The 57,671-nt window shown below is 32.2% G+C and carries 42 protein-coding genes, 2 pseudogenes and 2 riboswitches (2 of these 46 running past the window's edge); of the genes and pseudogenes, 13 read left to right on the forward strand and 31 right to left on the reverse strand.

All coding sequences use genetic code 11. The features are described from left to right. The 4 genes from ACWJKP_RS15600 to ACWJKP_RS15615 form a co-directional block, all read right to left on the reverse strand. Window positions 1-1,680, reverse strand: partial view of a sensor histidine kinase gene (locus tag ACWJKP_RS15600; RefSeq protein ID WP_165414480.1) — the 5' portion only. Its footprint begins 9 nt before the window's first position; 1,680 of the gene's 1,689 nt are visible here — the first part of the coding sequence; its start codon is at window positions 1,678-1,680; its stop codon lies off the left edge, out of view. Between the two features lie 23 nt (window positions 1,681-1,703). Next, the gene (locus ACWJKP_RS15605) at window positions 1,704-3,368 is read right to left on the reverse strand and encodes an ABC transporter permease (RefSeq protein ID WP_165414479.1); all 1,665 of its coding nucleotides are present in this window, start codon (window positions 3,366-3,368) and stop codon (window positions 1,704-1,706) included. Further along, the gene (locus ACWJKP_RS15610; protein ID WP_165414478.1) at window positions 3,358-4,467 is read right to left on the reverse strand and encodes an ABC transporter ATP-binding protein; all 1,110 of its coding nucleotides are present in this window, start codon (window positions 4,465-4,467) and stop codon (window positions 3,358-3,360) included. Before ACWJKP_RS15610 ends, ACWJKP_RS15605 begins: the two co-directional genes overlap by 11 nt. 95 nt (window positions 4,468-4,562) lie before the next feature. Continuing rightward, window positions 4,563-5,582 carry an ABC transporter substrate-binding protein gene (locus ACWJKP_RS15615; RefSeq protein ID WP_165414477.1) on the reverse strand — a complete coding sequence of 340 codons (1,020 nt, stop codon included), beginning with the start codon at window positions 5,580-5,582 and terminating at the stop codon, window positions 4,563-4,565. Between the two features lie 294 nt (window positions 5,583-5,876). Between ACWJKP_RS15615 and ACWJKP_RS15620 the strand changes: the two genes are divergently transcribed. The 8 genes from ACWJKP_RS15620 (at window position 5,877) to ACWJKP_RS15655 (ending at window position 14,483) form a co-directional block, all read left to right on the forward strand. Further along, window positions 5,877-7,082: an IS701 family transposase gene (locus tag ACWJKP_RS15620; protein ID WP_224578714.1), complete on the forward strand. Its 1,206-nt coding sequence runs from the start codon at window positions 5,877-5,879 to the stop codon at window positions 7,080-7,082. A gap of 296 nt (window positions 7,083-7,378) precedes the next feature. Continuing rightward, window positions 7,379-8,386 carry an ABC transporter permease gene (locus tag ACWJKP_RS15625; protein WP_462961304.1) on the forward strand — a complete coding sequence of 336 codons (1,008 nt, stop codon included), beginning with the start codon at window positions 7,379-7,381 and terminating at the stop codon, window positions 8,384-8,386. Continuing rightward, complete coding sequence (locus ACWJKP_RS15630) at window positions 8,356-9,261, forward strand: ABC transporter permease (RefSeq protein WP_187351445.1); 906 nt, start codon at window positions 8,356-8,358, stop codon at window positions 9,259-9,261. Before ACWJKP_RS15625 ends, ACWJKP_RS15630 begins: the two co-directional genes overlap by 31 nt. Window positions 9,262-9,295: 34 nt before the next feature. Then, window positions 9,296-10,855: an ABC transporter substrate-binding protein gene (locus ACWJKP_RS15635; RefSeq protein WP_165413926.1), complete on the forward strand. Its 1,560-nt coding sequence runs from the start codon at window positions 9,296-9,298 to the stop codon at window positions 10,853-10,855. Window positions 10,856-10,931: 76 nt separating this feature from the next. Continuing rightward, window positions 10,932-11,942 (forward strand): ABC transporter ATP-binding protein, encoded by a 1,011-nt coding sequence (locus ACWJKP_RS15640; protein WP_165413927.1) that lies wholly within the window; start codon window positions 10,932-10,934, stop codon window positions 11,940-11,942. 6 nt (window positions 11,943-11,948) lie between these two features. Next, window positions 11,949-12,851, forward strand: a complete 903-nt coding sequence (locus ACWJKP_RS15645) for an ATP-binding cassette domain-containing protein (protein WP_165413928.1) — start codon at window positions 11,949-11,951, stop codon at window positions 12,849-12,851. 229 nt (window positions 12,852-13,080) lie between these two features. Further along, window positions 13,081-13,710 carry an ABC transporter ATP-binding protein gene (locus tag ACWJKP_RS15650; RefSeq protein WP_462961305.1) on the forward strand — a complete coding sequence of 210 codons (630 nt, stop codon included), beginning with the start codon at window positions 13,081-13,083 and terminating at the stop codon, window positions 13,708-13,710. A gap of 2 nt (window positions 13,711-13,712) precedes the next feature. Next, entirely contained in the window at window positions 13,713-14,483 is a 771-nt protein-coding gene (locus ACWJKP_RS15655; protein ID WP_165413930.1) for an ABC transporter permease, read from the forward strand. Between the two features lie 110 nt (window positions 14,484-14,593). Here ACWJKP_RS15655 and ACWJKP_RS15660 read toward each other — a convergent pair whose 3' ends face one another. The 18 genes and pseudogenes from ACWJKP_RS15660 to ACWJKP_RS15745 form a co-directional block, all read right to left on the reverse strand. Beyond that, entirely contained in the window at window positions 14,594-16,504 is a 1,911-nt protein-coding gene (locus ACWJKP_RS15660) for a family 20 glycosylhydrolase (protein WP_462961306.1), read from the reverse strand. A gap of 223 nt (window positions 16,505-16,727) precedes the next feature. Further along, window positions 16,728-18,149: an NADP-dependent phosphogluconate dehydrogenase gene (gndA, locus tag ACWJKP_RS15665; RefSeq protein ID WP_165413932.1), complete on the reverse strand. Its 1,422-nt coding sequence runs from the start codon at window positions 18,147-18,149 to the stop codon at window positions 16,728-16,730. Window positions 18,150-18,212: 63 nt separating this feature from the next. Continuing rightward, window positions 18,213-19,529, reverse strand: a complete 1,317-nt coding sequence (locus tag ACWJKP_RS15670) for a gluconate:H+ symporter (protein WP_165413933.1) — start codon at window positions 19,527-19,529, stop codon at window positions 18,213-18,215. A 15-nt stretch (window positions 19,530-19,544) separates the two neighbouring features. Beyond that, window positions 19,545-21,068, reverse strand: a complete 1,524-nt coding sequence (gene gntK / locus ACWJKP_RS15675; RefSeq protein ID WP_462961307.1) for a gluconokinase — start codon at window positions 21,066-21,068, stop codon at window positions 19,545-19,547. A gap of 311 nt (window positions 21,069-21,379) precedes the next feature. Beyond that, complete coding sequence (locus ACWJKP_RS15680; protein ID WP_165413935.1) at window positions 21,380-22,228, reverse strand: MurR/RpiR family transcriptional regulator; 849 nt, start codon at window positions 22,226-22,228, stop codon at window positions 21,380-21,382. A gap of 195 nt (window positions 22,229-22,423) precedes the next feature. Next, window positions 22,424-24,406 carry a glycosyl hydrolase family 18 protein gene (locus ACWJKP_RS15685; protein ID WP_224578803.1) on the reverse strand — a complete coding sequence of 661 codons (1,983 nt, stop codon included), beginning with the start codon at window positions 24,404-24,406 and terminating at the stop codon, window positions 22,424-22,426. Between the two features lie 203 nt (window positions 24,407-24,609). After that, window positions 24,610-26,805 (reverse strand): glycosyl hydrolase family 18 protein, encoded by a 2,196-nt coding sequence (locus ACWJKP_RS15690; protein ID WP_224578801.1) that lies wholly within the window; start codon window positions 26,803-26,805, stop codon window positions 24,610-24,612. A 450-nt stretch (window positions 26,806-27,255) separates the two neighbouring features. Then, window positions 27,256-28,581: an NADP-dependent phosphogluconate dehydrogenase gene (gndA, locus tag ACWJKP_RS15695; RefSeq protein WP_462961687.1), complete on the reverse strand. Its 1,326-nt coding sequence runs from the start codon at window positions 28,579-28,581 to the stop codon at window positions 27,256-27,258. Continuing rightward, on the reverse strand, window positions 28,542-28,670 hold the full coding sequence (locus ACWJKP_RS15700; protein ID WP_462961308.1) for a hypothetical protein: 129 nt from the start codon (window positions 28,668-28,670) through the stop codon (window positions 28,542-28,544). The genes gndA (ACWJKP_RS15695) and ACWJKP_RS15700 overlap by 40 nt, the downstream gene beginning before the upstream one ends. 187 nt (window positions 28,671-28,857) lie before the next feature. After that, entirely contained in the window at window positions 28,858-29,493 is a 636-nt protein-coding gene (locus ACWJKP_RS15705; protein ID WP_224578799.1) for a phosphoribosyltransferase, read from the reverse strand. Between the two features lie 225 nt (window positions 29,494-29,718). After that, the gene (locus tag ACWJKP_RS15710; protein ID WP_165413936.1) at window positions 29,719-32,220 is read right to left on the reverse strand and encodes an ABC transporter permease; all 2,502 of its coding nucleotides are present in this window, start codon (window positions 32,218-32,220) and stop codon (window positions 29,719-29,721) included. Between the two features lie 2 nt (window positions 32,221-32,222). Then, window positions 32,223-32,927: pseudogene (locus tag ACWJKP_RS15715) on the reverse strand (ABC transporter ATP-binding protein). A 10-nt stretch (window positions 32,928-32,937) separates the two neighbouring features. Next, window positions 32,938-33,543 carry a TetR/AcrR family transcriptional regulator gene (locus ACWJKP_RS15720; protein WP_165413937.1) on the reverse strand — a complete coding sequence of 202 codons (606 nt, stop codon included), beginning with the start codon at window positions 33,541-33,543 and terminating at the stop codon, window positions 32,938-32,940. A 186-nt stretch (window positions 33,544-33,729) separates the two neighbouring features. Further along, window positions 33,730-33,972 (reverse strand): annotated as a pseudogene (gene hepT / locus ACWJKP_RS15725) (type VII toxin-antitoxin system HepT family RNase toxin); the annotation flags it as partial. 180 nt (window positions 33,973-34,152) lie between these two features. Continuing rightward, window positions 34,153-35,214 carry an IS30 family transposase gene (locus tag ACWJKP_RS15730; RefSeq protein WP_224578705.1) on the reverse strand — a complete coding sequence of 354 codons (1,062 nt, stop codon included), beginning with the start codon at window positions 35,212-35,214 and terminating at the stop codon, window positions 34,153-34,155. Window positions 35,215-35,344: 130 nt separating this feature from the next. Next, on the reverse strand, window positions 35,345-36,145 hold the full coding sequence (locus tag ACWJKP_RS15735) for a hypothetical protein (RefSeq protein ID WP_224578796.1): 801 nt from the start codon (window positions 36,143-36,145) through the stop codon (window positions 35,345-35,347). A gap of 269 nt (window positions 36,146-36,414) precedes the next feature. Next, on the reverse strand, window positions 36,415-39,000 hold the full coding sequence (gene clpB / locus ACWJKP_RS15740) for an ATP-dependent chaperone ClpB (protein WP_165413129.1): 2,586 nt from the start codon (window positions 38,998-39,000) through the stop codon (window positions 36,415-36,417). 115 nt (window positions 39,001-39,115) lie between these two features. Next, window positions 39,116-39,418, reverse strand: coding sequence for a hypothetical protein (locus ACWJKP_RS15745; RefSeq protein WP_224578794.1), 303 nt, complete (start codon window positions 39,416-39,418; stop codon window positions 39,116-39,118). Window positions 39,419-39,801: 383 nt separating this feature from the next. Between ACWJKP_RS15745 and ACWJKP_RS15750 the strand changes: the two genes are divergently transcribed. Both ACWJKP_RS15750 and ACWJKP_RS15755 read left to right on the forward strand, forming a co-directional pair. Then, window positions 39,802-40,128, forward strand: coding sequence for a helix-turn-helix domain-containing protein (locus ACWJKP_RS15750; protein WP_165413131.1), 327 nt, complete (start codon window positions 39,802-39,804; stop codon window positions 40,126-40,128). A gap of 50 nt (window positions 40,129-40,178) precedes the next feature. After that, a complete protein-coding gene (locus tag ACWJKP_RS15755) occupies window positions 40,179-41,672 on the forward strand; it encodes a DUF1538 domain-containing protein (protein WP_165413132.1) in 1,494 nt (497 codons plus the stop codon). 107 nt (window positions 41,673-41,779) lie between these two features. Here ACWJKP_RS15755 and ACWJKP_RS15760 read toward each other — a convergent pair whose 3' ends face one another. The 4 genes from ACWJKP_RS15760 to ACWJKP_RS15775 all read right to left on the reverse strand — a co-directional run bounded on the left by ACWJKP_RS15760 (window position 41,780) and on the right by ACWJKP_RS15775 (window position 48,710). Next, on the reverse strand, window positions 41,780-43,558 hold the full coding sequence (locus tag ACWJKP_RS15760; protein WP_165413133.1) for a peptidoglycan D,D-transpeptidase FtsI family protein: 1,779 nt from the start codon (window positions 43,556-43,558) through the stop codon (window positions 41,780-41,782). A 520-nt stretch (window positions 43,559-44,078) separates the two neighbouring features. Further along, window positions 44,079-45,071: an adenosine deaminase gene (gene add, locus ACWJKP_RS15765; protein ID WP_165413134.1), complete on the reverse strand. Its 993-nt coding sequence runs from the start codon at window positions 45,069-45,071 to the stop codon at window positions 44,079-44,081. A 92-nt stretch (window positions 45,072-45,163) separates the two neighbouring features. Further along, window positions 45,164-45,263, reverse strand: a riboswitch (purine riboswitch). 68 nt (window positions 45,264-45,331) lie between these two features. Next, window positions 45,332-46,342 carry a CPBP family intramembrane glutamic endopeptidase gene (locus tag ACWJKP_RS15770; protein ID WP_165413135.1) on the reverse strand — a complete coding sequence of 337 codons (1,011 nt, stop codon included), beginning with the start codon at window positions 46,340-46,342 and terminating at the stop codon, window positions 45,332-45,334. A gap of 241 nt (window positions 46,343-46,583) precedes the next feature. Beyond that, a complete protein-coding gene (locus ACWJKP_RS15775; protein ID WP_165413136.1) occupies window positions 46,584-48,710 on the reverse strand; it encodes a sensor histidine kinase in 2,127 nt (708 codons plus the stop codon). 281 nt (window positions 48,711-48,991) lie between these two features. Between ACWJKP_RS15775 and ACWJKP_RS15780 the strand changes: the two genes are divergently transcribed. After that, window positions 48,992-50,206, forward strand: a complete 1,215-nt coding sequence (locus ACWJKP_RS15780; protein ID WP_462961309.1) for an alanyl-tRNA editing protein — start codon at window positions 48,992-48,994, stop codon at window positions 50,204-50,206. Between the two features lie 232 nt (window positions 50,207-50,438). On the opposite strand, the gene ACWJKP_RS15785 is transcribed toward ACWJKP_RS15780, so the two are convergent. From ACWJKP_RS15785 to glpK, 5 genes are all read right to left on the reverse strand, one after another. Beyond that, window positions 50,439-51,812, reverse strand: coding sequence for a C40 family peptidase (locus ACWJKP_RS15785; RefSeq protein ID WP_165413138.1), 1,374 nt, complete (start codon window positions 51,810-51,812; stop codon window positions 50,439-50,441). A gap of 18 nt (window positions 51,813-51,830) precedes the next feature. Further along, window positions 51,831-52,460, reverse strand: a complete 630-nt coding sequence (thiE, locus tag ACWJKP_RS15790) for a thiamine phosphate synthase (RefSeq protein ID WP_165413139.1) — start codon at window positions 52,458-52,460, stop codon at window positions 51,831-51,833. Next, window positions 52,450-53,286 (reverse strand): hydroxyethylthiazole kinase, encoded by an 837-nt coding sequence (thiM, locus tag ACWJKP_RS15795; RefSeq protein ID WP_462961310.1) that lies wholly within the window; start codon window positions 53,284-53,286, stop codon window positions 52,450-52,452. Before thiM ends, thiE begins: the two co-directional genes overlap by 11 nt. 203 nt (window positions 53,287-53,489) lie before the next feature. Next, window positions 53,490-54,314, reverse strand: a complete 825-nt coding sequence (thiD, locus tag ACWJKP_RS15800) for a bifunctional hydroxymethylpyrimidine kinase/phosphomethylpyrimidine kinase (protein WP_165413141.1) — start codon at window positions 54,312-54,314, stop codon at window positions 53,490-53,492. A gap of 146 nt (window positions 54,315-54,460) precedes the next feature. After that, window positions 54,461-54,571, reverse strand: a riboswitch (TPP riboswitch). A 69-nt stretch (window positions 54,572-54,640) separates the two neighbouring features. Continuing rightward, a complete protein-coding gene (gene glpK / locus ACWJKP_RS15805) occupies window positions 54,641-56,131 on the reverse strand; it encodes a glycerol kinase GlpK (protein WP_165413142.1) in 1,491 nt (496 codons plus the stop codon). Window positions 56,132-56,457: 326 nt separating this feature from the next. Between glpK and ACWJKP_RS15810 the strand changes: the two genes are divergently transcribed. Together ACWJKP_RS15810 and ACWJKP_RS15815 are read left to right on the forward strand one after the other, a co-directional pair. After that, complete coding sequence (locus ACWJKP_RS15810) at window positions 56,458-56,817, forward strand: hypothetical protein (RefSeq protein WP_462961311.1); 360 nt, start codon at window positions 56,458-56,460, stop codon at window positions 56,815-56,817. A 229-nt stretch (window positions 56,818-57,046) separates the two neighbouring features. Next, window positions 57,047-57,671: the 5' portion of an IS1182 family transposase gene (locus ACWJKP_RS15815; RefSeq protein ID WP_224578821.1), read on the forward strand. The gene runs 794 nt beyond the window's last position; the window shows 625 of its 1,419 coding nt (coding positions 1-625); the start codon lies at window positions 57,047-57,049; the stop codon falls past the right edge of the window.

Genomic DNA, 57,671 nt, shown 5'->3' on the forward strand with positions numbered 1-57,671 from the left:
ACTTTTATGTACTGGAAGGTTAATAACTATTTTAGTACCTTCATATAGTTTACTATATATATTTATACCGTATTCCATACCATACATAAGATTGATTCTCTTTTGAACATTATAAAGTCCTATATGGTTTGTATCGTTTTTACTTTTGTTAATGAGTTTTAATATCCCAGATAATTTTTCATAACTCATTCCTTCTCCGTTATCCACAATTGATATTACTAAATTATCATTTTCAACCCTACAGTCTATATTTATTTTTAAATATTGTTTTGTTTCAAATCCATATTTTATACTATTTTCAATAATAGGTTGTATTATAAGTTTTGGTATCAAGCATTCTCCTACTACTTCTTTATTTAAATTAAAAATGTAATCAAAATTGCCATCAAATCTAAATTTTTGTATTATTAGATAATCCTCTATGTATTTAACGTCATCATTAAGCTTTACCTTATTAAAATTTTTATTTATGCTGTATCTTAACAAGTTAGCCATTGAAACAATGATCTTTGAGGCACTCTTCTCATCTGTTTTTATCATGTATTTAAGCATTTCAAGTGTATTAAATAAGAAGTGAGGGTTAAATTGTGCTTCTAGCTGCTTAAGCTCTGATAATGCATTTCTTCTTGCCTCTTCTTTGTTTCTTTCTACAAGCTCGTTTATTCTTATTATCATTTTATTGCAATACTGACCTATAACTTCAAACTCATCATTAGAGTTTATACTGACAACAGTGTTCAAATTGCCCTCTTGAACACTGTTAATAGCAGACAATAATTTATCAATTGACTTTGTCTTACTTATAGATATTTTCTTAGCAATGAATAACATAGAAAACACTAAAATTAAAAACACTAAGATTAAAAATATTTCACCTATTAAATAGATGTTTTTTATAAAGCCCACATATGAAATTGTATGAATATAAACATTACCTTCTATTATAGAATTATTAAATACATAGTTATTCTCTTTATCCAAAAATGGCTTCAATTTACCTATACCATCTAGAAGTGCATTATTAGTTGAAACTATATTATTGTTATATCTATCAGTTATTACAGCATGATGATTGCTACTACTGTAAACTATTTTGTTCATCTCATTTTCCAAAATATCGAAAACAATAAACCCTACAACGTGGTTATTGTCGTCAGTAATAGCTTCTCCTATAGAGTATACAGTTCTTGTATTCACATCGAGTTGAGCCCTATTAAGCATCATAACAGATTTATTAGGATTGTCTTTCATTTTCTTAAAAATTCCACCCATAAATAAATCATCACTTTTAGCGTATTGAGGGTCCCCTTTAGCATTTGTTATTATAGACTCTCCTTTTTCATTAAAAACATAAAAAACACTTCTTATATTATGATTATTAACGGTATTATAAAGCCTTTCATATACCATTGCTTCGTCATGTTGATTATAAAAAGCCTTTTTTATTTCATCCCATTTTACTAAATGCTCTACTTCCACTTTGTAACTTACAAACTCATTACTTATAATATTTGATATACTATTGTTATATTTTTTATTACTTCTCTCGACGGCTTTACTGCTATACAAAAATAATAAATTATAAAAAATAAAGGACAAAATTATAATAGGAGTCAGTGCATATAATATAAAAGTTTTTCTTATTTCTTCCTTGAAAAATTTTCTTTTTATATTTTTCATACGCAAATCCTCCTATTAGGTTTTTATAAACTTATTTCTTTCTTACCTGTGAATTTAAAGAAAACTATTAGTGATATGATAGTTGTAGCCGTTAATATAGATGATAAAGCAGCTGCTGTACCATAACTTGCCCTTATAACGTCTGTGTATATTGCAACTGATAATGTTCTTGTAGTTCCTGTATATAGAATAATTGAAGAACTTAATTCATTTATTACTGTTATCCAGCTTAATATTGCTCCTGCAAATACCCCTGGTATCATCATAATTGCAGTAACCTTAAAGAATGTTTTCATTTCAGAATAACCTAAACTAATTGATGCTTCTTCAAGACTTGGACTAAGTTGCAATAGTATTGCTGCACTGGATCTAATGGTATAAGGTAGTTTTCTTATAACAAATGCAATTATCATTATAATGAAAGTACCACTTAGCACCATTGGTTTCTTGTTGAATGCTAATAATAATGTAATACCTAAAACAGATCCTGGAATAATATATGGGAACATAGTTAATGTATCTAGGAAGGAGGTTAAGGCACTTTTTCTTCGTACAGATACGTAAGATATAAGCATTCCCAATAATATTATTATTATTATAGCTATTATACCATATACATAGGTATTCAGAATTGAATTACCCAGTTTTGAAAGCACTGTTTTATAGCTATTTAGTGAAAACCCTTTAACAAACATTGAGCCACTTGTTTTTAAGAACGAGGTATATATTACTGTTACCTGAGGAATTGCAGCTAGTGCTACAACAATATAAACGTATAAATGTGCTAAAAGGCTCTTGTATCCCTTAACCTTTTTAGCAGATATAGGCTTTAATGAGTTCATAACATATGACTTTCTATTAACTACATATTTTTGTCCTAAAAAAATAACCGCTGTTATAATTACCATTATTGTACTTAGTGCAGCGGCAAAATTTGCTTGACCGCCTACCTCAGATACAAACTCTGAGTAAATTAAAACTGGCATAACTCTAAACCCTTCACCTATAAGCATTGGAGTTCCAAAATCAGCAAGACAATTCATGAATACCAATAATGACGCTGCCATTATTGTAGGAAGCATCAGTGGTAATATAATAGTAAATACTTTTTTAACTCCACTACAGCCTAAACTTTCTGCTGCTTCACTTAGTGCAACGTCTATTTTCTTTAGTGCTCCTGAAACATACAAATATATAAACGGAAATAATTTCAAGGTAAACACTAGTAAAATCCCTTTAAACCCATAAATACTAGGAAGATGTATTCCTAAGGTTTTCAAGAAGAAATTTGTAATAACTCCGTTTCTTCCAAGTAGTAATATCCATGAATATGCTCCTATAAAAGGTGGAGATAATACAGATATTATAATAAGTACCTCTACGATTGATTTAAATTTAATTTTTACTGTAGTCATGATATAAGCTAAGGGAGCACCAATTAAAATAGCTAGTAATGTTACTATAATACTTACAGTAAAACTATTTATAAGTGTTCCATAATAATATTTTTTAGTGAAAAACTTAGCGAAATTGTCTAAAGTGTATTTTCCGGTCTCCACATCTTGAAAACTAGTTAAAAACAATGAACCTAGTGGATAAATTAGAAATACTGAGAATATTAAAAATGAAATAAGAATTATTATTGTCCAAAAATCAAATTTTATCTTTTTAACTTTTTTATTCTTCATATTTTCCCACTCCAGTAATAAGACTTATATCCCCATCCTTGTTAAAAACATTGATTTTTTTATTGTATACTTGTAGATATAGCTCTTGTCCAATTTCATGGAAAGTATCATTAGTACTAGTATCTTGTGTTAGTTCAATTATTTCCCCATTATCAAGTTTTACTTCATAATTTATATATTTCCCGAGGAATGTATTAAAGTGAACTACACCTCTAATCCCATAATTGTTATTGCTTATTATAAATTCCTCTGGCCTTACGGATATTTTAATTTCTTTTCCGTTTTCCGCTCCGCTATTCAAATTATTCATAGACACTTTATATCCATTCTCAAATACAACGTATTGCTTTTCCTCTTCTACTAATATTTTTCCATTAAATATATTAGAGTGACCAATAAATGTAGCAACAAAGACATTTGAAGGTCTTAAATAAATTCTTTGTGGTGTATCTATTTGCTGAATAACACCTTTGTTCATAATTGCAATTCTATCTGATATAGCAAGTGCTTCTTCTTGATCATGAGTTACATATACTGTGGTTATTCCTACTTTCTTTTGTATTTCTCTTATAGCACTTCTCATTTCTATTCTAAGTTTTGCATCTAAATTTGAAAGAGGCTCATCCATAAGTAATACTGTTGGATGAATTACAATAGCCCTCGCTAGTGCAACTCGTTGCTGCTGTCCTCCTGAAAGTTTGTCTGGTGATCTATCCTTATACTCATATATCTTTACAACTTTTAAAATTTCCTCTAGTTTTTTATTTGATTCTTCTTTGTTAAATTTTCTTAGCTTTAACCCATATTCAACATTTTCTGATACTGTCATATGAGGGAATATAGCATAATTCTGAAACACCATACCTATATTTCTTTTATGTGCGGGAATATCATTAATTACCTTTGAGTTAAACTTAATCTCTCCTTCTTCAATTGTATTAAATCCTGCTACCATTCTTAAAAGAGTTGTTTTACCACAACCTGAAGGTCCTAGCAATGTGAAAAATTCACCCTCCTTAATTTTAAGTGAAAGCTTTGGAATTACTGTATTATCATCATATCTTTTTACTATATTTGTGAATTCAATGGATGTATTCATATTTTAATTTCCTTTCTAATACAAATTTTTTTATAAAAAAAACCCTAGGGCTTTTTAATAATATAATATTTAAAAGTCCTAGGGGCCCATCTTTTTTAGTTGCTTGTAAATATATCTTTATATTTATCTAAAATCATCTGTTTATTTTCTTTAAGCCATGCTTCGTCATCCTTTATTACCTTAATTTTATCTAATGGTTTAAGCCCTTCAGCCGCTGGAGCATCTTTTCTAACTGAACGTCTATTTAATTTATTAGCTACTAAAGTCTGTCCTTCCTTACTAGTTACATAATCAATGAATTTCTTAGCATTTTCCATGTTTTTAGCACCTTTTATAATAACGACACCATCTGCTTTAGCAATAGTACCCTCTTTAGGGTAAACTATTTCAACTGGCGCTCCATCTTTTACATACTTTGCAGCAGCTTCTTCAAATGTTAATCCTACAGTATATTCTCCATCACCTACACCTTTATAAACGGCTGAAGAACCACTTAATAGTTTACCATCTAAATTTTTTGTTAATGCTTTTTCATAATCCCAACCCTTTTCTGGATCTCCATTTCCCATAGCATATAAATGATTTATTACCTGTTCAAAAGCAGAAGAAGATTTTGATGGATCTGCATTAGCTATTTTTCCTTTTAACTCAGGATTTAATAGATCTTGGAAACCTTCTACCTTTATCTTTCCTATAAGGTTTTTATTGATCATAATTACACTTGGTATAGCAGTAAATCTTGTTATTTGACCATCTTTATTTTTATAATCATCATAAACATCTTTTTCATTTATAGATTGATATTTTTCAAATAAATCCTTCTTTGGTTCTAGAGTAGACAATGAGCCTCCCCATAGAATATCTCCTAATGGGTTTTCTCCTTCTGCTTCAACTCTCTTTAAGAGTTCTCCTGTTCCTGCTGCTACAACCTCAACCTTAATTCCTGTCCGGTTTTCAAATTCATTAACTACTGGGTCGATAAATTCTATTGGATGTGGTGAATAAACAGTTAATTTATCCGATGCTTTTGGGGCTGTTGTCCCATTTTTTGATCCACATGAGCTTAAAGATAACATCATAAAAGATGCCAATAAAATTGATACTGCTTTTTTCATTAATTAATCCCCCATTTCTTCATGTAAACGTTTTGTTATTGATTAAATGTTATCATAACATCTACTTGTCAACAATACCTAAAAACAGGAATAATATACTTAAAAATGAACACGTAATTTTAATAATCCCTTTAGGGGTTTTAGATGTTAATTTTATATATTCATTTCAATATAATCTATAAATGAGCGAAAATGATTCCACCAATTTCCATATATCAAAAAAAGAAAAACATTTATACATTCTCCTGTTATAATTAAGTCACTACACAAAATACAACTAAGGAGAAAACATAAATGTTTAATAACTCAATTGTAACAAAATCATCGACAATATACAAATTTTTAATTGAATTAAAGATAACTCTTTATCTCACAACTCCTCAAATTCATCATCTAATATTATTTATAAATTCTATGGTGACAAAAGGCTACTGTGGAAAAGTAACCGACGTTTCAGATTTTATGCCGGTTAGGCATAGGACTAATATTGGAAAGTTTCTATCGGAGAGTCCATGGGACGAAAACTTTGTTGAAAAAGCCCTAAAAAAACGTGTAATTATGAGAATATGGGAGACGTCTAAAACAACTGGTAAACCTATTTATGTTGTAATAGATGACACTATTTCGGAGAAGACTGTGCCCTCGTCAAAGGCTAAGAAACCTACTGAAAAATGTGGATTCCACCATTCTCATTTAAAAGGTAAAACAGTTTATGGTCATCAATTAGTTACCGTTATGTTACTGTGCGATACACTTGTGATGCCATATACTATGGCGATATACGACAAAGAAAATATGAGTAAAATCCAAATGGCAATTGAGTTTATAAAATCATTACCCAAACCAGTAAATGAAGGTTATGTTTTATGTGATAGTTGGTATAGTAATAAAAAATTGTTCGCAGTTTCTAAAGGATCAGGCTACGCCTATATTGGTGGTCTAAGAACAAATAGAGTGATATATCCAAAAGGTCGTGAAAAACTTGGAATTAAGCTTAATCATATGTGCGAGATATTAACTAAGGATGATGTCGACCTAGTCAAAGTTGGCAACAATGAATATTTTGTCTACACATATAGAGGCAAGCTTAATGATGCAAATGATTCTTTGATAGCTCTTTGTTGGCCTAAAGAGGCTCTATTTAAACCTGGTTGCTTAAGAGCATTCATAAGTCTAGATACTACTATTACTACTGAAGAACTCCTAAATCACTATAAATTTAGATGGCCAATTGAAACCTTTTTTAGAGAAACTAAAAAACATCTTGGTTTAAATCATTACCAAGTAAGAAGTAACCGAAGTATAAACAGATACTTCTTGCTGCTAATGATTACCTACGTATATTGCGAATTGGAAGTAAGCAATGGCACGTTAAATTTTAACGTTGGTATTAAGAATGCAAGAAACCAATCTAAAAAAGAAAGGGTATCTTGGATCTTTAATCAAGCTGACCTAGGAAATTCTCTTGAAGCTATTTTTAAAACACTAAAAATAGCTTAGGACAATTGACATTAATTTATAATGGAATAATTTGTTATAAAATTCGCTCGTTTATAGTATAATATATAAAATGATTTTATTTGACTAAATTAGAAATATAATATAGACTAAATATGCAAGACGAATCTTGCGTCTTTATTTAGAAGAATAATTTTTTATAGTAAAAATTTATTTTTTAAATTTAATAACTATTAAAATTAAACCACGAAGGTTTCGACTCTTTTCTTTTTTGAAGAAGGAGCTGAATTTTCGTGGTTCTTATGTTATTTATGTTATTTAGGAAAGGATCGAATGTTATGAATAATGTGATTTACATAGAAAAAAAAATAGTACAGTTCATCTTTGTTATATTTCTGCTGTCTATCATTGTCTTTTATATGGCAAGGTTATCACCTGGAGATCCTTTAATGTCTTATTATGGGGAAGGCGTTGAGAGGATGAATACTACACAAAAACTGGATGCAATGAAAAAGCTCGGATTAAACGACCCTATATATAGGCAATATATTAGCTGGTTAGCAAATGCGGCTCATGGTGAATATGGTATTTCTTACAAATATAAACAAAACGTTACGACAGTAATTAAAGATGTTTATATAAATACAATTATACTAGGGGGGCTTGCTTATATATTAACCTTTTTATTTGCTCTACTTTTAGGAATTTTTTGCACCTTACATGAGGACAAGCTCATAGATAAAGTTATTTGCAAAATAGGTGTTATAACCACTTGTATTCCATCGTTTTGGGTATCTCTTATACTGATTTTAATTTTTAGTATTAATTTAGAGATATTACCTTCAAGTGGTGCCTATGGGCTGGGGCAATCCAGCAACATTGGAAGTCGAGTAGAGCATCTTCTACTTCCTTTAATTGTTCTGATATTGAGTCACCTTTGGTATTACACATACATGATTAGAAATAAATTAGTAGAAGAAACCAGACAAGATTATGTGTTATTATGCAAAGTTAAGGGTTTAAGTAAAAAGAAAATTGTATATAAACATTGTTTAAAAAATATTATGCCATCTTATATTAGTATTATGTCAATATCCGTTTCTCATATTTTAGGAGGAACTTATGTGGTAGAAAAAGTTTTTTCTTATCCTGGACTTGGCTCTTTATCCTTTGAGAGCGCTAAATATCATGATTATAATATGCTGATGGTACTTTGCTTAATAACAGGGATATTGGTGGTTTTCGTAAATATGTTAGCACAAGTAATTAATGATAAAATAGATCCAAGAATGAAACATGATCGGGGTGACAATTGTTGGAAAGACAATATAGGGACTTTAAAATAGTTGGAGAAAATTATATTCCAGAAACGATAAAAGTAGCTAAAAGAAAAAGCTTTAAAAAACACATAAACGAAAGACCTTATGTCTCAATAGGAATGTTACTTACAATCATCCTTGGATGTATTTTTTACGGGATAATAACGAAAGTTGATCCTTCTTATATGGACCTAGGTAATATTAATGTAGCTCCTAACAGCAACTTTTATTTCGGCACAGATTCTTTAGGAAGAAATATTTTTACTATGATTTGGTATGGTGGTAGAATCTCTTTGTTTATCGGGGTATTAGCTACGATCATATCAACTACAATCGCAATTGTAGTTGGAAGCCTCAGTGGTGTTGCATCTGAATTAGTAGATGATATTATGATGCGTTTTACTGAAATCGCACTTAGTATACCATCGATTTTGGCCATGATTTTCATTCAAGCAATGATAGGACAAGCAAATCCAGTATCCCTCTCCATTGTAATTGGGCTTACTAGTTGGATGAACATTTCTAAGATTGTACGAAGTGAAGTAAGGCAAATTAGAAATACTGGTTATATTTTAGCAGCGAAATGTGCTGGAGGTAAATTCTTTTATATTTTAAAAAAGCATCTGCTACCAAATTTCATTTCATCAATAATGTTTATGGTGGTTATTAATATTGGAAGTGCCATTGCAATAGAATCAACTTTGAGTTTTTTAGGGATTGGACTTCCACTTGAAATTATTTCATGGGGTAGTATGCTCTCCCTTTCGGAAAAGGCATTGTTATCAAATTATTGGTGGATTATCTTGATTCCGGGTATATTTTTAGTGGTTACATTGGTTTGCATAACGAATATAGGCAACTATGTAAGGAAGAAAAACAATAAAGAATTTAGTAATTTATAAAGATATAAAACAATAAATATTAAGGAGAAAAATTATGCAATTAAAAAAACGAATGATTTTAGGAGTGGCGCTGATTATGAGCATGGCTTTATTAGTAGGCTGTGGTGGTGATAGTGATGCTGATAAGAAAGCAACATCGAATGAAAAGGTTTTAGTTTATGGAAGTGGGGATTATTCAAGTATCAATCCCGCATTATATGAACATGGAGAAATTAATTCCCTGATTTTTAGTGGCCTTACGACTCATGACAAAAACAACAAGATTGTTCCAGGACTTGCAAAAAGTTGGAAATATGATAAAGCTGCAAAAACATATACTTTTACATTAAGAAATGATGTAAAATGGCATGACAATGAACCTTTTTCGGCAGAGGATGTGAAGTTTACTTTAGATACAATTATAAATCCTAAAAATGATTCAGAAATAGCCTCCAACTATGAAGATATTACCAATATTAAAGTGGTAGACAAGGCTACGTTAAAAATAACTTTAAAGGCACCAAATATCGCAATGCTGGATTATTTGACGATTGGTATTTTACCTAAGCACCTCTTAGAAGGAAAAGATATTGCAACAGATAAATTTAATCAATTTCCAATCGGAACTGGTCCATTTAAAATGGAGAGCTGGGATAAAGGACAAAGTATTACTCTTGTAAAAAATAAAGATTTCTATGTAAAAGAACCACAAATTGATAAAGTAGTCTTTAAAATTATAGAGGATACAAAGGCAAGAGCCCTGCAATTAAAATCAGGAGAATTGGATTTAGCGCAGGTTACACCACATGATGCTGGTCAATTTCAAAATAATAAGGAGCTTGTTATCTATGATATGAAAACATCAGACTACAGGGGAATTATGTATAATTTTAATAGTCCCTTATTTAAGTTAAATCCAGAACTGCCCAATGCCTTAAGTTATGCTATTGATCGATTAGCTATTTTGGACAGTGTTCTATTAGGACAGGGGAAAGTAGCATATTCACCACTTCAGGCCGGAGAATATAACAACCCTGATATGGAAAAATTTGATTATAATCCTAAAAAAGCGAAGCAAGAGCTTGAAAAGGCAGGCTGGGAGCTTGGCAAGGACAAAATATATGAAAAGAACAATAAGAAAATATCATTTACTGTCAACTGCAATGAAGGAGACCAGGTTAGAGTTGATATGGCAAACGTCTGTGCACAACAGTTTAAAGCAATTGGGGTTGATATGAAGGTTGCGATGCAACCAAAAATCGATTGGGAGAATCAAGACGCATTCCTGATTGGCTGGGGAAGTCCATTTGATCCGGACGATCACACTTATAAAGTGTTTGTAACAGGTAAAGGTAGTAATTTTAACAGCTATTCAAATGCCAAAGTTGATGAGTTATTACAGAAAGCAAGAGAAACTGATGTCGAAGCTGAAAGATTAAAATATTACAAAGAATTCCAAATTGAACTAACTAAAGATATGCCATATACATTTATCACATACATCGATGCATTATATGTTGCAAAGCCTAATATAAAAGGGATTACCCCAGAAACAGTATTAGGCCACCATGGCGTTGGAGTATTCTGGAATATTACAGAGTGGACAATTCAGTAGGAAATAAAAAAAAATAAAGAGAAACTACAATGGTGCCATAATGTTCCTTTGTGGTTTTTAATGACTAGGAGCGAATATGGACAATTTGTTAGAAGTAAATAATTTAGTCGTAAGCTTTTCAACTAAAGCGGGTGAAGTGAAGGTGGTTAGAGATGTTTCTTTTTCTTTGAAAAAAGGAGAAGTTTTAGCGATACTTGGAGAATCAGGATCTGGAAAATCAGTATTATGTAAAAGCATTTTACGCATACTTCCCGAAAATGGCTGTATAAAAAGTGGAGAAGTTATTCTTAATGGAGAGAACATAACAAATTTATCGGAAAAATCTATGAATAAGGTGAGAGGCAATGACATATCTATGGTATTTCAAGATTCTACGACTTCTTTAAATCCCACTATGTCTATTGGCAAACAGATCATGGAAGCGGTACTCATTCATCAAAAAATTAGCAAAAGGGAAGCAAAAAGGAAAAGCATAGAATTGATGGAACTTGTTGGGATAGACCATGCAGAAAAAAGATTTAATCAGTATCCGTATCATTTCTCTGGAGGAATGATACAACGAAGTGTTATTGCAATAGCACTGGCCTGTAGCCCTGAAGTATTAATTGCTGATGAACCAACCACTGCTTTAGATGTAACTATCCAAGCACAAATATTAGATCTTATTCAAGAGTTACAAGTAAAAACTGGTATATCAATCATATTTATCACGCATGATTTAGGTGTTGTTGCAAATATTGCCCAAAGAATTGCAATTATGTATGCAGGTAAATTTGTTGAGATTGGCACAGCTAAAGATATTTTTTATGATCCAAGGCATCCCTATACTTGGGGATTAATGTCCTCTTTACCTAAAATTAATTCTGATGAGGAATTTTTGAATTTCATACCAGGAATGCCACCTAATTTACTGAACCTGCCAAAGGGTGATGCTTTTGCGGTGAGAAACAAATATGCTTTGAAGATGGATTATCTAGCTGAATCACCAATGTTTAAAATCAGTGATACACATAGTGCTGCAACTTGGCTTTTACACAAAGATGCGCCAAAAATAAATCCCCCATTAAATTTGAGAAATGTGAAGTGATATGAAATGAAAACCGAAAAAATATTGGAAGTGAGAAATTTAAAGCAATATTTCAAATTAGATAAAAATACTTTAATTAAAGCAGTTGATGATATATCTTTTGAAATTTATAAAGGAGAAATATTTGGCTTGGTGGGTGAATCCGGTTCCGGTAAATCAACTACTGGCAGAAGCATTATTAATATCCATAAGCCAACAGAGGGAGAAATCTATTATAGGGGAAATCTTATATCAGATCCTAAAATTTACAGAGCTCAAAAGAGACTTATAAATAGAAATATGCAAATTATATTTCAAGATTCAACATCATCTCTAAATTCACGGATGACTATAAAAGAAATTATTGAGGAACCTCTTATAATCCAAAAAGTGTATAAGGAGAAAGAAGAACGCATGGATAAAGTTTATAAGCTTATGAACTTGGTAGGCCTTGATAAAATCTATAAAGACTATTATCCATTTGAATGCTCAGGCGGACAGAGACAACGTGTAGGAATTGCACGAGCGCTTAGTCTTGATCCGGAATTCATCATTGCTGATGAACCAATTGCATCTTTAGATGTTTCAATTCAAGCTCAAATTATCAATTTATTTAAAAAGCTTCAAAGAGAAAATGGTATGACGTGTTTATTTATTTCACATGACTTATCAATGGTAAGGTATGTCTGCAACCGAGTAGGGGTTATGTATCATGGAAAAATTGTTGAACTCGCTGAAACTTGCGAATTATATCGCAATCCAATTCATCCTTATACTAAGGCACTGTTTTCATCAATACTTGTCCCTGATCCAGCTTGTGCAGAAAATAGAACCCGTATCAAGTATAATCCGATTGTAGATGTTCATTTAGAAGAAAAAGGTCAGTTGGTAGAAGTATCAGAAGGTCACTTTGTATATTGTTGTAATTAATAAGATACGAGGAATAAAAATAGCATTACTTCATTATTTAACATTATCTTCTACACCTGCCTCCTCCTATTTCTCTCATGATTTACTATTGCATTTAATTTTATCCAATGATATTCTTAATTGATAAACTTTATCGAATTTGTATATCTATTTTAGATATTATTTTTTTATTTTTTGCTATTTATTATAATATTAATTGAAGATACCGCAGTAAGGGAGGTCATTCTAAATGAATGAACTATTATTTCAAGCAAGTAATCTTATTTACAAATCCAATTTAACTTATAATGACGTAAAAGTTCAAAAGGGAATGATTAATTTTATCGTTGGGGAAAGTGGATGTGGCAAAAGCACTTTTTTAAAACTGTTAAACCAATCTATAACTCCAATATCTGGTGAATTATTATATAAAGGTACACCAATTGGTGCATATGACCCTATTGCTCTAAGACGTGAAGTAAGCCTAGTTTCTCAGGATGTTTTCCTTTTTGATGAAAGCATAATAGACAATTTTAAAACCTTTTATTCACTAAGACAAAAAACTATGCCTAGCTTAGAATATATTACCTACATTACCGATCTTTGCTGCGTAAATGTTCCACTTGACCAAAATACATCTACCCTTTCTGGTGGAGAACGTCAAAGAGTTTATATATCAATTTTTTTATCATTATGTCCTGAGATTATATTACTCGACGAGCCAACTTCAGCATTAGATGAAAAAAACAGTCATGAAATGATGATAAATATAATAAATTTCTGCAAAGCAAAAAACATTGAAATTGTAATTGTAAGCCACAATAAAACTATTGTTGATGAGTTTTGTGAAAATAAAGTTGAAATAGTTAAGGAGGCATAAATATGAAAGGAGCAGTACAGCTAAGTATTTTCCAATTTTCACTTATTTATTTACTTCTAATTATAGTGCTCATAATTATGAAAAAATCAAAGGTTAATCAAACAAAACTTCTTATAGTTGCAAGTTTAAGAATGACAGTTCAACTTGTAATTGTGGGTTATATACTTCAATATGTCTTTAGTAATCCAAAGCCTATATTTACTATAATTTTTTTAGTAATTATGATAGTATTTTCTATTGATAGAGTAATTAAAAGTAAAAAAGACTTAAATCAAAATTTCAAAATTGCAATAGGAGCTTCTTTAACATTTTCGGGACTTTTTATTCTAGTCTTTTTTGTAACTGTAGTTGTTGGTAAATCCATATTCGACCCTCAATACACTATACCTTTAGCTGGTATGATTATTGGTAACTCTATGACGGGAGTAAACATTGCAATAAAAACCTTTATGGATGATATAAGCAAAGAAAAAAATAAAATTAATACTTTACTCAATTTAGGAGTGGAGCCTAGAGATATTTTAAAGCCTTTTGCTAATAATGCTTTAGAAACCGCCTTAATTCCTACAATGAATTCCATGCTAGGAATGGGAATAATTTTTTTACCAGGAATGATGACAGGACAAATGTTATCAGGTACATTACCTACCACAGCAATTATGTACCAAATAGCCATTATGATTGCTGTCTGTACTTCTGTTTGTATAACAGTTTTTTTATCCCTCAACTTAGGTTATAAGTCTTTATATAATAATAAAAAACAATTCTTATAGTTTTAATGACAACTTCGTATAAGATGATTTAATTATAAAAGCTATGAATTTAATTTCACAGCTTTTATAATTAAATTTTTTAAGAATTATTTCTCTCTTTGCAGCTGGTATCAACTGTGTAACTTTGAATCATATTTCCTGAGAATTGAACAGATTTGCCAAACAAATTCTTTTATTCGATACAATTCACTCTCGCGGCTGACAGTCCTCCACTCTATGCAGTAGTCCATCAGCCAATATTCAAGTTTACTAGCCAGTTCATACGGAGTATCCAGCGAATGTACATCCTGACCGTACTCGCGTTCTTTAATGATTAGCGTCAATTCCTGCATCAGTGCTACACCACGAGCAGCAAGATAATACTCTAGCATTTCTTCTTGGCGGTCTGCATAAGAACCACTATCATTTTGTTTAAGGCAATTAATGATTTCGCTGCATTTAGTAACTGCGCCCTTAAGCTGATTCTCTGAAACCAACATCATTTCATTTTTAGCTTTTTCATATAGCGAAGTTCCACGATCATTGTAGGTCTGATTGTACACCTTATAATCCCTGAAAAATGCCAGATCATTAAAAGTGATTATATCTTGACGAGAAAGTTCACGTAGCATTCCCACCAATTTTTTTCCACGATCCTCATATTCAACCAGTGAAATAGCCTTGTCTATAGCACTAAAATCCCTGTCGTCATCAACGTTCCAACCCTGTGCTGCACCATAAATCATGCAGGGAATGGCAAGCGCCGGCATATTAATATGGCCGCAATCCCCCCAGTCTGTATTCAAAAATCCAACTGCATAATACTGATCACCTAGCTTTGCCATCTCCCTTATATTAGTAAAACTCATGTCATATGCATTCACCAACCTACTGTAACCTGATACACTAGGACATACATACTGCTTTAAACCATTGTCCGCAAAAATTTTAACAACTTCTTCCTTAGCACCATAATTGTAATACCAGTTAAGGCAGGTAACTTGCGAATTAAGTTTACCCATCTGTTCGTGATGATTCTGCAGAATATCACCCCAAATCATTACCTTTTTACCCTTGCTTTGAAGATATTCCACTAACCTGTTCACATAAGAAAGATACATCTCTCCGTAAACCATTCCCTTAGCCATGGGGGCACTTTTCCCCTTACCCAAATCAAATGTTTCATCGCAACAAATATTTATTTTATCGCTGCGAAACAATGGCATGTATTGGTCAAGAATACCTGTTATAAGCGCAAAACTATCGGGGTCAGACACATTAATAATGTGGTATCTCATCCGGTTATACCAAGTAAATGCTTTGTCCTGACCGGTATTCATTTCTCTGTATTTGCCAAAGCTCTCTGAACGGAGTAAATCGTACAAATGTCCAAAGGACGCTATGCAGGGTACCAGTTCAATGCCTCTTTTATTACAGTAACAATCTAGTTCCAGAATCTCTTCCGGAGTAAAAGGATCAGTCTGCGACCAAATTTCCTCAAAGCCATCTAATCGTAAACAGTTTTCCATATACAGCTGAAGTTGATTGATTTTATACAAGGACAACCGATCAACCAGTACTTTCAAACTGTTCATAGTAGGCACCCTTCCGCGGCTAACATCAAGCATATATCCTCTGTTTGAATAAGATGGTTCATCTTCAATATCTGTGCATCCAATTTCCGCACGTGATATCTTGCATAGCTGAATTAGCGTCGCTACCCCATACAGGAATCCACGGCTTGAACATGCGGTAATTGTAATTTTTTTTGATCTAACGCTCAGCATGTAAGCTTCTTTTCTTGTATCTGTATTATCATATTGAAAGCAAATGCAGTTTTCATAAAGATTCCCTGCACTCCGTAATACTTTTTTAATAGGAAGGGTAATTGCGATAACCTTTTTAATTTCCTGTTGTAACAGCTTTGCTGTTTCCAAATCATTGTCATCCATTGCCACATCTAACACAATGGCAGTATTGTGGCTTATCAAAAATAACCCTTCCCTCTCTGTAATCTTGCGTGGCAATGGGATCAAATACATTCCAATTCCCCCTTTTTATATTGTAATCTTTTGTATTAAATCATCACCTGCGGTGCTGCAATATTAATGACTTCAGAAGGAGATTTATACTCCCACATTACTAAAATATAAAAAAATATATATATACTATTATACACGTATATAACTTTAATGTGATGATTACGAACATGTATTACAACAAAAAACCTGCAGTTAAAATATAAACTGCAGGTTTTATTATTTGCTATTTTTCCTTAGCTTCACTTACCCATTCATGATGGAATGTTCCCCCTTTGTCCACTCTCTCAAAGGTATGGGCACCAAAATAATCTCTTTGTGCCTGAAGTAAATTTGCTGGTAGCTTTGCACTTCTATAACTGTCATAATACATTAACGCACTAGAAAATCCTGGAACTGGAACACCTAAATTTACAGCTGTGGATACTACGAATCGCCAATCCTTTTGATAACTACTAATAATATTTTTGAAATAAGAATCTAACATTAGATTTTTAATATTAGCATTATTTTCATAGGCAACGCTAATCTTGTTAAGGAATTGAGCGCGAATAATACACCCACCTCTAAATATTTTAGCAATTTCACCATATTTAAGGTCCCAATCATATTCTACTGCTGCAGCTTTCATAAGCGCGAATCCCTGTGCATAGGAACATATTTTACTTGTATAAAGCGCCCTTCTTACGGATTCTATAAATTCATTTGTATCTCCTTCAAATAATTCATCTGGTCCTTTTAGTATATTACTTGCCAACACTCGTTCATCTTTTACTTTCGAAATGCAACGTGCAAAAACAGCCTCTGTTATTGTAGGTATTGGCAGCGCTAAATCTAGAGCGCTTTGACTAGTCCATTTCCCGGTCCCCTTTTGGCTTGCTTTATCTAAAATAATATCAACCATGTGCTTTCCGGACTCATTATCTTTTTGTGCAAATATTTTACTAGTTATCTCCATTAAATAACTATTCAGCTCACCTTTATTCCACTGCGCAAACACATCATGAATTTTATCATTAGAAAGTCCAATAGCTCCTTTTAAAAGTGCATATGCTTCACAAATAAGCTGCATGTCTGCATACTCTATGCCATTATGAACCATCTTTACATAATGTCCTGCCCCATTTGCTCCAATGTAAGTACAACACGATTCTCCATCTACTTTTGCAGATATAGCTGTTAAAATTGGTTCTACTATTTTATAAGCATCAATCTGACCTCCTGGCATAATTGCTGGACCTTTTAAAGCTCCTTCTTCTCCTCCTGAAACTCCTGCCCCTATAAATTTAAAACCCAACTCTTCAAGTTTTTTGCTTCTACGTATTGTGTCCATAAAAAATGAATTTCCGCCATCAATTACTATGTCACCCTTTGATATATATGGTATTAATTCTTCTATTGCCTCATCCACAGGCTTTCCTGCTTTAATCATAATCAATATTTTTCTCGGAATTTCAATAGAGTTCACGAACTCTTCTATGGAGTATGTGCCCACAATATTTTTTTCTTTCGCCTCTATCAATAACTCATCAGTGGCAATTTTACTTCGATCATAAACTGAAACAGATAACCCTCTGCTTTCAACGTTTATTGCCAAATTTTTACCCATTACACCAACGCCTATAACTCCAAATTGCTGTTTATTCATAAACTAAATTCCTCCTTTTAAAACTATTAAGGAGAAGAACAGCTTCTCCTATATAAAACTTTATTATACAATCATATTTAGTAATAGAACCATAACTAACCCAACCACAGAGATTATAGTTTCTAATACTGTCCAGGATTTTAATGTTTCTGGTATTGATAGATTAAAATATTCTTTAAACATCCAAAACCCAGGATCGTTAACATGTGAAAATATTAAGCTTCCTGCACCTGTAGCTAATACCATAAGTTCTGGACTAGCACCTGTTGCTACAATTAATGGTCCAACTATACCTGCGGCTGTAAGTCCAGCCACTGTCGCAGATCCTAATGCTATTCTCAAGATTGCTGCAATTAACCATGCAAGCAAAAGTGGTGACATGCTTGATCCTTTCATAATTAGGGCAACATAATCTGCAACTCCACTATCTACTAAAACCTGTTTGAAGGCTCCGCCTCCACCTATTATTAATAGTATCATAGCTATTGCCGCTATAGATTCAGTTACAGTTTTCATCACTTCAGGCATTTTTTTGCCCCTGTTTAGTCCAAAAGTGAATATAGCCAAAAGTACAGCTAAAAGTAATGCTATTACTGGATCACCTAAGAATGTAGTATAACTTAATATAGGTGATGTTTTTGGTAAACAAATAGTAGCAACAGCTCTTGTTGCCATAAGTATTACTGGCACTAAAGCCGTAAATACACTTACTCCAAAACTAGGCATTTCTTCTTCCGTAAATATCTTAGGGTTAAATAATCCTTTTGGTATATCATGTTCCATATGCTTTAAGAACTTCGTAAGTACAGGGCCTGCAAGAATTACCGCAGGTATAGAAACCACAATACCATAAAGCAATGTCTTACCTAAATCGGCTTTATAAATAGCTGCTATAGCTGTAGGACCTGGATGTGGTGGTAAAAATCCATGAGTTGCTGAAAGAGCTGCTGCCATTGGAACTCCTATATATAAAAGTGGGATATCAGCAGCTACTGCAATTGTAAATACTAGTGGTATTAAAAGTACAAAACCTATTTCATAGAATAAAGCCATACCAACTATAAACCCTGTCATTACAACTGCCAATTGTATTCTCTTTTTCCCAAACTTATCAATTAATGTAATGGCTATTCTTTGGGCTCCACCACTGTCTGCCATGAGCTTACCAAGCATAGCACCAAATCCAAGTACTAATGCAAGTGTACCTAATGTACCACCAACGCCCTTTGTAATAGAAGTTACAACATCAGGCAATGGCATACCTTCCAAAATACCTACTGATAGTGCCACAATAATTAATGACAAGAAACTATTTAATTTAAAAGCTATCATAAGAACCAATAATAACACAACTCCTAAAGCAACAATTAATAATGGCATAATAAAATCCCCCTCTTATTTTTGTAATAAACCAATACTTACAAACTCGTCTTTTAATTTTACGTACAATCTTTCATATATTTCGAAAGTTTTCATGTAAACTTCATGATTTTTTATATTTGGTTTAAATATTTGAGAAATAGGGACTAGCTTTTCTACCTCTTCTATATTATTTATAAGTCCTATTGCCTTCATACCAAGTACTACCGCTCCCAAACAGGAACTTTCATAGCTTTCTGCTATTACTACTTTTTTATTAAATACATCTGCTAACATTTGAACCCAAAGCTCAGATCTAACAAAGCCTCCAGTAGCATAAATTGTATCAATATTACCAGTTGTCTCCTCTAAAGCTTTTCCCACACTATAAACACCAAATATCACACCTTCCAGAAGTGCTCTTAGGAAGTGTTCCCTTTTATGTGTAATGTTTATCCCAAAGAAAACACCCTTTGAGTTTGCATCCCAATGCGGCGCTCTCTCTCCAAGAAGATAAGGCAAAAATATCAAACCATTTGCTCCTGCTGGTACCTTAGATGCTTCCTTTGTTAATAATTCATAAGTATCAACACCTAACTCTTTAGCTTGCGTAAGTTCTAAATGCGAAAAATTATCCCTGAACCATCTAAAAATAATCCCTCCATTATTAACAGGTCCTCCAAGAACAAAATGATCTTCAGTAAGGATATAACTAAAAATCCTTTCACTCTCATCATTTTTTGGTTTATCTGCTATTATTCTTATAGCTCCACTGGTTCCGATTGTAACTGCGGCATCTCCAGGTTTTACAGCATTGGCGCCAAGGTTAGCAAGGCACCCGTCGCTTCCCCCAATTACAAATGCTGTTTCTCTGTCAATTCCCATTAAATCTGCATATTTTTTATCCAAACCTTTAAATACTTGCGTTGGTGATACTGGTGTAGATAACTTTTCCTCACTTATACCTGCAACTCCTAATGAATTTTTATTCCATTGAAGTTCATAAATATCAAACAAACCTGTAGCAGATGCAATTGAATAATCCACAACATATTTATGAAATAGTTTAAAGAAAACATATTCTTTAATTGAAATAAACTTACTTGTATTATTAAATACTTCCTTCATATTATCTTTCATCCATGCCAGTTTACAAAGTGGTGACATTGGATGAATGGGGGTGCCCGTTTTCATATAAATTTCATGACCTATTTTGCTATTTTTTATACTCTGCGAATATTCTGTGCTTCTGGTATCTGCCCAAATAATACAATCAGTTAATTTATCTCCATTTTCATTTACAGCAATTATACCGTGCATAGCAGCGCTGAAACTAACACCAAGAAGTTTATTTCCTTTGTTAGTGTTTTCATTTACTACGCATTTAATGGAATTAATAACTGCCTCAAACATCTCCTCAGGACATTGCTCACTCCAAGAAGGTTTAGGGTTTAAAATAGGATAACCTATATTGCATTTTGAAATTACGTTTCCCAACAAATTAAATGCAATTGCTTTAGTACTACTTGTTCCAATATCTAGTCCAATTAAATATTCCATGACATCCCCCTTTGAAATAATTTTTCTTTTTTTCTTAAATTACTGTATAATTGCTATTTTATGAAAATTATTCTCTTTTTTATTATTATATTATAATGTAAAGGTTTAATCAAGCATTCCTTGAAAATATTTTTCATTATTCCACAAAAAAATACACTCCTATTGAGTGTATGAAAATTATTTTAATTATATTCCCGAAGGAAAGTCTCCTACTCCTATAAGGGAGTTCCGTGTTATAACAAAAATAAAACTTCAGTGGGAGTGTAAACCTCCTTCTGAAGTCATTAATATTGAGCTTAGCAGAAGATGATTTAATATCTCTTGTTTGCTATAGCTTCCCTAATCTGCCCTAAAACCTTATAATAATTATCTTTATCCTTTAGACAAGTACCAACAAACATACAATCTATAAGTGATAATGCACTAATCCTTGACTCCATAGCCTCACTTCTTGATAGATTTTCTTTACCATAAGATACGAGAACCACATCTGATACCTTTAATATGGGAGATTTATAATTTGAAGTTATAGATATAATTTTCACTCCTTTTTCCTTTGCAATTCTCAAATTTTCTACTAATTCTATATTACTTCCGGTATTTGAAATAGCTATTATACAGTCATTTTCATCATACATGGAGCTTACCATAGCTTGAAAATGGGAATCATCATGAAATATACAGTACTTCCCTGTTCTCATAAACTTATGATATGCATCAAGAGCTATTGCCGCAGAACCGCCCATACCAAAGAAAGCTATTCTTTTTGCATTATGAATATATCCTATAGCTTTATCTAATTCCTTATCGTCGTTTATTCTTAAAGTTTCATTAAGCGAACTTATTGTGGAATTAAATATCTTTTGCATTAAAACCAAGGTATCATCATTCTCTTTTATTTCCTCATGTATATTCACAATAGGTTTTACAATTTCACTAGCAATACTTATCTTTAAATCCTGATATCCTTTAAACCCCAATTTTTTACTAAGTCTAAATACCGTAGCTTCCCCACATTTACAATTTTCAGCTAGCTCAGTTATAGATGAATGAATAATATCCTTTGGATTTTTAAGTATGTATTCTCCAACTCTTTTTTCCGTTCCTTTAAGTTCTGAATATATATTTCTTAATCTTTCTATACCGCCTATGTCATTCATAATATTACCACCTAACAGTATTTTTGACTTTATTTTAACATTAAACCATATATAGCATCAACATTTTTAAAGTACAACGTGTTTATTTATGTATTATATTTGCTAATAGAAAAAGGGACTGCCTTTTCTATTGTTTTTAGGAGAGTCCCTATAATATTTTGCTATTTTTAAGGAATAAACTAAATTGCCTATTTACTATCTTACAGTATAGTTGAATTCATCAGATACTGTAATACCTGCATCATTAACAAGTTCTGCCTTATACACATAGGTTCCTCTTGCTTTCCCTTTAAATGATACGGAATCTGTTTGGGCATTTAATCCACTTACTACTAATGGTTTAGTTGAGATTAGTACTCCATTCTCATATAGCCTCCAAGAAGTACCATTTTCTCCCCACCACATGTTCATAATTATTTTATACTCCGAACCACCGTCCCAGTTATCTTGAGTTAAGCTTGGTTTAGCTGGCAATGTGCCCACTACTTTTGGAACGGTTACTGATACTTTATTAGATATAAGCGGTAATATTCCATCGCTTACTACTACTGTATATTCATAAGTACCTGGGGTTTTATCTATACTATCATATGCTATTGTTTGTGTTGTAGTTTTTCCTGCTACTAATGTGCCTGTTGTTATCGTTTTCGCATTTTCCATTATAGTATATGAAGTTGCGGTATTATTAGCTGGTACTGTTGCTGTTAGTTTATATGCTCCATTGCTTACCACTCCTGCTGTTAAAGTTGCTGCTTGTAGTTTATTTACTACTGGTGGTAACACTATTACACTTACTTGATTTGATGTAATGGTTTTTGTTCCATCAGAAAGTTCTACTGTGTAATCATACGTTCCGGTTTTTTTGTTAGCAACTTGCTGAGTTAATGTTACTTCTGAAGTTTGAGGCGTTATTTTACCACCTGTAATTACTCCTATATTATCTATAAATTTATAAGAACTAGCAGTATTATATCCTGGAACTTCAGCCGTCAATGTAAAGCTACCATTAGCTACTGCACTTGATGAAATAACTGCTCCCTTTAATGAATAAACAGGGTTAACTATTTCGTCAAAATATGCACGATAATTAGTTGAAAACTCATAATTACTTTTAGCATCCCAATTGACTGACCAAGACATTAAACCTCGAAATCCTGGATAGCCCTTTGCGTTTGAAATTTTATATTTACCTCCAAAAGGAATTCCTTTCATTATATAATCTAATGCCTTTTTCATTTCTGTAGGATTTATGTATCCACCGCTCGGAGCTGCTAATGAACATGCTGGCAATCCTATCATCACTTGATCTTCTCTTAATGCGGGAAATACATTACTAGAATTCCCTCCTATTGGAAATCCGTGAAGTAACATATCTGCCATAGCTACTTCATAGTCAGCTGTACCTTGATTATAATTTAAACCATCCATTCCAGCTCCACTACCAGCATTGTAATGTTGCACATGAATATAAGTTAATTTATCTTTTACACCATAAATAATTGGCAAGTAAGCACCCCAAATGTTTCCATAAGAACTATATCCACCTTGAACGTATGCAGTTTCAGGCGCCATACTTAATATAAAATTAGGACCATAATAATCTGAAATAGTTCTTAATCCCGTAATAAGATTTACAATTTGTGGTGTGCTTGGATTTTTAAAGTCAGTATCTCCAGCATTCATCGAAATGCCTGACTCTAGATCAACATCAACTCCATCAAAACCATATTTATCTATTACAGCCTCCACAGAATTAATAAATTTTTGTTTTGCAGTAGTATCTGGTACTAATACTACACCATTTTGTCCACCTATTGAAAGTACAACTTTCTTTCCCTTGCTTTGCAAATATGCGATGTCAGACTTAAATTCTGACTCTGTGCCATAGCAAGGTGAAAACTCAACTACAGCCCGATCTACATTTGTTTCACCAAAAGATATATTTAAAACATCCCATTTAGTTGAAACATCTCTAAGTTTAACAATCCCTGTTCCATTATCAAAATTATGCCAATACCCTACAAGTAGTTTTGAACCAGAGATTGGTTTTACTACAGGCACTATCATTGGCTTAATTTCTTTAATCGTTTTAGCCTCTACATTTGATGTTATCCCTACAGCTATGATCACCATTAGTGCTGCCATAGTTATACATGAAATAATTTTAGTTCCTTTCATTAATAATCCTCCTAACATACTTTGTAACTAGTTGCCTTGGTGGGATTCAAATCAACCCGCTTGTTAATAGAAAAGGGACTGCCTTTTCTATTGTTTTTAAGACAGTCCCATTAATAATTATCTTGTTTTTGTTGTCATAAATCCGCTACTGTACTTTATGATATAACTGCTAATTTTAAGGAATAACCTAGATTGACTATTTACTATCTTACAGTATAGTTGAATTCATCAGATACTGTAATACCTGCATCATTAACAAGTTCTGCCTTATACACATAAGTTCCTCTTGCTTTCCCTTTAAATGATACGGAATCTGTTTGGGCATTTAAGACACTTGTTACTAATGGTTTAGTTGAAATTAGTACTCCATTCTCATATAGCCTCCAAGAAGTACCATTTTCTCCCCACCACATGTTCATAATTATCTTATACTCTGAACCACCATCCCAGTTATCTTGAGTTAAGCTTGGTTTAGCTGGCAATTTGCCCACTACTTTTGGAACGGTTACTGATACTTTATTTGATATAAGTGATGATGTTCCATCGGTTACTACTACTGTATAATCATAAGTACCTGGCGTTTTACCTGTACTATCATATACTATTGCTTGTGTTGTAGTTTGTCCTGCTACTAATTTACCCGTTGTTAACTGCTTCGTACCTTCCATTACAGCATATGAAGTTGCGGTATTATTAGCTGGGACTGTTGCTGTTAGTTTATACTCTCCATTGCTTACCACTCCTGCTGTTAAAGTTGCTGCTTGTAGTTTATTTACTACTGGTGGTAGCACTATTACACTTACTCGATTTGATGTAATTGTTTTGGTTCCATCAGAAAGTTCTACTGTGTAATCATATGTTCCTGGTTCCTTACCTGTACTATCATATACTATTTTTTGTGTTGTAGTTTGTCCTGCTACTAATGTGCCTGTTGTTATCGTCTTCGCACCTTCCATTATAGTATATGAAGTTGCTGTATTATTAGCTGGGACTATTGCTGTTAGTTTATATGCTCCATTGCTTACTGCTCCTGCTGTTAAAGTTGCTGCTTGTAGTTTATTTACTACAGGGGTACTCATTTTATTCCATGCTATGGTTGTCATTGGAGATCCTTTTGATAAATCATCATCAGAAGCATCCCAAATAAATACTCCACCATAGCCATTGGCATTTACATAATCACATCTATCACTTAATGTCTTTTCATCTTCATAAGTTAAAAATTCACCCTTTGATGCATTATATAAATATACTGCATTTGCTTTAGTATCATAGTATTTATTCCAACCTGGGGTAGTTTCTAGTTGCTTTAATATAAACCATGGTTCTTGTCCACCTGGTGAGGATGGATTATCCAAAGATCCCGCAGAAGCTCCGGTTGCGCTTTGATATAACCCATCTCCGTTTGGCCCTGGCTTAACACCTTTCCAACCTCTTGAATATAATGGTGATCCCATATTAAGCTTTGATGGAGAAATTTTATAAATATCTCTATAAGCCTTCATTGCATAATCTGAATTATATTTATTCTTCAAATCTGTTGGGGTTGTACCTGATGGATCCTCAGGGTTAGCATATAATGCTGCCTGATGATTCGTAGTTAGTTCCCATGCACCATGAATGTCATAAGTCATAACATTCATGTAATCAAGATATTGTTCATATTTAGATGGTTCTACTAATGCCATCTTATCATAGCCTGCTCCAGCTGCTACAGTTAACATTTTACCTGATAATCCATTTGCATTGTATGCATCCCTTATATCTTTCAATAGTAATGTATAGTTGACTTTATCCTCTGGGCCACCTGGACATCCTCTATCATATTGATCATTTGGGTCTGCCTTTCTATCTACACCTGGATATTCCCAATCTATATCGATACCATCTATAAATGGATACTGCTTTAAAAATTCAACAACACTATTTGTAAATACTTTTCTAGTTTCTGCCGTCATAGCCATTGCATGAAAATTTTCTCCTCGTGTCCAACCACCAACAGAAATAAGTATCTTCTTATCTGGATATATGCTTTTATAATACTTATACTCTCCTAAACATCCTTTTAGTGGAGAATCCCACCCTCCTGAATGCTCCATTGTCTTCTCATAGTCCGCATAAGTATCTATTGAAGTGATTTTAAAATCTTTATTTATTGAGAAAAATGAATGATTAATTACATTAACTTTTGTCCATGGTATATCCTTCGGTTCCATTGATTGATGAGCAGAGTTGTACATTGCCCAATTAGGGAAATATGTAACTACATTCTTGTGAGCCATTTCAGTTACTGGCTTAATTTCTTTAATCGTTTCAGCTTTCACATTTGTTGTTATCCCTACGGCTATGACCATCAGTGCCGCCATAGTTATACATGAAATAATTTTAGTTCCTTTCATTAATAATCCTCCTCGTATAATAAGATTGCCATACCACAAATTTATGAAAATATCATACTTGCCATCAACATCTGTGCCCCATTGATTTGTGGATAAGGTTGAAACTCCCGGTGTTTAAGAATTTGTAGCAAATGTTATTATTGTCGGAAATAAAATGACCTTAAAAGTTAAAATAACTAATGATGCTAAAAATTCCAAAACTTTTTTCGACATTTTTATCCTACATATGCTTATTTTGTAAGCTTTCATATCCATTTTTACATATTTGGATAGCTTTGTCAATATAATTACCTTGAATCCCTATCCCAAAGTGTTATATTGAGAATTTAGTTGAAATTTCTTGTAAAATGTAATATACTAGCATGCGAAATATTTTTAAACATATTCATTATATCTTTTTAACAACAAAAACCTGCAGTCTAAAATATAAACTACAGGTTTTAATATTTATTATTTAGTTTCACTTACCCATTCATGATGGAATGTCCCTTCTTTATCAACTCTTTCAAATGTATGGGCACCGAAATAATCTCTTTGTGCCTGAAGTAAATTTGCTGGGAGATTTGTACTTCTATAACCGTCATAATACATTAGTGCACTAGAAAATCCCGGAACTGGCACTCCTAAATTTACAGCTGTGGATACTACAAATCGCCAATCCTTTTGATAACTACTAAGGATATTTTTGAAATAAGAATCTAACATTAGATTTTTAATATTAGCATCATTTTCATAGGCAACGCTAATCTTGTTAAGGAACTGAGCTCGAATAATACACCCACCTCTAAATATTTTAGCAATTTCGCCATATTTAAGGTCCCAATTATATTCTACTGCTGCAGCTTTCATAAGCGCGAATCCCTGTGCATAGGAACATATTTTACTTGTATAAAGAGCTCTTCTTACGGATTCTATAAACTCATTTATATCTCCTTCAAATAATTCATCTGGTCCTTTTAATATATTACTTGCCAACACTCGTTCATCTTTTATTTTCGAAATGCAACGTGCAAAAACAGCCTCTGTTATTGTAGGTATTGGCAGCGCTAAATCTAGAGCGCTTTGACTCGTCCATTTCCCGGTTCCCTTTTGGCTTGCTTTATCTAAAATAATATCAACCATGTGCTTTCCGGACTCATTATCTTTTTGTGCAAATATTTCACTAGTTATTTCCATTAAATAACCATTCAGCTCACCTTTATTCCACCGCGCAAACACATCATGAATTTTATCATTAGAAAGTCCGAGAACTCCTTTTAAAAGTGCATAAGCTTCACAAATAAGCTGCATGTCTGCATACTCAATACCATTATGAACCATCTTTACATAATGTCCTGCCCCATTTGATCCAATATAAGTACAGCATGATTCTCCATCTACTTTTGCAGATATAGCTGTTAAAATCGGTTCTACTATTTTATAAGCATCAATCTGCCCTCCTGGCATAATCGCTGGGCCTTTTAAAGCTCCTTTTTCTCCTCCGGAAACTCCTGCCCCTATAAATTTACAACCCAAATCTTCAAGTTTCTTACTTCTACGTATTGTATCCATAAAAAATGAATTGCCGCCATCAATTATTATGTCACCCTTTGATATATATGGTATTAACTCTTCTATTGCTTCATCCACAGGCTTTCCTGCTTTAATCATAATCAATATTTTTCTCGGAATTTCAATAGAGTTCACAAACTCTTCTATAGAGTATGTTCCCACAATATTTTTTTCTTTCACCTCTATTAATAACTTATCTGTGGCAATTTTACTTCGATCATAAATCGAAACAGAATTCCCCTGCTTTCAACGTTTATTGCTAAATTTTTACCCATAACACCAACGCTTATAACTCCAAATTGTTGTTTATTCATAAGATAAATTCCCCCTTAAAAAAAGTTTCTCTCGTTGAATAATATATAGTTTATATTATACTATATATTATTCAATTGCATAAGCAAAAACGCTATTGTACATTTTGAAGCATAATGCGTTTATTTATATTAGTCATGACTACCCGTAAACGTCACAATCTATCGCAACAAGCTTATACTCCATAATTTATCCCCTCAATTCATTCATGATTTTAAATACTTCTTCATCTATAACTTGCTTAAACTCCATATAATATGAACCTACTGCATAAAATTCTTCTGGTATATATAGGCATATTACCTCATCTACAAGTTCTTTGAATTCTTCAATAACTTCCATAGGACCTACAGGAATAGCTAGAATGATTTTTTTAGCTCCTTGCTTTTTAACAGATTTTATTACAGCCAGGATAGTAAATCCCGTAGCAATCCCATCATCAATAATTATAACTGTTTTATCTTTAACCTCAGGAAATGTATCCTTTCCACGGTACTCTTTCATTCTTCTTTTAATTTCTTTTGTTTGCTCTAAAACTTCCTTCTCGATATACTCTTGTGATATACCAATCATTTTCACGTAATGATTATTTATAAAATAACTACCATCCACAGACACTGCACCTATTGCAAACTCCTTGTTATGTGGTGCACCTATTTTTCTTGGAATAATCAAATCCCATTTAAACCCAAACCTTTTTACTGTATCATAAGCTATTTCAAGTCCACCTCTTGGCACCGCAAGTACAATTACATCTTCATCTTTAAATTTTTCAAGACTATCAGTTAGCTTTTCCCCTGCATCTTTTCTGTCTAAAAACATCATTCTAATGCACCACACCTTTTAACTTAATTTTTATTTATAAGTCTCTACCGTTTTTTTTAGGTTTTCCTATATATACTTCCAAACATTGAGATAAATTATCCCTGCTGCAGATCAAGCTTTTTTAAATTGAAGGTAACTCAAAATATAATTTAACGCAAAGAAAAAAAGCCCGTGGAAAATTACAAATTATTTCCCGGGCATGTTTTTATGTTTGTATAAGCAACATTATTCTGCACTTTTAAGTGATTCTATCATATCTATATTACCAAATTCTCTGTACATAACTAAATTTACAATTATAGAAAATGAAATTGTAAGTAACACTGAATATAGAAAATAAATAGGGTCAATTTTCCTCATAAACATCATTACGTTAGTCTCTGAAGTGTTAATTACAAACCCACATAGGAGTATTCCCACAGCTATTCCAGTTAGGCTTCCTATTACCGTTAATATAATATTTTCACGGTATATATATAGTGCAAGTTCACTATCATAAAATCCTAAAAGTTTTATTGTAGACAATTCTCTTTTTCTTTCATTTATATTTATATTTGTAAGGTTATATATTACAACAAAAGCAAGGACTCCTGCGGATACTATTAGAACGAGTACCACTGAATTTATGCTCTTCGTTGTTTTATTAAAATCAAAATGTGATTTGTTTTTGTAATTTACAGATCCTACATTTTGGGTTCGTGTTAGTACCTTTGTAGTGTTATCTTCTTCACTATCTGATGTCGATTTTAAAAGTCCATAAAACCCATTAAATTTAAGATTTTCCCCAGTTATTTTTTTATAATAATCGGAGCTTATATAAATATAATGTTGCAGATAATGCTCTGTTATGCCTGAGATTCTAGCTTTTACAACTTTATCATTTATGGTTATCTCAAATATGTCTCCAATTTTTTTATTCATAAGTTTCGATAATTTTTCAGTAATAATTACACCATCTTCTTTAAGGCTTAGATCTGTACCTTTCGTTGTAAGATTAATATACTTATTAAGTTCCTTCTTATCTTCTGTAACCACTAAATATGCATCTTCTCTACCAGATTTATAAAGATCCACTGTTCCATTTTTTGTATATGAAAATAAAACTGATTTTACGTTATCATCTTTCATTATTTTATTCTGTATGACATATTTTTGATTATCGTCTATGTCTTTCCTAAGTGTTGACTGCATATCATATCTATATATATTTGTAAACTGACTTTCCACAGCACCCATTATTCCTGATTTAAGTCCAAATCCTGTTATCATGAGCCCTGTACACACCGCGATGCCTATTACGGTCATGAAAAACCTTTGTTTATATCTAAATATATTTCTTGCAGTAACTTTGCTTGTAAAACTCAACTTTTTCCATATAAAAGTTATTTTTTCGAGTAATATAGTCTTTCCAGCCTTTGGCGGTTTTGGTCTCATCAAAGATGCTGGTGCTTCTCTTAATTCCTCAAACGTCGCTGCTCCCGCCGCAAGAGTTGTAAATAGTATAGCGATTAATGAAGATTGAAGCGCTAAACTAGGGTTAAAAGGAGTTAAAGAACTTGGAATAGAATAAAGCGAGCTATAAGCATTCATTATAAGTGGAGGGAAAAGTCTAAATCCGAAAGACACACCTACTATGCTACCTGTTATACTAGCTAAAAGTGCATATATTAAATAGTGAGTAGTTATGGCCACTCTTGAATATCCTAAAGCTTTTAAAGTTCCTATTTCAATTCTATTTTCTTGAACCATTCTCGTCATAGTTGTAAGGCTAACTAAAGCTGCCACTAAGAAAAATATAAGTGGGAAGGCCTTGCCTATGTTATCTATTCTTTCACTATCTTGTCTATATGTTTCATATCCCAGATTAGCATCTCTTCCAAGAACATACCATTCTGGTTTTTTAATATCATTAATTTCTGCTATGTTTATTTTACCTTGCGTAGCTTTCAATATTTGCGAATACCTTACTTTACTTCTTATAACTCCAATATCCTTAAGATCTTGCTTCATATTGTTAGAAGTTTTTTTATAATCTTCACTTAATATAAGACTATCTTTTGATTCTTCACTATCATCTTTTACATATATTTCTGTATAAACATCGCTTTTAAATACATCAGGTAGTATATAAATAAATCCCTGAACAGTTCCATTACCAACTGAACTTAGCTGTCTTTGAGCTGATAAGTATAAAGGTGACAGCGCTGTTCCTACTATTTTAAATCTGCTATTTTTTAGGTCATTATCTATTAAAGCATCTTTTCCTGATTTAAGTTCTATAACATCCCCTATTTTAAGTTTATTTTCTTTTAAAAATTGGTCTTCAACTACAACTTCATTATTAGCTTTTGCTATTCTTCCTGTGACGATCTTAATCTTAATTATGCCATTTTCAGGAGGAATTGAATTAACATTAAGCACCAGGGAATGTTTATCTTTTTCAACTACTGCGTCTATTGAAAATGAACCCTCAGCCTTTTTTACACCTTTTAGTTTTTGGACCTCAGCTAAGTCATCCTTTGTAAGTCCAAGTGTAGATATAAGTCTAAAATCCATAAACTCAGTTTGATTAAAATAAAAATCTGCTGATTTTTTCATATCTGGACTAGTAGCACGAACTCCAGCATAAAAAGCTACTCCCATTGCAATGATTATTACTATAGATAAAAACCTTGAAAGTGTCTTTTTTATGTCTCTAAATAAATTTTTAAAAAATGTTTTCTTCACTTCTACCACTCCAAGCTTTCGATAGACATTGGATTATCATTTTTCATTACGCTTTCAACTTTACCACTTTTAACTGTTATTATCTTGTCAGCAATAGGGGTTATAGCGGAATTATGTGTAATGACTATGACAGTCATGCCATGTTTTTTTGAAGTATCAGATAGTAACTTAAGTATCGACTTACCAGTATTATAATCCAGTGCTCCTGTAGGCTCATCACAAAGAAGTAACTTAGGATTTTTTGCAAGGGCCCTCGCTATGGAAACTCTTTGCTGTTCTCCTCCCGAAAGCTGCGACGGGAAATTCCGCATTCTATTTTCAAGGCCTACATTTTTAAGTACTTCTTCAGGATTCATTGGGTTTTTACAAATTTCAACTGCAAGCTCTACATTTTCAATTGCATTTAAATTTTGTACTAAATTATAGAACTGAAATACAAATCCTATTTCGTCACGCCTATATTTTGTAAGCATTTTCTTATTATATTCACTTATATCATTGCCATCCACAATAATATTTCCACTAGTAATTTAGTCCATACCTCCCAAAAGATTAAGTATTGTTGTTTTACCTGCACCACTAGCACCAATAACCACAACAAATTCACCCTTTTCTATAGAAAATGAAACATCATCTACTGCTTTGATGATAACTTCTCCCATGGTATAAGTTTTTTTCACATTTTTTAGTTCTATAAAATTCTTCATTTTTTATCTCCTAACTTATATTTTCACAATCTAACTTGCTCATAATATTTTTATAAAATATATCTATTATATCAATAATAAGTTTTCTCACCTGAGCTCCGTCGTCTTTCTCTCTTAAAATGATAGAAATACTCTCCACAAGGTTATATGATATAAGATAAATAATAAAATTATTTTTAAGTCTTTTCCTCTGGAGTGACAGCTCATATTTCATTTTCTCTGAAACTATTCTAGTTACGAACTCAACGAAGGTCTTTTTACAATTTTCATATTTCGAACCTTCGCTTTTATTAAGTAATATTGTAATCTCTATGCTATTTTCTTTAAATATCTCCATTATCTTTTCCATTAATTTATAAAAAATATCATCTGCTTCTTCGTTTATTTCTACTTCATTAAACTGATTAATGTAATCCATTAGTCTATCATATACAGGTCCAATTAATTTTTCATACAAATCATCTTTACTATGAAAATATTTATAAAAATTCCCCACTGATGTTTCAGAGTTCTTAGCTATCCCCCTTATTGATGTGCCTTTGTATCCCCTTTGTTTAAATTCCTTTAGAGATTCTTCTACTATATTATTTCTTACCTCTTCCTTCAAATATTGCATTAGAAAACCTCCGTTCTCTTTTATAGTATACTCTATTTTTAAAAAAACTCAACTGTTGTGTTATTCAAAGGTGTCGCATCTTTCTTATACAGTGAATCAAAAATTATAAACAAATAACTAAGAAGAAAAAAGGTAACAACAATGAATTTAATCATTGTTGTTACCTTAATGCCCACCATCTATTTCTCATATTTTTTTCATAACAATTTCTGAAAATTTGCCAATATCTCCCAGATGTTTTTCTATAATATCTTGTACAATTTTTAAATTAATAGCTTGATAATTATGAACTGCAATATTTCTAAATCCAACCATAGATTTTAGCTTATTCATTAAGTCAGTATTAATCATACCATTGCTACATAAAACCTCAAAAGCATCTCTACTATTCTGTGGTATTCCTAGTCTTTTTTCTGAAACTATATGCATAAAACTTCTTTTATAATATCCTTATCTTTATCCTCTAGTTCCAAAACCTTCACATCCTTTATAACAATTATATTTATTGTAACAAATTTTTAATTAATATACTAGGCTCTAGCTAAATAACAAACAGTGCTTTGTAGATTGCAATATAAAATGTCCGAAATTTTCAAGAAAAATATAATGTTAAGTTGTAATGGTTTTCCGTTCCATCATATTAGCAGATAGACCGTTAAAAATCCTTCTTGGATAATTGTTGATCCAGTGCTGTATTTGCATAATTTGTTTTTTAGAGAATGCTGAAATATCCACACCTTTTGGGATAAATCGTCGTATCATTTTATTGATATTCTCGTTTGTGCCTCGTTCCCATGAACTATATGGATGGGCATAATATACTTTAGTTCTCTTTTGTTTATTCCTTACTGAGGTCTCAATACCCTCGAAATCAAGGTTCTCACAGCCGTTATCACAGGTGATTGTTTTAAATGTTTTTGAGAATGCCATTCCCATTTTACGCTCCAATTTGTCCAATTCCTTCACAACAGCGACCTGTGATTTAGAAGGTATTTTAAAGATTAACTCCTTGCGAGTTACTCTTTCGCTTAACACCATTAATACAGTCTTTGTACCCTGCTTTCCTACTACGGTGTCCATTTCCCAGTGCCCTATCTCATCACGTGCAGCTACCGCTGTAGGTCTTTCTGATATGCTTGTCCCTTTGGTATTGTTATACGCCGGCCTTATTTTTTTATAGTTTCTCTTTTTGGCATTCTTTTTAACAGGCAGATCTTTGTTACTTATGTTTAAGAATAAATTATTATCCAAATAGTTATACACAGTTTTGAAGCAAATAGTTGTTTCGAATTGTAGATCTTTATTTGTTATATTTTGAATAGCTGCATACGGAGATTCGCCATATTTACCAATGGCTTTTTCTAAGTACTTCACCAATTTGTGATCTTTCCCTATTTTCAATGCAGGCCCTTTTGCTGTGCCTTGTCTGTCATGTTCTGACTGCCCAATTTCTGCGCTATATTCCATTCGAGTGGTTAAATCACTATTCAATAATTCTACTATTCCTTTAGCAATTTCACGCCTTATTGTACGCTCTGAACGTCCACCTATTTGCTCCGCAATACAGCTTGAATTTAGCCCCATTTTGTATAATGTCTCTATCTTTATACGATCCTCATATGTTAGGTGTTTACCTTTTTTGTTCTCTGTGATAAAATTTGATTGACTCATTTGAAATCCTCCTATACTTGTGTTGGTTTAGTCACTTAACATTGTACAAGATTTTTTCTCTTGAGTCTTTATTTTTTGTTCTATGGTCATTTCATTTTACAACTTACCAACAAACAGTGCTTTCATTGCATTATATTTTTATTAATGATATTAGTAAACTTACAATGTAAGTTATACTTGAAAAAATCAATGATACTATGAGAAATCCTATTAATACAATGTTATATTTCAATATATCTTCAGCCATAACAAATCTCGAAATGCCAAGGGTATTGAGATCTAATATTATTAGGAATATTATAAATAATCCCTTAGAAGCCCCTTTAATATCCGCAGAGCTTAACGATATATGAGATGAAATACATATAGCTAAAAATAAAAATAATATAAAATAGGGATTAGTAAAATTCTTAATTGAAAAGATTATTTTTATTAAATTAACATAAGAAGTCATTATTCCATTCAGAGCTATACCGTTTAATTTAGTTACATTTAAATTATTAATAGATATAGTTATAAATTCATTATATGTCTTAGGAATTATGACGTACATTAAAGCTATTATAGACGCAATTCCTCCGAATATAGGTGCAGTGCCTATGAAAAAATTACCTATCTGTTGATATACACTATTAGGATTATAGGCATGCTTTACATACCCAAGTACACCATTTTCGTCTCTCTTTTGTATTAGTACCACTTTTGTAATTTTGTGCCCAAAGAGAAAACAAAAAATAGCATGAGAAATTTCGTGTATGGGAACACCTACAATAGCGGTAATAGCAACTGCCTTCCACCCAAAACTCCTTTGCAAATTTTCTATTGAATGCTCCCTTAAAAAGCCAAGGATGAATCCTACAAGAATTATCATCCCTGTCAAATATAATGTATCTACCGATGTCTTTATTATTAAGTTTACTAAGAAATTCATTTAATCACCCTCACAAATCTTGGCTCAATCTACACCATAAAAATCAGCTTCTTTAGTTATATTATATCACTAACTAAACTTTCAATGCTAGATGTTATCACCGCCACTTGTTAGCCATGACACCTAATATTTAGTGATTTTATATAAAAATAATAAAAAGCACCTACCTAAGTAAGTGCTTTTATTATTATCTTTTAGGCTATCTTGCTTTTACCGTTATCTGTCAAAATCCACCTCAATGAAAAGTGACTTTTAATAGCTCTATTAAGTTAAATTTTTTCTATTATAATTTGATTATCCTTTGCATCTACACCGATGATAGAACCATCATTTATATCTCCCCTAATAATTTTCTTTGCAATAGATGTTTCTAAAACATTTTCAATATATCTCTTTAACGGACGTGCACCGTAGATCGGATCGTAGCCTTCTTCTGCCATTAGTTCTTTAGCATCCGCAGTTACTTTCATTGATATGTTTTTATCTTTAAGCCTATTTTGAATATCTGCTAGGAATATATCAACTATTCCTTCTATTTCTTTTGTTTCTAATGGTTTAAATAATATAATATCATCTAATCTATTTAAAAATTCCGGTTTAAATTTGGATTTTAGCTCGCCCATGACTCTATCACGGATATGCTGTTCTATGCCTCCACTTTCTTTGTTTTCCAAGAGGTAGTTGCTTCCGATATTTGAAGTCATAATTATTATGCAGTTTTTGAAATTCACAATCTTGCCCTGATTATCAGTTAGGCGTCCATCGTCTAGTATTTGAAGAAATATGTTAAACACATCCTCGTGAGCTTTTTCTATTTCATCAAATAATACTACGCTATAAGGTTTCCGCCTAACAGCTTCTGTAAGCTGACCGCCCTCTTCATAACCTACATATCCTGGTGGTGCCCCTATAAGTCTTGACACAGAATATTTCTCCATATATTCCGACATATCTATCCTTATTATGTTTTCACCACTCTCAAATAAAATTTTAGCTAAAGTTTTAGCAAGTTCAGTTTTTCCGACACCAGTAGGTCCAAGGAATATAAATGAACCAATAGGTCTTCTTGGATCCTTCATACCGGCCCTCGCCCTTATTACTGCATTTGACACTGCAGTTACTGCTTCCTTTTGACCAATTACCCGCTCAGATAATTCATCTTCAAGTCTTAGGAGCTTTTTCCTCTCGCTTTCTTGGAGATTTGTTACAGGTATACCAGTCCACTTTGATACTATCTGTGAAATTTCTTTTTCGGTTACTTCTTCTTTAAGCATGGCTGTTTCATTATTTTTATGAATTTCTTTTTCTTTTTCTTTTATCTGAGCTTCTAGCTTTGGAATTACTCCATATTTAAGCTCTGCCACTTTATTTAAATCATATTCTCTTTCTGATTTTTCTATGTCCCCCCTTGAAGCATCGAGCTCTGCTCTCAAATTTCTAATTTCAACTATCTTAGACTTTTCTTTCTCATATTTTGCTGTCATCTCATTATCTTTATCTTTTAAATTACTTAGCTCTTTTTCGAGTATTATGAGCCTTTTCTTTGAAGCCTCATCCTTTTCTTTGGATAAAGCCTTCTTTTCAATTTCTAACTGAAATATCTTACGTTTAGCCATGTCCATATCTGTAGGCATACTATCTATATCAGTCCTTATCATAGCACAAGCTTCATCTATAAGATCTATTGCCTTATCTGGAAGAAATCTCGCCGTTATATATCTATTCGAAAGCTTTGCTGCAGCAATAATGGCTGAATCATGAATCCTTATACCATGATATATTTCAAACTTTTCTTTAAGACCTCTAAGTATTGACACAGAATCTTCAACTGTAGGCTCTTCGACAGTTACTGGTTGGAACCTTCGCTCTAGGGCTTTATCCTTCTCCAAATATTTCCTATACTCATCAAAAGTGGTCGCCCCAATGCAATGAAGGCTTCCTCTGGCTAGCAGTGGCTTTATCATGTTTCCAGCATCCATAGACCCCTCTGATTTCCCTGCTCCCACTATATTATGAATTTCATCTATAAATAAAATTATTCTACCTTCACTATTTTCTACTTCTTTAAGCACTGCTTTAAGTCTTTCTTCAAACTCACCTTTAAATTTGGCCCCCGCAATAAGTGCTCCCATATCTAAAGAAAATATTATTTTATTTTTAAGACCTTCTGGTATGTCTCCCTTTACAATTCTTTGAGCTAGCCCTTCTACTATAGCAGTTTTACCTACTCCAGGTTCTCCTATAAGCACTGGATTATTTTTAGTTCTTCTAGAAAGTATTCTTATAACCCGCCTAATTTCCTCATCTCTTCCTATCACTGGATCTAGTTTATGTTTTTTAGCTTGTTCCACAAGGTTTGTTCCATATTTCACTAATGCCTCATAAGTGCCCTCTGGATCAGCATTTTCCACTCTCTGATTTCCCCTAACGGTCGATAACACATTTAAAAAAGCTTCTTTAGTTATATTAAATTTCTTTAAAATATCTCGAATGTCTTTAGAATTCACATCTATAAGTCCAAGCATTACATGTTCAACACTTATAAAAGAATCTTTAAACTTTTTAGCTTCATCTTCGGCCCGTGCAAAAACTTCTTCAAACCTTCTAGTAGCATAAACTGATCCACTTCCTGTAACTTTTGGCATACTATTTATTTCTTTGTTAATCTCCTCATTAAGCTTTGCTATATCCACTCCCATTTTACTAAATATATTAGGAATAAGACCGTCCTCTTGAGCTATAAGTGCTGCAAATAAATGCACAGTATCTACCTGTTGATGATTATTTTTTACAGCTAATAATTGAGCCTCATTTAAGGATTGTTGAACCTTTACCGTTAATTTTTCTACATCCATGTAAATAACCCTCCCTTTAGTTTTTTAAATTATTACCCACTATTTAATTATAACTAAAAAACACCCATAACTCTTTAAATAAATTACTTTTATTTAACAAATTTGTTTTGTAATTTTATTTAAGTACTGCCTGTGCTATTCTAACAAGTTGCTCTTTACTTAAAGCCTCAAGATACCTTTGACGCTCCATAAAAGTGCACTCTTCTAAAAGTTTTCTTACTCTATGAGTTTCTATATAAATACCTGAAAGCATTAAATCTTTACTACTCGAATCCATGTAATGCCTCCTCCAAATGTTATAATATATTGTTGCAGCCCCTTCACTGTAGCCCTTATCTATTAATTTAACAATACATGCTTTTCTATCTTGCTTTTCAAAACATTCACAAAGATTATATATTTTCTGAAGCATTATCATCTTTCTTTTCCTTCCTTCTTAATCATCCACGAAACATACAAAATACAAGTTTTTTGTATGTTTTTTCATCCACGCTTAATTTACAATCACTTTCTATTATACCATATTTTATATAAAAAAAAAAACAGCAATCCGTATACAAATCGCTGTTTTTTTTTTGGAAAACCACTAACAAATCACCAATTTATTGTAAATCAGTGCTTTGTTAGTAAGGATATATAATTAACCACATCCTTCATGATTTATTTCCTTCCATTTCAACATTTATTCCCTCTATTCTTCAATAATTACGGAACCTATGAGAACCGAAATGCATGATATTGTTGCTTTTAGGTTACAAATATGTTATACTTACAATATATTATTTTAATGGAGGTATTATCGTGAGCGATATTGGGAAATTTATTTTTGAACATAGAACTTCAAGAAATTTATCTAGTCGTAAGCTAGCTTCACTTGCAGACATAAGTCATACGGAGATACATCGACTTGAAAATGGAGAAAGAAAGAATCCATCACCACTGGTATTAAAATGCATAGCAAGAGCTCTCGAGATGCCCTACGATGATATTATGAAAGCGGCCGGATATATGGATAGCACCCATTCTCCTATTACCACTGTACACCTTACTGGCACTGATGATCTAACCGACCAAGAACTCGAGCAAGTGAACAATTTCATTGAATTTTTACATATTAAACGCAAATAAATAACAATATATATCCTAATTTTTAGACTTTAAATGGAGGTGTCTTATATTTGAATATCATTATTAAAAAATTTAAAGAAGTTTTATTTTCTGTACTCCCAATTACTTTAATAGTATTACTATTGAATTTTACAATCATCCCTCTTGAAACACATCTAATACTTAGATTTTTAATAGGCGCAATTTTCATAATATTTGGACTGTCTATATTTTTACTTGGTGTGGACACTGGAGTTACCCCTATTGGTACTTTAATGGGAAGTTCTCTTGCTAAAAACAGTAAAGTATTGGTCTTAGTTTTTTCGGGATTAATACTCGGTTTTTTTATTACAATTGCTGAACCAGATTTGCAAATTCTTGCTTCTCAAGTTAGTACTGTAACATCAGGATCAATAACTAAACTTTCGATTTTAGTTGTTGTATCTATTGGTATTGCAATTATGCTATCTATAGGTTTATTAAGAATAATTTATAATAAATCATTAAAGAAAATGTTAACTGCAATATATTTGGTTATTTTTGTTCTATCTTTATTTACATCTTCTGAATTTTTAGCAATATCATTTGATGCTTCTGGTGCTACTACGGGCGCAATGACCGTTCCATTTATATTAGCACTTGCGTTAGGAGTGTCTTCACTAAAAAAAGATGGAATATCCTCGGAAGAAGATAGTTTCGGACTAGTAGCAGTAGCATCCACAGGCGCTATTTTATCCGTTATTATTATGAGCCTTATATCAAAGTCTGATAAAATTGTTGGCGACCTAAGCACTAGTACTGTCAGCTCAACCTCAATTATAAATCCATTTATTGAAAAATTTCCAACTATGATAAGTGAAGTTTTTTTCACCTTGCTTCCATTATTATTATTATTTTTTATATTCAATAAAATATCATTTAAGCTTTCAAAAAAGGAATTTTCAAAGATATTGAGAGGTATTCTATATTCTTTTATTGGACTGATATTATTTTTAACAGGAGTAAATGCTGGTTTTATAGAGATTGGAACTGTAGTCGGACACAGTATTGCTTCCCTACATAGTAGTTGGATTCTTGTCATTGTTGGGTTCATACTTGGATTAGTGGTAATATTAGCTGAGCCGGCTGTGCATGTACTTACAGATCAGATAGAAATTGTTACTCATGGATATATAAAAAAGAAGGCAGTAATTTTTACTCTTTCTATCGGAGTTGCCTTTGCAGTAGCATTATCAATGTTAAGAATAGTTGTACCCGGGATTCAGTTGTGGCATTTTCTTTTACCAGGATACGCAATTTCAATTATTATGTCATATTTTGTGCCGAAACTATTCGTAGGAATAGCATTTGACTCTGGCGGTGTAGCTTCTGGTCCAATGGCAGCAACTTTTATTTTAGCCTTTGCACAAGGTGCCGCTGAGGCCATTGAAGGAGCGAATGTATTAATCGATGGATTTGGCGTAATTGCCATGGTTGCTTTAACTCCATTAATTGCTTTGCAAATTTTAGGTTTGATCTTTCAGCATAAGGCTAAAAAAGAAGGAATAAAAATAAATGCAAAATAATTCTAACACCTGTGAATGTTAATTAATATTCGATACTTATTCAAAAGACAAAGAGCAGATCTCATCCCTAATATGGGATGAGATCTGCTCTTTATTTTCATTTAGTATTAATTTGTATCACTCACATTTTCCGTAGACATGTTAAGTATTCTAAACAACCCTGAAAATAACTTACGTGCTGCCGGTACTGCTGTCTGGGCAGCATAATATTTTTCCGGGTTTGGCTCTTCTATTGTAACTATCAATGTTACCTCTGGATTATTAGCAGGAGCCATACCTGCAAAGGATGCTACATATTTACCAGAACCGTAACCCCCTGCGGTACTGTTAACCTTATTTGCAGTTCCTGTCTTTCCAGCTATGCGGTACCCTTCCATATAGGTATCCTTTCCAGTTCCCTCCTTAACAGCTCTTTCCAAATACATTCTTAATTCAGCTGCTTTTTCTTTGCTGGTTATAACCTTTTCACCAAGATTATCATATTTTTTATCCACAACTTTTTTATCTTCCACCATGTGTGATATCTCTTTCATAACATGGGGTCTTATCCATGTACCTCCATTAGCTATTGCATTGAAGGCAGCGATATACTGCACTTGGCTAACCGCTACACCTTGCCCATAGGCCATTGTAGCAAGATCAATAGGTTTAATACTATTTAAATCCTTTATTAAGCCAGTACTTTCACCTGGCAAATCTATACCGGTTTTCTGTCCAAAGTTAGCCGCCTTTAAAAATTCATAAAATTTTTCCTCTCCAATTTTTTGTCCCAGCTTAACAAATCCAACATTATCGGAATTTTTAATTATATCTGAAAAAGTCTCAACCCCATGATTTTCTTTATTATCATTATACAATGTTGTACTTCCAACCTTAATGCTTCCATTACTTACAAATCGGTCCTGGTCCGTCACCACGTTATTTTCAAGTGCAGCAGCAGCTGTTATAACCTTGAAAATTGATCCTGGCTCAAACACATTACTGATAGCTCTATTCTTCCATATTTCCTGTACTTCACTATCTGTTTTCCCTTCTACATAAGGCTTATTTAGATTATATCCCGGTGTATTAACCATAGCCAAAATTTCACCATTTTGCGGATTCATAATTATTATGCTTACAGACTTTGCACTATTTTCATCCAATGTTTCTTTTGCTACTTTTTCAGCTAAATTTTGAATTTGTTCATCTATAGTTAATGTTAAATCCTTTCCATTTACAGGTTGAACCGTGGTTGCTTCTTTATAGGGCAATTCATTATTATTCCTATCCACTTCTGTCACTTTTACCCCGGGAATACCTGCTAATTCATTATTATAACTCTGTTCTACTCCACTTATTCCACTTCCCTCCAAATTGGTATGTCCGATAACCTGGGATAAAACGCTATCATTTGGATACATTCTCTCTACATCGTTTGAAATTATTATGCCATTATATTTCAAATCTTTAATCGCATCTACAGCCTTCTTATCAACCTTTCTCTTCAATGATACAAATTTAAGTAACTTGCCATTGCCATCTTTGCTATCTAATATTTTTTCAAATTCGCTCTTTTTAACATCCAGTTTCTGCGACAATTGTTCAATGGCTTGTTCTTCAGGTATTTTTTTAACTTCTAAGTATCTTTTAAATACATTTAAATCAACATCAACCCTGTAAACATCTGCACTTAATGCCAATTTTGAACCGTTTCTGCTCAGAATCTCCCCCCTTTGGGGAGCTATTTTTATAGTTTTTGTCCAATTGTTTAATGCCAGCTGTTTATAATCTGACCCATTAATAACCATTAAATAAACCATTCTACTCACAAGACCCATAAATGCTATGGAAAATAACATACCTGCAAAAAAAATCCTTTTACTTCTCACCCTTTTTCTTTTCAATTTGCTCACCAACCTATTTAAATAATTTCTTCCGATGTTTACGCACTTCCCTCCTCTTTGTAAGTTACCAATATATTAGAATTTATTCTAACATTTATTCGCGTGAATTTTAGTTTAACATAAGTATATAGAAAATACCCAAGTATTATATTTTGTATAATATACAATTAAGGGATAAAAATAAATGCAAAATATTTCTAACACGTGTGAAAGTTAATTAATATTCGAAACCTATTTAAAAACAAAGAGTAGATTTCATCCCTAAATATGGGATGAAATCTGCTCTTTATTTAAAAAACTTAATTTGTAATCTAGTCTTCTATTTCGCTCATTTCTTTTTTTAATAAATCTATAGGATTGACATATCCTAGTGTTCCACACATCAAATTGCCCGCCCATATATTAAGTTCTACTAAATTTAGATTATCACTTGGTATGTATTTAACCTTATTTAAATAATATCACTTATAATAATATTATTCTACCAAATTTTTGATTAATATACTAGGGTATTAATCACTTAGATATATTTCCTTAACCATTCCTTTGTTTCTAAATCAGCAAATGCTGCATCAACACTATTAAGATAAATTTGTTTATATTCCTCAAACGTAATGTTAAATTCTCTTAATAATACATCACATTCCTTAGTCATATTTGTGTCAGATACAGTTCTATTATCAGTATTGACGCTCACCCTTATTCCATCATTAAAAAAATCATGAATTGGGTGTTTTTCAAAAGTATCAATTGCTTTAGTCTGGATGTTACTTGTTGGGCACATTTCAAGGGTAATTCCTTTATCTTTTACAATGTTATAGGCTTCAATGCAGTCTTTAATAAATACTCCATGACCTATCCTTTCTGCCCCCAGAAGTTCCACTGCTTCAAGGACATTTTTTCCTATTCCTGTTTCACCTGCATGGATAGTTACTCTATATCCATATTCTTTAGCTAAGGATATAGGTTCTATAAATTTTTCACAAAAGCCTTCTCCTTCAGACCCACATAAATCTATTGCAACTACACCTTTCAAGAGGTACTTTCTGCCAGCTTTTACAACCTCAAAGGCTTTATCAATAGACATAAATCTCATGCAGCAAAGTATTACATTTCCTTTTATATCATATTTCTCTTCTGCATATTTGATCCCAGATATTACACTCTCTATTACGTCTTCTACACTTAAACCCTTTGTTATATGAAGTAGTGGTGCAAATCTAACTTCAATATATTTTACATTTTCTTTTGCACAATCGCAAAGAAGTTCAAATGTAATTCTTCTTAAACTCTCCTTTGATTGCATTACTAAATTCGGAATTTCAAACCTTTTTAAATACTCATCAAGAGATTTACATTCTGCTGGGGCTGTAACTTCTTTTCTAATATTTTCAATATCATAGTATGGAATACTTATACCCTCTTCTTTTGCTATATCAATTATTGTTCCCGGTCTTACACTTCCATCCAAATGACAATGTAAATCAATTTTAGGTAAATTTTTAAATTCCATATTGTCCTCCTTTTAATTTTAATGACATTTCAGCTCCGCAGGAGATGATTTAATTAGCAAAAAATAAAAAATCCTGACCACAAAGAAGATAAACATGCTTGTATCTTCTTCGTAATCAGGAATTATAGGTTCCTGGTAGAAACCCCCAAACCATATTATTGGGGTTATACGATTTAAAATTTGTATTTTTTATATTTTATCATAAAGAAAAAAATTGTCAAGCTGTAAATTCCCCGATACGTATCTTCGCAGAAGATGCTTTAATACCTTAGAACAACCAGCACAATCATAGAAATAAAATATATAACTAATGGAATATATTGTTTTCTATCTATATCTATAATTTCTTCTTTTCTTGCTATATATTTTCCTTCAATGTCCTTTTCTTCTTCAATGAGTTCTAATCCATCTTTTTCCTCTTTATATTCTTTTAATTTCCTTAAGTTTATAAATAATATAGATCCTCCGATTAGTAAAAATATTGAAGCTCTAAGTAAAATTACAGTTAAACTAGCATTCATTGCATCAGTTGTCGCAGCTGCTTGTACTTGTGTTTGATCTATCACACCATTCTTTATTCCATTATTCACAAGCTTCATATAATTCATTACGACTTTACTTAAAATAAAAGATATTGCATTATTTACTGCGTGAAGTGTCATACTCCCTACAAGCGATCCTGTATATTCCCTTACCTTTAATAGAACAAGTCCCAAAAACATTACGTAAATAATTTGCATTACATTACCATGAAAGGTTGCAAAGATTGCAGTTATTATAAAAAATTTAATTTTTTTATTTATCCCTTCATAAGCATCTAAGAAAATTCCTCTAAAAAATATTTCCTCAAAAAATGCTGGCACCAAAACTATCACCACTAACCCTAATAATGTTGAACTACTGTTTAGTAATTTAGATATTGCCATACTATCCTTTATTGCAATGGGAAATAACTTCATGCTTATCATATTAACGCCTATTGCAAAAATATAAGTACCGACTGATATAGACATAATTAAAAAAACTTGCTTTAGAGATATCTTCTTTATTACCATTACCTTATTAAAGCTTCTTTTAGTAATCCTGCAATATAATAAAGCAATTCCACCAAGTGCTATAACACTGGCCCCTCCAGAAAGCAGAAGTGAGGTATCCCCGCTTATAGAACCATGTAATCTAAATACCCTTATTGCTATTAACGGTATTGAAATAAATAACAATAATGCTCCTAATAATAAACTATTAGCTAGTAGTATTCTTTTATCTTTCATAATTTTCTCCTTAAAACATAAGATTTTCTTCGAATTAATACTTTTTTAAGCACGGCATTAACTTCACTAAATATTAATACCCCTATATATATAATAAGCTAATCACCTAAAATAATCAAATTCTTAAATTTCACTCTCTATTACAGGATTTTTGCTTAAAAAACCTACCTTGCAGGGTATCTTATAAAAAAACCGTGCTATTTATAGCACGGTTTCCTATGTTACTCTAAGGTAGTAGACATTAATATATATCTGAAAACTCAATCTTAATCTTTTCAATATTACTATTAACACTCAAATTATTATTAACAAAAACTTCTTCAATATCTAGTAACTTTTTTATAGGAAGTTCAAAACTAAATTTACTTCCTATATTAATCTCGCTTTCTAAAAACATTTTACCTCCATGCATTTCTACTAACGACTTAACTAAAGATAATCCTATGCCACTCCCTTCTCTATTTCTCGTAAGTGACTTATCAACTTGAATAAATCTTTCGAAAATACATTGTTGCTTTTCTTTTTCTATTCCAATACCTGTATCCTTAACAGAGATAACAACACTATCTTTTTTTTCAAAAATATATACTAAAATATTTCCACCTGAATTTGTGAATTTTATTGCATTTGAAATGAGATTCAACATTATTCTTTCTATTTTATCTTTATCACAAGCTATTATTTTTTCTTCCATTTCTGTATCAAATAAAAGTGATATTCCTTTATTTGATACATACTCAGCTACAGACAAAGTTATTTCCTCTATAATACTAACAATATTACAATTACTTAAATGAATTTCAAAATATCCCGCATCTATTTTTGTTACATCTATTAAGTTGTCAGTCAATCTTATTAATCTATAACAGTTTTGTTTCATAGTTTTTAAATATCCCTTGCTTTTGCCCTCATTTTCATTAAAGAGTTCCTTGAATTTAAGTTCCATAAGCTGGATAGTACCCGAAATAACATTGATTGGTGTTCTTAATTCATGAGATATATTCGCAAAAAAATCCGTCCTAAATCTATCATATTTTATTGCTTGATTTAAAAATCTTGTCTTTTCCTCATTTTCTTTCATTATCCCTTCATTTTCAAGTCGCTTAGTAATATCTCTTGATGACAATATTAAGGCTTTAACTTTATTATTATCATCTAATAATTTACTACCACAAATCTCTAACCATACAATACCTCCATTTGCATGCAAGCATCTAAATTTGAATTTTTCATTTGTAGTTGAAGTAATTAGTTTTCTAATTTCCCTTAATACATTTTTCTTATCATCCTTGTAGACAAAATCAAAAACGTGCCTTTCAATGACATCATCTGTAGCATATCCAAGTATCGCTTTTTGAGCAGCTGTAATATATTTAATTCTACCCTCAGTATCTGTTTTTATAATCATATCAGAAGTATTTTCAGTTATCTCTCTTAATAGTGCTTCACTCTCCCTTAGATTTCTCTCCATTTTTTTTCTTTTGTCAATATTGCGAGTCACTATTAAAACTGCTAACTCCCCCTTATACTTAAAAGCAGCTGTGCCTAACTCAACATCAATAACAGACCCACCACTTGTAAGAAATTTCTCTTCAATAAATGGTGTCGTCATTCCGCCTTCATATATTATATTTATTCTACTCCTAGCAATATCAATGTAATCAAGATGAACAAACTCCATAATACTTCTTCCAATTATATCCTTAGAGTCCTTCACATCGAATAATCCTTCAGTCGCAGGATTAGCTAAGACTATTTTCCCACCGCTGAGCACACATATAGCATCAGGAGATAATTCAAATAACTTTTTATATTCTTCTTCACTTTCTCTTAATTCACTTTCAATTTTCTGAACTTTAGCCTCTTCTATACTTATTCTTTCCATAACAGCCGCAACCTGAAAGCAAATTAGCTCAAGCATTTTTAAATCCATATTACTATATTCAAGATTTTTCTCTATGTATATAATTTCTAATAACTCTTCCTTGTAAATCAATGGGTAAAAAACTTCAAAACCTTCACTACCTTTATTAATTACTTTTTCTTTTTTGCAATCACAGACTTCTTCTATAATGCCTCTAAGTATATTAGAGGTGCCTCTAAATATATTAGAGGTGTCTTTAATATTTCTTTCATTATAAAAAATTGCTTCACCACACTGCTCTTTCCATTCTATTACTACTTCAAAATTTCTATTTACACGCTCTAAAATTAATACCCTTTTAACTTTAAGATAACTATTTATTATATTAATTAACTTGCTATGCAAAGCATTTCTATCATTTTCAAATAACAAAACCTTTGATAACTCAATAACTTTATCAATATCTGTTTCTTGTAATACATTATCATTAACATATTCATTCATTTTAATTTCCCCTTTAAAAATCCATTGAAATGTCGTTAACTTTATAACTGAATTGACTTATTTTTAGAACATTCTCAAAATATTATATTCTACAAAATATAGTGTAAACCTTTTTTTTTCGAATTTTTCTTTGTATAATTTAGAATTTATTACTAATTTATGACAAAATCAAAGTAAAAACCCAGTATTATTTTGTAGCATAATATTTTTATGGTACAATTAGATTAAAAACACATCATGTATTCTATTGAAGCCTAGCTCGCAAAAGGAGATGCAAAACTTTGGAAAAGTTATATTACGAAAATCCATATCAAGCAGAATTTACAGCTGAAGTCATAAACGTAATCCAAAAAGAAAACAAGTATCACGTTGAACTTGACAAAACCTATTTTTACCCTGAAGGTGGTGGTCAACCAAGTGATACTGGATATATAAATGGTGCTGCTGTAACCTATGTGTATGAAGAAGATGAAAAAATTTATCATGTAGTTGCCGTGAACCCTTTAAAAATTCATAGGGTTAAATGCATCATAGACTTTGATAAACGGTTTGACTATATGCAACAGCATCTAGGGCAGCATATACTTTCTGCTGCTATTTCTGATCTATTTAATGCAACTACTATTGGGTTTCACCTTGGCACGGATTCTACAACTATTGATATTGATAAAGTTATTGGCAATAATGAAATTAAAATTGCCGAAAAAAAAGCTAACAAAATTGTATTAGACAATATTAAAGTAGAAGTACTATATCCAACTAACTCTGAACTAAAAAAATTATCGCTAAAAAAACTCCCAATAAAAGCTGGTGAAAAAGTAAGAATAGTTAAGATAGGTGATATTGATATAAACCCATGTTGTGGTATACATCCTAGTTCAACTATTGAGGTTCAATTAATTAAGGTTACAAAATTTGAAAAGTATAAGACTGGAATAAGAATTGAATTTATATGTGGACAAAGGGCTGTTTCTGATTATTCCTTAAAACATGAATCCATGGAAAAAATGTCTAAACTTTTTTCCTGCAATAATGATACAGTTTTGTCCGTTGTAGAACGACTTTCAGGTGAACTTAATAAGGCACTTACTGAAAAAAGGGCCCTAAAGTCAGAGGTTGCGCAGTACGAAGTTCAAAATATGTTAGAGGCAGCCCCAAAAATAGAAGATATCAGGATGCTTAAATGCATTTATGATAATGGGGATTTAAAATATACTAATATCTTAGCAACAAAATTAGTATCCTCCCCAAAGGTTATAGTCTTATTTGGAGTAAAATCTCAAGATAAAGCAAATCTTTTATTTATGTGCTCGAAGGATTTGAATATAATTAGCATGAGCTCTATTTTAAAAGATGCCATAACTCTAATAGACGGCAAAGGTGGTGGAAGTGCCTTTTCTGCACAAGGTGGTGGTAAGAATAATAATAATTTAGATTCTGCGCTAGATTATGCATGGAGTAAAATCCATGCTGATATAATTTCTAGGAACAAATAATAGTGCAATCCTATGAAGTTTCTCCTACGTGACTTGAAATAAGAGATTGAAACGTGAAATTTCATTAAGAAATTCTAATCTTTTGAAAATATAAAATAAGAATTTCAAATGGAATTTCAATGTTTCTGCTCTTCTTATTTCAAAACACTATGGATAAACTTCATACTATATCGTATATCTATATTTATTGGAGGAGCTCTTGCTTTTCGCTGGGCCGAAATGGTCAGTCTAATTAATCCACATTAACAAAATCTCTAGCTCCGTATAATCCTTCAATATATGTTTTACCATCCTCTGATAATACTATACACAATGGAGAAACCATCACTTCGCGTACCTTATAATATTTTAAGCTCCCGTCCTGCTGTGGTTTATAAAAGCCTGAAAAATCATGAATAGCATAATATTGACCTTTTTCTTTACCTATATAAATCATTGTATGTCCATTCATAAATACTGGCGTTCCAGGCTTCAATTTATTCAGTAACTTTTCTCTATCTCCCATAGTCATATTTTCCGGCATTTCATAGAAATTGCCCACTGCGAGTTTTCCCTGATCCTCGGAATTCCTAGGAAGCTTAATACCCATAGTTCTATAAACATCCATTATAAAACTTGCACAATCCCTAGAATTGAACATTCCACCCCATCCATATCTTTCTCCTAAAAATTTAAAGGCATTAACTATGATATTTTTTCTGGTATAAGGTAAGTACCCCAATGAGATATCTTCATTTATTGCAATCAGAGCTTTTTTGAATTCTACATTTCCCTTATTATCTCTGGTTGGAAGCTTAACCACATAATTACCTGCGGAATTTTGACCATAAATATCCCCTTCTATTTCCTTAATATCTGCAAGTGGTATTTTAATTCCCATGTCAAATTTCGCTTCTGATAATTGCTCATCTAATGGGTTATAATTTGTAAATACTCTTTTCCCTGTAGTTACTAAGAAATTTTCTGTTTTAAGATAATCAAAAATTTCTTCTTTACTAGATATTGCCACATCTTTTTCGGGTATCCATGCTAAATAATTATACATCTGTGCAAAATACCACTTTTTATCCACACTTGATAGCAGAATTACAATTGGTTCAACAGGATAAACAGCTGTCTCCTGAAATCTGTCAAATTCATAGTTATCTCCAATTTTAAATATTTTATCATAGGTTGGGAATGTCCTCATCACAGTCTTTCTAATGGTTATTGCATATTTAATATCGAATAAGTCCATTAATTTTTCAATATTGCAATTCTTTATTAACTTATTATAATATTCTTGAACTACTAATTTCCCATCCGCATGGAATCTTTCAGATTTTGGCATAGAACTAATAGTATTTATCTTGTTTATTAATTCTTGCATACTAAAGGATTCTTCGTAATTTTCTAAGTCCACAATTGATCCAACAGTTGTTAAACTACTCTTGTTGTATGCTTCAATCTCTTGTACATTCATAATATCTTTATTCATGCCACTCAATTTTGTCCAATAGTTCATGCAAAGCATTTTTTCCTTTAATCCTGGAATATTTGAATAGATTACCTTATCTACCTCGTTTCCAGATAGGTTCTTTTCGAATCCAGTCGGCTTGATAACCATTATAAATCCCCCCCACTATTATTTCTGCTTTATGGAAGAACATAGCTTTTCTGCTGATGACCTTACAGATCTTTTCCCAAGAATATCTGAAACAACAGCTATTCCATCAATATTTGCTATCTTTAATAAATTTACATTTTTTTCATTAATTCCACCAATAGCAACTACAGGGATAGAAATTTTTTCTTTTATTTCTTTTAAACATAATACTGAAACTGCACTTGCATCATCTTTAGTAGTTGTAGGAAACATCGCTCCAACACCCACATAATCTGCTCCTTGTTTTTCTGCCCTTTGTGCTTCCTTAAGTGTTGCAGTAGAAACCCCTAGTATCTTATTATCTCCTATTATACTTCTCGCAATAGTCGCTGGCATATCACTTTGACCTATGTGTACCCCCGCTGCATCTACGGCCTGTGCAATATCAATTCTATCGTTTATTATTAGAGGAATCTTATATTTATCTGTAATAATTTTTATTTTCACTGCAATATTATAAAACTCTAAAGTACTTAATCTCTTTTCTCTAAGCTGGACTAATGTAACCCCGCCTTTTATTGCTTCCTCCACTGCTGCAAATATATCTAAATCCACTAATACATCTCTATCTGTAACGAGATAAAGGCTATAATTCACATTATTCTTCATTTATTTTGCTCCTTTCCATTATTAGAGCTTCAGATAAATTGTAAATAGCATCTAGCATTTTCACTTTAAAAGTTCCTGATCCTTCGCTATGTTTATCTAAGCTTTCATAAGCTGTTTCTCCTGCAATACCCATTGACACAATTCCTGCGAGTCCTGCTATTAAATTATTATCTCCAGCGCCTAGATAACAACCAATAACTGAAGTACACATACATCCTGTACCTGTAACCCTAGACATTATTTTATGACCGTTTGATGCGGTGTAAAGAGTCTTACCATCCGATATAATGTCTACCGCACCTGTTAAAACTACCACCGTATTAAATTTAACAGCAAAATTCCTTGCCATTTCTTTCTCTCTTGTAAATTCATTACTATCTACAGAAAAACTCTCACTAGCATCTACACCTCTTGTTATAGTTTTAATACCATAAATTGTTTTTATTTCAGATAAATTCCCTCTAATAACTGCTAATTTCACTTCATTTATAATTCTTTTGCAAGTTTCTGTTCTATAAGTTGTTGCACCTACTCCGACAGGATCTAAGATAACAGGTATGTTTAAGTCATTTGCCATCTTTCCTGCCTCAATCATAGCCTCTATAATTACACTATTTAATGTTCCTATATTTATAACAAGTGAAGATGCAAGTGATACCATCTCGCGAACTTCATGAATATCCTCCGCCATAACCGGTGACCCACCTATTGCTAGTGTAATATTGGCACAATCATTAACGGTTACATGATTTGTTATTTGGTGCACCAATGGGTTTTTTTCTCTTAAATTGTTTAGTAATTTAATTATTTTCTTATTAATTTCCATTTACATCATCCTCCAACTTATTGTTTATATAAATCCTGTAATAAGCATAACGGGCATTGTAGCTCCAAGTAATAAATCACGTTTTATAAATTAATATCTACTGCTATAAATATGATACATACTAATACATTATTGACTCCCCTTAAACTTTGTGTTATTAAGTTTACAGAACTCGCTGCTAAAAACCCAGTTTTTCACTATCCTTAATCATTTGCCATCCCTGCTTTTTTATATAATTCATAGAAATGATTTGTAGGTCCCACCCCATGCCCAATATCTAAAGAATGCTTTATAGCAGTTGTTATATACTGCTTTGAATTTTTTATTGAATCTTTCATGCTATAGCCAAGCGCCAAATTTGCAGCTATGGCTGAAGACAAAGTACATCCAGTTCCATGAGTATTTTTTGTATTTATTCTCTCAGACGTAAAATGTATAATTTCACTTCCATCATAAAACACATCTAGAGCTTCCCCCTGCATATGTCCTCCCTTTAAAAGCACATTTTTGCATCCTAGCTTGTACATTTCTTTTGCTGCACTTTCCATATCTACTACTGTTTCAATCCTCGTAATATCTGAATTTACTTCTTTTAAAATTTCTTCAGCCTCTGGAACATTAGGTGTAATAATTGACGCTAGTGGAATTAATTTTTTAACCAAAGCCGTCTTTGACTCTGGCTTTAACAGTGAATAACCGCTTTTTGAGATCATTACGGGATCGAGTATTACGTTTTTAGGCTTGTATTGTTTTAATTTCTCACTTATCACATCAATAGTTGAGATCACAGAAACCATACCAATTTTAACCGCATCTACAACTATGTCTGTAAAAATAGCATCAATTTGTGCCTTGATGATTTCTTCGCCCAAGTCTTGCACTGCAAAAACCCCCATAGTATTTTGTGCTGTTACCGCTGTAATTACACTCATCCCGTATACGCCACTCGCACTTAAGCTTTTTAAATCTGCCTGTACACCTGCTCCTCCTGAGCTGTCAGAACCTGCTATAGTTAAAACTTTTTTCATATCAATTCCCTCCTAAAATAATTATCTTTTAAATGTTGAATCATCACCTGCGGCGCTATTCATCCATTTTATTTATAAAACAAAAAACACAAACCCATAGGATTCGTGTTTAAATCATCTTGATATATAAAAATATATACATATATAATACACCAATAAACAACTTCCTACGCTGGCATTATCCAGATCAGGTTATAGGGTCAAAGAATTAAAGTTCTTTCTCTCAGTTGGCCTATCCAACTCCCCTGTGTTAGGTTATTCTTTTATATTTCATATGTTAATAATAGCATAACAAATTATTATTAACAATTAATATTTCGTTACTACTATTCAAGTTTTATGCCTGATCTTTTAACAGCTATATGCCATCCATGAAGTAATTCTTTTCTTTTTTCTTCTGTCATACTAGGTTTGAAACTTCTTGATATCGCCCAATGCTTTGCTACTTCATCTTTGCTCTTCCAATATCCTACTGCTAGCCCTGCAAGATAAGCCGCACCGAGTGCTGTAGTTTCAGTAACCTCTGGTCTGTCTACTTGAACGTTTAAAATATCAGATTGAAACTGCATTAAAAAATTGTTATTGCAAGCTCCTCCATCTACCTTAAGTTCTGTAAGTATAATTCCAGAATCTTCTTGCATTGCTTTTAAAACATCATGTGTTTGGTAAGCAAGTGCTTCGAGAGTTGCTCTTATTAAATGTTCTTTCTTTGCTCCTCTTGTAAGACCTACAATTGTTCCTCTTGCATAAGGATCCCAATATGGTGCTCCAAGTCCAACAAAAGCCGGAACTACATATACTCCATTTGTATCTTCTACCGCATTAGCATATTCTTCGCAATCAGCAGCATTGTCAATCATGCGTAGCTCATCTCTTAACCATTGTATAGCTGCTCCAGCTATAAATACACTACCCTCAAGAGCATACTCTACTTTTCCATCTATTCCCCAAGCAATCGTTGTAAGTAATCCCTGTTTAGATTGAATTGCTTTGTCTCCTGTATTCATAAGCATGAAGCAGCCTGTCCCATATGTGTTTTTAGCTGTTCCTGGTGAATAGCAAGTTTGTCCAAATAATGCCGCTTGTTGGTCTCCAGCCGCTCCAGCAATTGGAATTTCCCCTCCAAACAATGAAATATCGGTGTTGCCATATACACAACTTGAAGGTTTTACTTCTGGAAGCATTGATTTTGGTATGTTCAATGTTTCTAAAATTTCGTCATCCCATGTAAGTTCATGAATATTAAATAGCATTGTTCTTGAAGCATTAGAATAGTCTGTTACATATGTTTTTCCTTTTGTTAAATTCCAAATTAACCAAGTATCTATATTGCCAAACAATAAATTTCCTGCTTCAGCTTCTGCTCTAGCGCCTTCTACATTGTCCAATATCCATTTTATTTTTGTTCCAGAAAAATAAGCGTCTAAAATCAATCCAGTTTTAGCTCTAACAATTTTATCAAATCCTTTTTGTGTTAATTCATCACAAGTCTCTGCAGTTCTTCTACATTGCCATACAATTGCATTGTATACCGGAACTCCCGTTCGTCTATCCCAAACTACAGTAGTTTCTCTTTGATTTGTAATACCTATTGCTGCTATATCAGACGCCGTAGCATTAACTTCAGCCATCGCTTCTGTTGCAACGCTAATTTGACTTGACCATATCTCCATTGGGTCATGTTCTACCCACCCTCCTTTTGGGAAAATCTGAGTAAATTCTTTTTGAGCGGACGTTACAATAAGTCCCTTTTCATTGAATAGTATACACCTTGAACTGGTTGTACCTTGATCAAGTGCCATTATATATTTAGCCATTTTAGCAAAACTCCTTTTTGAAATTAGTCTTATTGAATCGTTTACACATTAATAAAGAAAAAAATACGTTAAAATATCATTATATTTAGTATAACTGATTATTATATTTATTGCAATATAACTTATAAACTTCACAATATAGATTTATTTTTTAAATATCACATCGCCGCTGCTACGATATATAATAAAACATTAAAATTTTTACAATCTTAAAATTTTCAAGTAAAAATTCTCAATATTTTCATCTATATTTTAAGATAAAACGGGTAAACTATATACTGTACTTGATAACAGTGTAATTTTTATATTAGAAGGGAGAGATACTTATGAATAACAATTTAGAAGAAACAAAAAAATTAAATAAACAATCAGCAGCTAATGGAGGTTCAAGTTCTTACTCAAATGCCGGTATGTCTAGTAGCACTAGTGATTCTACTCTACAAGAAACAATTCAATTGAATAATGAATCAGCTTCAAATAAAGGTACTAGTGGTGTTTCAACTTCTGCTATGTCAAATATGTCTAGCAGCACTAGTGACTCTACTTTAGCAGAAACAAAACAATTAAATAGTCAATCAAGTGCTGGTATGTCTAATATGAGTAGTAGCAATAGTGATGCTGCTTTAGAAGAGACAAAAAAGCTAAATAATCAATCCTATGCAAATAAAGGTACTAGTTCAAAATAAACTTTTATTTATATGTTCTTTAGATTCCATTTAATAATTTTTCGATGATATGATACTTTTTAAAGGAAGCCATTTAATTAAATGGCTTCCTTTCAGACCGTTGACAAACATAAAATGTAAAACACTCTAATTTAAAATTGGAGTGTTTTTTTCATATTCAAAAAGGATTTTAGGACATCAATGTCGAATATATATAGTATACAAACTTTATAATTCGGAGGGCATTATTATGATTAATGAAAAGAACTTCACACAACAAAAACTAGAAATGGTGTATTTAGAAGATTTAGTTCCTAAAGACCATATTCTGAGAAATATAGATAAATACATGGATTTCTCTTTTATAAGAGAACTGACTAAAAAATATTACTGCTTAGATAATGGAAGACCTGGCGTAGATCCTATTATACTTTTTAAAATGCTGTTTATTGGGTACTTATTTGGAATAAAATCTGAACGACAACTTGTAAAGGACATTGAAGTAAATGTGGCTTATAGATGGTTTCTAGGACTAAGTCTTACTGATCCTATTCCAGATCATTCAACAATTAGCCAAAATAGACGTAGACGGTTTAAAGGTACAGATGTGTTTCAAAAAATATTTGACAAAGTAGTATTTAAGGCTATAAATCTTAAGATGGTAACCGGTAAAATACTTTACACAGATTCTACACACCTAAAAGCAAATGCTAATAAGCGAAAGCTTGTGAAAATTGAAGTTGAAAAAACGCCGAAAGAATATATAGCTGAACTTAATAAAGCAGTAGAAGAAGATAGAATAAACCATGGTAAAAAACCTTTAAAAGAAAAAGAACCTGTTACCAAAATAAAAGAAACTAAAGTTAGCACAACCG

Source organism: Clostridium sp. CM037 (assembly GCF_055081095.1).

Bases quoted from the DNA above. Each gene is read 5' to 3' on its own strand.
- ACWJKP_RS15605 (WP_165414479.1), bottom strand. From the start codon at position 3,368: ATGAAGAATAAAAAAGTTAAAAAGATAAAATTTGATTTTTGGACAATA.
- ACWJKP_RS15610 (WP_165414478.1), bottom strand. From the start codon at position 4,467: ATGAATACATCCATTGAATTCACAAATATAGTAAAAAGATATGATGAT.
- ACWJKP_RS15615 (WP_165414477.1), bottom strand. From the start codon at position 5,582: ATGAAAAAAGCAGTATCAATTTTATTGGCATCTTTTATGATGTTATCT.
- ACWJKP_RS15620 (WP_224578714.1), top strand. From the start codon at position 5,877: ATGTTTAATAACTCAATTGTAACAAAATCATCGACAATATACAAATTT.
- ACWJKP_RS15625 (WP_462961304.1), top strand. From the start codon at position 7,379: ATGAATAATGTGATTTACATAGAAAAAAAAATAGTACAGTTCATCTTT.
- ACWJKP_RS15635 (WP_165413926.1), top strand. From the start codon at position 9,296: ATGCAATTAAAAAAACGAATGATTTTAGGAGTGGCGCTGATTATGAGC.
- ACWJKP_RS15640 (WP_165413927.1), top strand. From the start codon at position 10,932: ATGGACAATTTGTTAGAAGTAAATAATTTAGTCGTAAGCTTTTCAACT.
- ACWJKP_RS15645 (WP_165413928.1), top strand. From the start codon at position 11,949: ATGAAAACCGAAAAAATATTGGAAGTGAGAAATTTAAAGCAATATTTC.
- ACWJKP_RS15650 (WP_462961305.1), top strand. From the start codon at position 13,081: ATGAATGAACTATTATTTCAAGCAAGTAATCTTATTTACAAATCCAAT.
- ACWJKP_RS15655 (WP_165413930.1), top strand. From the start codon at position 13,713: ATGAAAGGAGCAGTACAGCTAAGTATTTTCCAATTTTCACTTATTTAT.
- ACWJKP_RS15660 (WP_462961306.1), bottom strand. From the start codon at position 16,504: ATGTATTTGATCCCATTGCCACGCAAGATTACAGAGAGGGAAGGGTTA.
- gndA (WP_165413932.1), bottom strand. From the start codon at position 18,149: ATGAATAAACAGCAATTTGGAGTTATAGGCGTTGGTGTAATGGGTAAA.
- ACWJKP_RS15670 (WP_165413933.1), bottom strand. From the start codon at position 19,529: ATGCCATTATTAATTGTTGCTTTAGGAGTTGTGTTATTATTGGTTCTT.
- gntK (WP_462961307.1), bottom strand. From the start codon at position 21,068: ATGGAATATTTAATTGGACTAGATATTGGAACAAGTAGTACTAAAGCA.
- ACWJKP_RS15680 (WP_165413935.1), bottom strand. From the start codon at position 22,228: ATGAATGACATAGGCGGTATAGAAAGATTAAGAAATATATATTCAGAA.
- ACWJKP_RS15685 (WP_224578803.1), bottom strand. From the start codon at position 24,406: ATGAAAGGAACTAAAATTATTTCATGTATAACTATGGCAGCACTAATG.
- ACWJKP_RS15690 (WP_224578801.1), bottom strand. From the start codon at position 26,805: ATGAAAGGAACTAAAATTATTTCATGTATAACTATGGCGGCACTGATG.
- ACWJKP_RS15700 (WP_462961308.1), bottom strand. From the start codon at position 28,670: ATGAATAAACAACAATTTGGAGTTATAAGCGTTGGTGTTATGGGTAAA.
- ACWJKP_RS15705 (WP_224578799.1), bottom strand. From the start codon at position 29,493: ATGATGTTTTTAGACAGAAAAGATGCAGGGGAAAAGCTAACTGATAGT.
- ACWJKP_RS15720 (WP_165413937.1), bottom strand. From the start codon at position 33,543: ATGCAATATTTGAAGGAAGAGGTAAGAAATAATATAGTAGAAGAATCT.
- ACWJKP_RS15730 (WP_224578705.1), bottom strand. From the start codon at position 35,214: ATGAGTCAATCAAATTTTATCACAGAGAACAAAAAAGGTAAACACCTA.
- ACWJKP_RS15735 (WP_224578796.1), bottom strand. From the start codon at position 36,145: ATGAATTTCTTAGTAAACTTAATAATAAAGACATCGGTAGATACATTA.
- clpB (WP_165413129.1), bottom strand. From the start codon at position 39,000: ATGGATGTAGAAAAATTAACGGTAAAGGTTCAACAATCCTTAAATGAG.
- ACWJKP_RS15745 (WP_224578794.1), bottom strand. From the start codon at position 39,418: ATGATAATGCTTCAGAAAATATATAATCTTTGTGAATGTTTTGAAAAG.
- add (WP_165413134.1), bottom strand. From the start codon at position 45,071: ATGGAATTTAAAAATTTACCTAAAATTGATTTACATTGTCATTTGGAT.
- ACWJKP_RS15770 (WP_165413135.1), bottom strand. From the start codon at position 46,342: ATGAAAGATAAAAGAATACTACTAGCTAATAGTTTATTATTAGGAGCA.
- ACWJKP_RS15775 (WP_165413136.1), bottom strand. From the start codon at position 48,710: ATGAATGAATATGTTAATGATAATGTATTACAAGAAACAGATATTGAT.
- ACWJKP_RS15785 (WP_165413138.1), bottom strand. From the start codon at position 51,812: ATGGTTATCAAGCCGACTGGATTCGAAAAGAACCTATCTGGAAACGAG.
- thiE (WP_165413139.1), bottom strand. From the start codon at position 52,460: ATGAAGAATAATGTGAATTATAGCCTTTATCTCGTTACAGATAGAGAT.
- thiM (WP_462961310.1), bottom strand. From the start codon at position 53,286: ATGGAAATTAATAAGAAAATAATTAAATTACTAAACAATTTAAGAGAA.
- thiD (WP_165413141.1), bottom strand. From the start codon at position 54,314: ATGAAAAAAGTTTTAACTATAGCAGGTTCTGACAGCTCAGGAGGAGCA.
- glpK (WP_165413142.1), bottom strand. From the start codon at position 56,131: ATGGCTAAATATATAATGGCACTTGATCAAGGTACAACCAGTTCAAGG.
- ACWJKP_RS15810 (WP_462961311.1), top strand. From the start codon at position 56,458: ATGAATAACAATTTAGAAGAAACAAAAAAATTAAATAAACAATCAGCA.